Origin of the sequence: Megasphaera sp. UBA4382 (assembly GCF_002391155.1) — a bacterium.
Classification (GTDB): Bacteria; Bacillota; Negativicutes; order Veillonellales; family Megasphaeraceae; genus Megasphaera; species Megasphaera hexanoica.
Map to the genome: position 1 here is coordinate 57,672 of NZ_DGRS01000082.1, position 54,599 is coordinate 112,270.

Sequence of the window (54,599 nt, forward strand, 5' to 3'; positions counted from 1 at the left end):
GCAGAATGGGTCATGCCGGAACAGCCAATCGTTTCTACGAGAGCTTCTTCAATGATACCGTCTTTGACATTGAGGGTCAGCTTGCAGGCTCCCTGTTGGGGAGCGCACCAGCCTACACCATGAGTAAGACCGCTGATATCCTTAATTTCTTTGACCTGTACCCATTCGCCTTCTTCGGGAATCGGGGCCGGTCCATGATATGCACCTTTAGTAACGGGGCACATATTCTTGACTTCTGTTGAATATATCATGTTATTCATCCTTTCTAATCTTTCAGTGCTTCAAACATGCCGCGGAACGTATTGCCATACATACTTCCCTTACGCCATAAGAACGTAAAGGAATGTTCGGCTGTAAAATTGCGGATATGAATCTTACGAAGCGTACCTGCGGCTAATTCATCACGCACCGATTTTTCATAGGAAAACGAGAATCCCGCATTGCAGTGTACCAACGCCTTGATGGTCTGAGGACTGCCAATTTCCGCCCGGTATGGAAAATCTTCCAGTGACAGGCTGTATTCGGCCAGAGTCCGTTCCAAAAGATCCCGTGAGCCGGATCCCCGTTCACGGACGCAAAGGCGTTTTAGCAAGAGATCGGTCAGCTCTACTTCATCGGGAACATCGAATTCCGGACCGCATACGGCAATGAGCGGTTCTTTAGAAAACAGCATAGTTTCGTATTGTTTCTGTTCAAAAAATCCTTCGACGATGGCAAAGTCGATTTTACCATCATTAATTTCCTGCAATAACTGTTCTGTATCAGCGATTTCCAACCGCAAAAGGACTTCCTGATTTTCCCTCAGATACTGTGCCAGTTTATCCACAATCATAAACTCGCCTATTGTATGGGTCGCACCAAAGGAAACGATTTTCGTACTGCGTCTGAGTTCCTGCAGTTTTTCCTTCAGGATGAGATCATCATGCCGGATAGTAGCTGCTGCATCCAGAAGGATATGTCCGGCCTGTGTCAGAATGAGGTGCTTGCCCGTATAATCGAATAATTTGGCATGGTACTCATTTTCCAGGTAGCGGATGTGCTGTGAGACAGCCGGCTGTGTGATATGCAGCTCTGCTGCAGCCTTGGTATAGTTCATATGGCGGCAGACACACAAAAACGTATGAATACGAAAATCTAGCATGAGGCGGCTCCTCTCTCAATTAGAAATATAATACGTATCAATAATTTAAGCGTAATCCTCATGAACATTCTACGGTATTTCTGAAATTTAATCAAGGTGTAATACGGTGGAAACAGCTGTACTATGCACGGTTATACTATTTTTCTACTTGTTAACAATATATATCGGTCCACATTTGGTTCAGGATACACCATTCTCATTTTACGTGTACTACCATTCCAATACGGTACCCGTCTCATCGCGCCATACGGGATTCTTCCAATGATGTCCCACGGCTGCAGCAGCCCGTACCTTTGCTTCGTCTATTTCGATTCCCAGCCCTGGTTTTGTCAGAAGATTGACATATCCCTGATGATAGATAAATACGGACGGGTCTTTCAGATAATCAAGCAGGTCAGATCCCTGATTATAATGGATTCCCAGGCTTTGTTCCTGAATGACCGCATTATATGTGCAGAAATCAACCTGCAGTGCCACCGCAAGGGCAATCGGACCAAGCGGGCAGTGAGGAGCCAGTGCTACATCGTAGGCTTCTGCCATAGCCGCAATCTTCTTCGTTTCCAGGATTCCCCCGCAATGGCAGGGATCGGGCTGGATATAATCGACACCGCCCCGGGCCAGCATCTGCTTGAATCCCCAGCGGGTATAATTCCGTTCTCCTGTAGCAATGGGCGTAGAGAACTGTTGCCGCAGCATGGGGAAAATTTCTTCATTTTCACAAAGGACCGGTTCTTCGACGAAAAGGAGACGGTACGGTTCCAGTTCTTTCATGAGCGTAAAAGCCAGCGGTTTATGGACACGGCCATGGAAATCGACGGCAATATCCATATCGTACCCGAATGCTTCCCGGATAGATGCCACACGGGCTACGGCTTCATCAATCTGTCGGTTGTTCTGGATCCAGCCTACCTTGGGAACACCGTTCATCTTAACAGCCCGGTATCCCTGTTCGTATTTTTCTTTTGCCGCCTGCAGCACTTCGTCGGGCTGATCGCCGCCAATCCAACAGTATACTTTCATTTTATCGTGGCATACGCCGCCCAGGAGCTCGTATACGGGCACGCCCAGGGCTTTGCCCTTAATATCCCACAACGCTTGTTCAATACCGGAAATGGCACTCATCAGGACAGGACCGCCACGATAAAAACCAGCGCGGTACAATACATTCCACAAGTCTTCAATCCGCCCGGCCTCTTTGCCGATAAGGTACTCTTCCAACTCTCTAACAGCAGCAGCTACCGTATCAGCGCGTCCTTCAATAACCGGTTCGCCCCAGCCTGAAAGCCCCGTGTCGGTCGTAATCTTTAAAAATAGCCAGCGGGGTGGTACCTTAAATAACTCTATCGATTGAATTTTCATGTTTACGCCTCCTCACACCTTTGGCAGATGACTCATAAGATTATCTTATACATTTCCAATTATATCAATTGCCTTGTCCAACCGCAACATCCCGGTGCCAGGTGGGCCTGAAGCGGTCCCTCTGGACGATGTATCGGCGATTCATGGCAGACAAATCCTGCCCTGGAACAAAAAAGCGGGCACACGAAACAGGGTTGTTTCGTATGCCCGCCTATCCGGACTTATTCCTCTTCTTTTATGACTTCTGCTTTAAATACCATGGCCACATCCGCATCGGAACAACAAAATTCTGCCGTTCCTTCCGGCTGTCCCGGCAATGTGCCTCCGTAGCGCAGGATGTCAATATAGGGAAAGGCGCAGTGAAGTGCCATAGGGCAAATCCTGCCCCGTTCGGTATCATAATCAAACGTTTCACCGACATGATGACCACGGTGACAGCCCATTTTCCCTAACTTTCCCGTAATGGTCAGCCGTATGTCCGGCCGTTTTCCTCGTGTCATACTACTCTCCTTTTCTGAGCGGACCAATGGCGTCCGATGAGATTCAGACATCTTCTGCTATTCCGAATACTTGCAACCCATTAGCCGTAGTCTGACTGATGACGTATTCTACATCGAGGCCGCGCAGCCGGGCTATTTCCTCTGCCACATACCGCACATAGGCCGGCTCATTGCGTCTGCCCCGGTACGGCGGCGGTGTCAGGTAGGGACTATCCGTTTCGATGAGCAGGCGTTCCATCGGGATACGGGAAGCCACCTGTTTTGCCCGCTTGGAATTGGGAAATACGACCGTACCGGTAAAGCCAAAATAAAACCCCATGCGGATCAGTTCTGTCGTCATTTCCAGGCTCCCGGAATAACAATGGAAGACGCCGCGCAAGCCCTTTCCATACCGACGGAGGATTTCCATTGTATCGCCGTGGGCCTCCCGGTCATGAATGTCAATAGGAAGGTCTAAATCGCGGGCCAGACCTATCATCTCAATGAAGATTTCTTTTTGCGTGTCCCGTGCCGGCGTGTCGTAATGATAATCGAGGCCCACTTCGCCAATAGCCACGACAGCCGGCTCCTGCTCCGCCATACGGCGGATTGCTTCTATATCACCAGGCTGCACGCGGCCCGCTTCCTGCGGATGGATTCCTACCGCTGCATATATCCCGTCATAGTGCCGTGCCAGTTCTACGCAGGCTTCAGAAGACTGCCGGTCCGTCGCCGGGCAGAGCATCCTTCCAATACCGGCAGCACAGGCACGCTCCAGCACGGCCGGCCGGTCTGCATCATACGCTGCATCGTAAAGATGACAGTGTGTATCAAACAACATCAGCGGACGCGGCTTCCCGGTGCCATGCCATCGACAAAGACGACCTGCAGATGATCGTTGCCATCCGATGCTGCCAGCAGCATCCCTTTCGATTCTACACCACACAGCTTAACCGGTTTCAGATTCGTCACGACAATAACATTATGACCAATCAGGTCTTCCGGCTTATAATACAGAGAAATACCACTGACAATCTGACGGGTTTCTGTACCCAAATCAACCTGGATTTTGAGAAGTTTTTTGGCTTTCGGTACTTTTTCACAGGCTACAATTTTGCCGACGCGGAGATCATTTTTGCCGAAATCATCAATGTTGATTTCATCTTTGAACGGTTCTTTTGCTGCAGGGCAGGCAGCGGCCGCTTTCTTTTCTTCTTCCGCTTCAGCAATTTCTTCTTTCGGATCATACCGTGGGAACAAAGGCGCTCCTTTGCAAACTTTCGTACCGGCCGGATACAGGCCCCAAGTCTGTCCATCTGCCAAAATTGCCTGGGAGAAATCACCCAGCCCCAGCTGTTTCCATATTTCAGCAGCCGCCGACGGGATGACCGGGCTTACCAGCATGGCAATGATACGCTGTACTTCCAGGAGATTGTACAGAACAGTCTGGAGGCGTTCTTTTTTAGCCGGGTCTTTGGCGAGAATCCACGGTGTCGTTTCATCGATATATTTATTGCTGCGATGGATCAGAGCCCATGTATCGTTAAGGGCGTCATTAATCTTCATGTCATCCATCTGCTGTTCGTATTTTTTAGCAGTTTCTACGGCCATCTGGGACAATTCGCTGTCCACCGGTTCTGCAGCCGAAGGACCGGCTGTCACTCCATTTTCATACTGTTCGACCATAGCCAGCGTACGATGGAGAAGATTGCCCAGGTCATTGGCCAGATCGGCATTGATCCGGTCGATAAAGGTCGGCAGAGAGAAGTTGCCATCCTGGCCGAGACGGATTTCACGCATCAGATAATACCGGAGTGAATCGGCGCCATAGCGTTTAATCAGTGGAATCGGATCGACGACATTGCCCAAGGATTTACTCATCTTCGTCCCATCGACAATCAGCCAGCCGTGACCGAATACTTTTTTAGGCAGTGGCAGACCGGCACTCATCAGCATAATGGGCCATATAATCGAATGGAACCGTACAATTTCCTTACCGACCAGATGAAGATCTGCCGGCCACCATTTTTTGAAGCGTTTTTCATCAAATACATAGCCGGCCGAAGTCAGGTAGTTAGCCAGGGCATCATACCAGACATATACGACATGTTTCGGGTCCCAGGGTACGGGAATCCCCCAGTTAAAGGATGTACGGGATACGCACAAATCTTCCAGACCGCTTTTGACAAAGGCAATCATTTCGTTGCGGCGGGCTTCCGGCTGAATGAAATCAGGGTTTTCATCGATGAACTTCAACCAGCGGTCCGTATAATTGCTCATCTTGAGGAAATAAGCTTCTTCCGAAACGAGTTCCAGCGGGCGGCCGCAATCCGGGCAGATGTGTTTGCCTTCGGGCAGTTTATTTTCCGGCCAGAACGATTCACAGGGAGTGCAGTACCAGCCTTTGTATTCTCCTTTATAAATATCTCCCTTGTCATAGGATTTCTGCATCAGGGCCTGCGTCACTTTGACATGATCGGCATCAGTCGTACGGATAAAGCGGTCATGGGAAATGTTCAGTTCCTTCCAGAGTTCTTTGAAAAGAGCCACGATGCCGTCAACATATTCCTTAGGCTGCATTCCCTTGCTTTCAGCGGCACGCTGGATTTTCTGACCATGTTCATCAGATCCGGTAGTAAAAAAGACGTCATCGCCGCGGAGACGATGGAACCGGGCCAGTGTGTCGGCAATAGTCGTGCAGTACGTGTGACCGATATGCAGTTTGGCACTCGGATAATAAATCGGGGTGGTAATAAAATACTTCTTCTTGTCTGTCATGGAAATTCCTCCTCTGCCGGCAAATGAGCCGGCCTTTTGTACGGGAAACGCGGCTGATGAACCAGCGTTTCTTAAGGGGCTGAGCTGCCCTCTGAAGCAAGCACCGCCTGATATACCACACGGCGGCTGACACCACAGCGCTGGGCTACGGTCCGGATAGCCTGCTTTTTATCTGTTCCCTTATCCATCAGTTCCCGGACAAGGGATGCATAATCATCGTCGGAAGAGCCGTCTTCTTGCGGAACGGCACCGGCGACGAGGATCACAAATTCACCGCGGACACCTTCCTGTTCCAGTCCCGTCCGGAGCTGGGACAACGGTCCCCGAAGATATTCCTCATAGCGTTTGGTCAGTTCCCGGCAAAGCACTGCTTTGCGGTCTCCCAAAGCGTCTTCTATTTCTGCCAGCACAGCAAGGATGCGGTGCGGCGCTTCATAAAAAATCAATGTGCCCGTATAGTCTTTGATACTTTCCAGTACGGGGCGGCGGTGTTTCTTTGTCTTTGGAAGAAACCCTACAAACGTAAACCGCGTCGTATCCATGCCCGATGCAATGAGCCCCGTAAGACCCGCATTGGCTCCGGGAAGCGGTACGACGGGGATATGCTCGGCAATGGCCATCTGTACGAGGTCACTGCCGGGATCGCAGATAGCCGGCATGCCAGCATCGCTCACCAATGCCAGCATACAGCCTTCTTTGAGTTTTTCAATAAGCTGCGGCCCTTTTTCCGCCTTGTTATGTTCATGGTAACTCGTCGTCGGCGTCCCGATATCGTAGGCCGAAAGGAGAAGTCTCGTATGGCGTGTATCTTCTGCGGCGATCAAATCGGCTTCCCTGAGGCATCGCACGGCCCGGTAGGTGATATCTTCCATATTGCCAATGGGCGTAGCACACAGATACAATGTGCCTTTTTGAAATTGTTCAGCCATCATGACCTCCTTCAGCCCTGTTCGTATTATATACGATAATATACCAAATATTACAATTTTCCATATAATTTCAAAACGTCTTCAGTATAGGTCCCATCGGCATGATGTACGATAAGCGGCGGCAGGACATCTACACCCTTGCTGCCACCCCGTATTCCTTCTACGAGGAACAGTTTGGCCTTCTTATCTGCCCTTCCATGAACCATCTGTACCACTTTGGGTTCAATGGCATGGATGCGCATCGCCGTCAGGATATCTGTCAGGCGTTCCGTTATATGCACCATACGGAAGCGTCCATGGAACTTGAGCGCAAAGGAGGCCGCATCGAGCACATCATCCAGTGTAGCCGTTTCTTCGTGACGCGCCCGCCGGATTCCTTCGGCATCACTGTACGCGCCACGGCTTTTTTCCCGATACGGCGGATTAGCATATACTGCTGCAAACGCTCCGCTGTCCGACCACTGCCGGATAGTACGGTAATCTCCTTCCACTATGGTAATGACCGGCTCACGGCCATTGAGTATCACATTCCGCCGGGCAATATCCGCCATGACCGGATTGAGTTCGGCACCGGTCACGGAAACAGCACCGCGGGCGCTCAGAATAAGCGGGATTGCCGCCGTCCCTGTACCCAGGTCCAGGACTTTCCCCCGGGGTACCGTACCAAAATGAGCCAGCAGCACCGTATCGAGAGAAAAGCAGAACTGATCATCGCGCTGGATAATTTTCATCCCGTCCAGGACCAGGTCATCGAGCCGTTCGTGAGGTCCCAGACTAACTTTCATGATCTGGTTCGGCTACATCCGACCAGGGAACGTTGACATTGTGCCCTGATTCGAGTTGTACCTTGACCGTATGGTCTTTCATATGGACGCGCAGGACCGTACCAAGGCCTTCATCGGTAATGACCCGCTGTCCGACCTGCGGTGGTTTCTGTTGTTCACAATTTTTCTGGCAGTTCTGGCATTTGAGTTCCCCTGACGTATACAAATCATTTTCGTAGCGCAGACAGCACATGAGGCGGCCGCAGATACCAGATATCTTCGTCGGATTGAGGGACATGCCCTGTCCTTTAGCCATACGGATCGATACGGGCTTGAAATCGCCCAGGAAGGAAGCACAGCATAACGGCCGGCCGCAATACCCGATACCGCCAATCATCTTGGCTTCATCGCGGAGGCCGATCTGCCGCAGCTCGATACGCGTACGGAATACGGATGCCAGGTCGCGCACCAGTTCCCGGAAATCAATCCGCCCGTCAGCGGTAAAAAAGAATATGATTTTTCCCATATCGAAGGTGTAATCCACATCGATAAGCTTCATGGGAAGTTTATGTTTGGCGATTTTTTCCAGGCAGATGGTAAACGCTTTCTTTTCTCTTTCCTTATTGCGTTCCACCTGCCGCATATCTTTCGCCGTCGCTTTGCGGATAATAGGTTTTAGTGGCTGTACCACTTCCGAAGCGGCGACACTGCGCGGGGCAATGACCACCGTTCCGTATTCCATACCGCGGGCCGTTTCGACAATGACCCCGTCCCCTTCAGCGAGAACGATCTCTGTCGGGTCAAAATAATATATCTTGCCGGCTGGTTTAAAACGAATGCCAACAACTATCAACTATATTCCTCCTTTTGCCCGGATAAACCGGATACACACCGCATCCCACACCAGCCGCACGTTGACGTGACGGAGGATTGCTTCTCCCGCTTCATCGAGAACATGCTGGAGTGAAAAAATACAGGAATCCGGCCAGGCCGGCAGCAATTCTGAAACTTCATGGGCATACTGGCCCAGGCGGAGTCGTCCTGCCGGTACACCCGAACGCATGACTGCCATGTCGCGAAGAAGCATCTGGATCCAGCGGAAAACCTCCTGCGATTCCTGATCCGTCCACCCCGCCGAGATACTGTGCCACTTGGCATAAGGGCATGCGTGACGGGCCATGACCTGCAGGAAGGACAGTGCCTGCTGCAGCGCTTCAAGGCCTTTTCCCTCTTTCAGGGCAAGGACACGGGCGACATTGCCACCGCCCCACAACACAGCCTGACGATAGGATTCTGCCGTTCCTCCATATTGCCGCACCAGCCCGCCTAACATTTCCTCATCACCGACCGGTTCAAAGGATATGATGGCACAGCGTGACACAATCGTCGGCAGTAATAAGTCGGGCTGACTGGTCACAAGAATGAAATGCACGCCTTCTGGCGGCTCTTCCAATGTCTTGAGCATGCGGTTGGCAAATTCCTTGTTCATCGTTTCTACGTGATTAATAATGCAGACCCGGCTCCCGGAAGCGCGTAACATCAGCTTTTCCTGAAGCTGCCGAAACTGATCTACCCGGAGCATCGTACCGATAACATCCAGATAAAAAACGGTTCCTCCATCTTCAATGAATGGCGTATCGGCATCGCAGGACAGGTGGGTAAAATCAGCCAGGAGCGGACGGTCACTGATCGTTTCTGCAACGGCCCGTGCCATCAGCGCTTTGCCAAGGCCTTCCGGTCCGGCAAAAATCATGGCGTGGGGCAGCCGCTCTTCGGCAATCAGACGCCGCAGACGTGCCTTGACCGTCTCATGACCGATAACAGCATCAAAATAATCCTGACTCATGCCGCGCCCTCCTGTTGAAAAATCTATACTAATCCTTTCTATTATAAGGAAAATAAAGCATAAAGTCTATACTATGCCTTCCATGAGAAAAATACCGCTTACGGTATCAGGACTGCCGCGACTGCCTGGTATACGTCAGCGTGTATATCGTCTATGCTGCGCATACGCCCGTCTTCTGTACAGGCAATACGCTGCCAGCCATATCGGTCTGTCAGTTCATCATAGGCATCATGGCATTTATGTAAAAAAGACCCGTTTTTTTCATGAATGTCACCCGTAGTGCCGCCGGTTTTCCCTTGTCTGCCCGCCATCAGCTGTTCTGTCACATCGAGTGGCACATCGAGAAGACATACCAGGTCCGGGCGGGGAAGCCCCATCTTTCCAAATTCAAAATCTTCCAGCCAATCCAGATAGGCACGGCGATCTGCCGGATCATTGAATTTAATCATCTGATAGAGCATGTTACTCGTCGTATACCGGTCAGCCAGAACGATCCCGCCCTGTTCTAAAAATGATTTCCAGTGCATCTGATAGGACGCGAAGCGGTCTACAGCGTAAAAGGCAGACGCTGCATAGGGATTGACCGCGTCGGCATCAGCGCCGAAATCGCCCCGCAGGTACATGCGTACGAGGGCACTGGAATCGCTGTCATAATCGGGAAAACTTACGGCCCGTACCGATTGTCCTTCTCTTTGGAGATGCTCCTGCAGCAATTTCGTCTGTGTCGCCTTGCCGCTGCCGTCTCCGCCTTCTATGATAATCAACCTGCCTTGCATGATATCATCCTTTCCGTACAACCTGTATCGTGTCCAGACTGCTGTCTGCCGCACCATTAGTTACATATCCCTCATTTAATTTCTGGTCAATATATGCCAGTACCTCCCCGGTCAATACTTCCCCTGCCGCCACAACAGGGATTCCCGGCGGATAAAAGGTAATCGTTTCTGCACATATTTGTCCTGCACAAAGAGGACGGGCCATCGCTTCTTTTTCAGCATACCAGGCTTCCCGTGGCGCCATGACGACGCGGGGCTGTGGCATTGGCGGTTCAGCGGTATCTTTCCGCTCCACGGTCTCATGCGTACAGGCAATCGTACGGCAGCCCTCCAGTAAAGTCTGTATGCTTTTTTCTGTATCACCAAAGGTAACAAGTGCCAACACGTGATGGCCGGCGGTAAGTTCTACTTCGATATGGGCAGCCCGCAGCAGACGTTCCGCTTCCCGCCCGGTAAGCCCCAAGCCTGAAAAATCAATCGTCAGTTTCGTTTCATCCAAGGACTCAACGGCTTCATAACGCGTCATCTCCCCGCCAAAGCAGCTGATTCCGGACAGGGCATTGAGCTGCTTGCGGGCCTGTCGGGCCAGAAGAAGTGCCTTCTCTTCCAGTGCTCTTCCTTCCAGTGCCATTTGCTGCCGCGCCAGATCCAGCGATGCCAGAAACCAGTAATGGGGACTCGTAGACTGGACAAGCGCCATAGCTGCCGCTACCCGTTCTGTATACGGGAACCCCTTGCAGCAGTGAAGCATAGACGTCTGTGTCAGCGATCCCGTCAGTTTATGCGTGCTCTGAGCCACACAATCGGCACCACAGGCCAGGGCATCTGCCGGCAGGTCTTCATGAAAAGCCAGATGCGCCCCGTGAGCCTCATCAACCAGTACAATTAGTCCGTGCTGGTGGGCAATCTGTACCATCTCTGCCAACCGTCCGGCCAGACCGTCGTAGGTCGGATAGGTGAAAAGTACAGCTTTTGCCTCCCCATGAGCCGCAATGGCCGCCTGCAGACTGGCCGGGTCAGGGCCGAGTGAAACTTCTTCCCTGCCGGCATAGCGGCTTTCCATATACGCTGGCATGGCCCCGCTCAGAATCAGGCCGCTCAGGACGCTGCGGTGGGCTTCTCTTGGAATAAGCACGGTATCGCCGGGCCCGCAGACAGCCAGAATCATCGCTTCAATACAGGCCGTCGTCCCATTGACGGAAAAGAAAGTCCGTCCGGCACCATAGGCATCTGCCGCCAGTTCCATCGCCTTCCGGAGCGGGCCTTCCGGCTGAAATAAGTCATCCAGAGCGTACATAAGGCCCAAATCCTGCCGCAGCGCTGTTCCAAAAAGGGCCTGTTCCCTGCAAGGGGCTCCAGTCCCCAATTTATGCCCCGGCGTATGAAATGGCACCATCTGCTGCTGGCAATATTCCTCTAACGCATCGGCAAAAGGAGTTCTCTTCTGCGCTTCTTTATTCATGTCCAATCACTCCATGAAGACGCAGGAACGGCTGGAGCAGGAAATCCTGCCGCTCATAGTCTGCCTCCTGCATCCGGTCCAGCGACCGTCTCAGTGATCCGTGAAGTTCACACGTACGGAATTCTTCCGGCGTCACCCAGCGGTAATCACAGTGTTCGTGAGAAAGGCGTACGTCCTCCTTATCTGTCACAGCCGTAAAAATAACGCCGTTCAGAAACTGGCCGTCTTTTTTCTGATAACTCCATGTTCCTGCTGTCGCCAGAATCTGAATAGAAAGCCCGGTTTCTTCCATGACCTCCCGGCGTACAGCCATAGCAAAGTCCTCATCGCGCCTCAGTCCTCCGCCGGGAAATTCCCAGTGATGCAACCCTTCCGAATCATTTTTCTGCAGCACGAGCAGGCGGCCGGCATGAAAAATCATTGCCTTTACGCTCAGTCCCATATGCACCCGTTCTTCCTGTGCCATAGCGCACTCCTTTCTGCATCTTTCATATACAACTATAATAGATTATTTTAACAAATACGGGACAACAAAAAAAGCCCTGATTCGGCCATAACCGGGACCGGACACACAAAAAAACGCATCTCGTCATTTCGATGCGTTTTTTTGTGTCGTATGAGCTTCTTTGATAATCAGCTGAGCCGTTCCATCGGACCGGGCATCCAGTTCGCTGTCTGCGCCTATAGGAATGCAGGCCTTATCCGCCCCGTGACCAAAGGGTAATCCCCGGGCAGCAGGCTTTCCGGCTTTCTTTGCATAATAGTCCAGCACTTCATCGGTCGTAAAATCACCGGAATCGTGGCCACAGTCTGTAAAATCGCCATAGACAATTCCTTCCACCTGCTGTAGCAGCCCATTTTGCCAGAGCTGGTTCAGCATCCGATCGATGCGGTATGATTCTTCTCCCACATCTTCCAGAACCAGAATACAGCCTTTTCCTTTTAATTCATACGGTGTACCGGCGAGGGAGGCAACAACGGAAAGGTTGCCACCTATAAGCCTGCCGGAGGCTTTCCCCGGCAGCACGGTCTGTAAGACTCTGCCGGCCGGCATGGTCACAGCTCCCAGCGGCACCGAGGTGGTCACGGCCTTTTCAAACTGCTGAGAGGAATAGGGACTGCCCGGAAGAGTGATGAGTAGCGGGCCATTGAGCGTCACGAGACGGCTTTTCTCATAAAGCGCTGCCTCAAGGGCCGTAATATCACTAAATCCGATCAGCAACTTGGGATGGGCCGCAATCATGGCATAATCAAGCTGGTCCAGAATACGGGAACTACCATATCCGCCATTGAGGCAGAGAATGGCATCGATGCGATCGTCGCGGAAAAATTCATTGATATCAGAGGCCCGTTCCGAATCGGTACCGGCAAAATAGCCATACCGGTGCAGTGCCGACGGAGCCAGGCACGTTTTATACCCCATGGCATGGAGTGCTTCCAGATGGGGAGCCAGTGCGATATCTTCGCTATGTGTCGCCGGCGCAACGATGCCTATCGTATCACCGGGCTGAAGAGGGCGTCCTTTGACGACAGGCAAACCGTATGCACAGACTGGCACCACAATGACACTTGTCAGCAGGGATATCAGTACCACGGCCAGCAGACCATAAATACGAAAACGCCTCACGGTACATCTCCCACAGCCGGCATCACCGCCGGTCCGCGATAATACCGTTCCATGGCTTGTGCGTACTGGCCGGCATCATAGAGATACTTGCCGGTTTTTGCTTTATAGCAGAGATTAACCGCCACATAATCTGCCATCTGGCTGTGCTGTATCCGTTTGCTCATGGGAACAGCCTGCCAGGAATGCGTCCCTTCATCATAGACCCAGGCCTCTCTGCTCCGGTCTATCTTATAGGTAATCGTATACGTCCCTTCTATTTGTCCAGAATCTTCTTTAGAATTGAACATAGGGACTTTAAATACCCAGTTTCCTCCTTGTCCCGGTATCGTTTCCAGACGCGACAAATCAACATATACTTCGTATCCCATGCCGAAATTTACAGGCCGGTAACGGGAATCGGCGGCCAGCGGGCTCTTGAAATACGCTTGTACCGGCAGCACACTTCCAGCACCCAGACACAAGGCCAGGCTCATCAGGACGGCTGCCTTTTTCCATATGTTTCCGTTTCGTCTGCCATACTTGCCGTTTTTCATCCTATCTCCGCCTCTCTTATTTAATCTTCCGGCAGTTCCGGAGCATCTTTGACTTCATCCTGTTTATAGTATTTACGCAAAATAGCCATAAATTCCTTCCCTGTAATCGTTTCTTTTTCATACAGGAACTTTGCCAGCTCATCCAGAAGGGGGCGGTTATCGGAAAGAATTTTTCTGGCTTTGTTATGCTGTTCCTTGACGAGTGACACGACTTTGGCATCGATGTACTTCTGCGTTTCCGGTGCGCAGGCAAGAGACGTATCGCCGCCCAGATACTTATTAGTCACCGTTTCCATAGCGACCATATCAAACTCATCACTCATACCATATCGGGTAATCATGGCCCGGGCCAGCTTCGTCGCCTGTTCGATGTCATTGGAAGCGCCGGTCGTCACCCGGCCGAATACGACTTCTTCCGCAGCGCGGCCACCGGTAAAGGTAGCTATCTTATTTTCCAGTTCTTCTTTGGAAAGAATATATTTATCCTGCTGATCCACCTGCATGGTATAGCCCAGAGCCCCGGACGTACGGGGAATGATGGTGATTTTCTGTACCGGTGCCGAATGGCTCTGAAGAGCAGCTACCAGGGCATGTCCGATTTCATGATAGGCCACAGTCCGCTTTTCTTCATCCGACAAAATAGCATTCTTCTTCTGATAGCCGGCGATGACGACTTCGATGCTTTCTTCCAGGTCGGCCTGACAAACGGCATCCCGGTGGTCCCGGACAGCACGCAGCGCCGCTTCATTGACAATGTTAGCCAGTTCTGCCCCGGAAGCGCCGGCAGCCATACGGGCAATGGTGTGGAAATCGACGTCCGGCCCCAGACTAACCTTGCGTGCATGGGCCTTGAGGATGGCTTCGCGCCCCTGAAGATCTGGCAATTCGACAGGAACGCGGCGGTCAAACCGGCCCGGGCGCAATAGTGCCGGGTCCAGTGATTCCGGACGGTTGGTAGCCGCCAGAATGACGACACTGTCATCGGCATCAAAGCCGTCCATTTCCGTAAGGAGCTGATTCAGCGTCTGTTCCCGTTCACTATTGCCCATAGCACTGCCCGTCCGCTTCTGACCGATAGCATCTATTTCATCGATGAAAATAATGCACGGCGCTTTCTGTTTGGCCTGATTGAAAAGGTCCCTCACTTTGGAAGCACCCATGCCGACGAACATTTCTACAAATTCCGACCCCGCAATTGGGAAAAAGGGAACACCGGCTTCGCCGGCTACAGCCTTGGCCAGCATAGTCTTTCCTGTGCCCGGAGGGCCTACGAGGAGTACCCCTTTGGGCATCTTAGCCCCTACTTTGGCATATTTATCGGGATGATGAAGGAAATCGACGATTTCAGACAGATTTTCCTTGGCTTCATCTTCCCCGGCTACATCAGAGAAATGAATGCCATTAGCAGAGGGAACATAGACTTTGACCTGATTTTTCGAGCCGAACATGAGCGAATTTCCGCCACCGCGGCTCATCAGTTTGCGGTTGAAATAATAGCCGATACCAAAGAAAATCAGAATAGGCAGAATCCAGGCAATGAGGAAATCTGTAAAAGGCGAATCCTTTTCTTTGATGACCTGATTGAAAGAAACGTCGGCTTTATGCAGCCGTTCTGTCAGCTGAGGATCATTGACGACACCGGTCCGATATTGATTGCCGTCTTTGTCTTTGAAGAGAATCTGATTTTCTTCAATTTCCACACTGGCCACCGATTTGTCATCGGTCATATTCATGAAGGTGCCATAATCGACATTTTTGACGCTCTGCTGATCATAATAAGGTTTGGCAATGGCATTAAACACAAATATTATCGCCAGCGCCACGATATAATAAAACAGCATGGGCTTCTTTTTTTCTTTGACTTCTTTCATGGTGTCACTCCCTTACTGTGCAAACTGTACTATGTGGTATTATTATAACCCCAAACAGGGAAAAATGATACGGAAAAAAGCACTGCCGGCAGAAGCAGTGCTTTTCCTCAGAGAAGTGGCTATCTAACAGGCATAAGCGTATTAGTCTGTAATCCGATATAACGCTTTTGTCGTATTAGCAAAGAAATCAGGATCGTCGTGGAAATAATCGCGGACGATATTGAGGTGTTCATCAAAGGTTGAATACAGTGATACGACGGGGAAATTGGATGCGTATATGAGGCGGTCCGGAGCAAAGGTCCCGCTCAGGAAATCGAGGAGTTCTTTCACGAACGTTTTATCCTGGGTCGGAAAGCCCGAAACCTTGCAGTACACATTGGGAAGAGAGGCAAATTTAGTCATCACTTCTTTATATGCTGGAGTCACTTCCGTAGCATTCCCACAGTGATTGATGACGATTTTGGCCTGCGGAACGGTCTTTGCCGCCTGATACATATCGTCCAGTTCTTCCGTACGGTTGCAGCTTTCAAAGAGAAGTCCCGCATCAGCCAATGCTTCCAATCCTTCGATAAAGCTTTTCTGCAGGCAGCGGCCTTTAGGCGATCCCGGCACATGGAGCGGTTCGCGGACACCGGCAATGCCAAGGGGTACGCGCATGTGTGCCGAAAGGGGGGCCCGCATGACTTTGGCCAGCATCTTCGGTTCGTGAAGGCCATAAATGTATTCGTCTTCTTTAAAACGGTCGTCGCAATCGACTTCGATATAGACGCCGCCGAGGAAGTTGACATCGGAGTGGCGACCATAGGCTTTCAGAAGATCTGACACGGCGTAGCTATGAGCAATGGCCGGACAGTCTTTGAGCCAGGGAAGACGAAGTACATCGAGATTCCATATATGGAAATGGCTGTCAATAATATCTAACATAACAATTCTCCTTACTGCTGAACAGCTTTCTTGGCACTGTCATCAGCATGGCAGCCTTTGAAGCCGTACCAGGCAACATAGAGGAAGCATGGGATGAGCAGCAGATACCCGGCAGCCGTATTGACCATATCGGCGACATGACCCATGAAGTACGGCATGATAGCTCCACCGACGATGCTCATGATGATGATACTGGATGCCGTCTTGACCAGATTCTGTGGCAGATTGACAATGCTCAGGGCAAAAATGGTCGGGAAACTGATGGACATGAAGAAAAATACGGCAATGAGAAGGAATACGGCTGTGCTGCCGGAAACGACATTCAGCAGTACGACGAGGACGACGTTAATAGCTGAATACGCACCGAGGATTTTACCAGCACTGAATTTTTTCATAAGCGGTGTCGTTACGACACGGCCGATCAGAAAGGCTACGAGCGCGATACTGAAGAAATAAGCGGCACGGCTGTCGGAAAGTCCCTGCCAGTGTTCAACACTGTAATTAATGAAGAAGGCACCGGCGCCGACCTGTGCTGCAATGTAGAGGAACTGGGCGAGAGCACCGAGGCGGAAGTGTTTGTAGCTGAACAGCTGGCTATACGATCCATCTCCTTCGGCGGCATCTTCATCCCCGGAAACTTCTGCCCCTTCCGGCAGTTTGTTGACCACGAAAAGGATAAGCATAACGACGACGATAGCAGCAATACCGACATAAACCATCTGTACGTTGTGCATGTTCTGTGAAATATCTGTGCCGCTGGCGATGGACAGGAAGAGCATGCCCCCGATGATAGGCCCTAAGAACTGGCCGATACCGTTGGCGCACTGAGCGACATTCAGCCGGAATGCAGCATCCTTATCACTGCCTAACTTAGTGATATACGGATTGGCATTCGTTTCCAGGCTGGCCAGACCACAGGCGATGATGAAGAAGGCTACGAGGAAAATCTGGAAGCTGTGGGCATTGCTGGCCGGGACAATCAGGAGGGCACCGATAGCATACAGTGCCAGGCCCATCATGATGCCGCCTTTATAACCGTATTTGCGGGCTACGAGAGAAGCCGGCGTGGCGAAAACGAAATACCCGCCGAAATAAGCTGCCTGCAACAGGCCGGAAGTAGCTTTTGTAATCCCCAGCTGGTTCTGGAAATTCTTATTCATGACATCGATCAGGCCATAGCTGAGCCCCCAGAGCAAAAACAGCGTCGTAACCAGGATAAACGCAATCTTTATACTTTTATTGCTTGCACTTGGCATACGTCCTTACCTCCCTGCTGTTAGGTTAACGCACGGTCGAGATGTACATAGCCGCCATCGACGAATACCCACTGGCCCGTCGTATGGGATGATACCGGTGAGAGGAGGAATACCGTATTGTCTCCAATTTCTTCAATTGTCGTAAAGCGGTGCTGGAACGGAATCTTATCGGTAATGACTTTCTTACGGGCTTCCGGATCATCAAAGGTCTTGATCCATTTTGCATACAGCGGAGTCCAGCATTCGCTGACTACGATGGCATTGACGCGGATTTCATATTGAAGGAACGCAGCGGCCCATTCACGGGTCAGGCCCAGGATAGCCCCTTTGGCAGCTGCATAAGCACTCGTCTTTCCCTGGCCGGTAAGAGCCGTTTTAGACGTAATATTGAGGACCGATCCTTTGCTCTTAATCAGGTAGGGAAGAGCCGCCCGGACAAGTTCATAATAATGGGTCAGATTACCATGTAGACTCTTTTCAAAATCCTGCCACGACGTTTCTTCAATAGCTTTATTATCGTTGCAACCGGCATTATTTACGACGCCATAAATACCACCGCGGCGTTTTGCCACATCATCAACAATCGGTTTGATCTGGTCGGTGTTGTTGAGGTCGATGAGGTGAAATTCATAATCGGCGCCCATCGCATCCAATTCTTTTTTGAATTCCGGTTTATCCGAACGGGTCAGAATAATGGGAACAGCGCCTTCTTTTACGAGAGAGACTACGATACCGCTGCCAATACCGGCACCACCGCCGGAAACCAATACGACTTTTCCTTTTAACTGTAAATCCATGATATAATACCATCCTTTCTAACCATACCATAAAGTCATTAACTGTTTAACTTTGTTGCGCATCATGCATGATTTTAATTTTTGTTATTCCTTTTGTTCATGCTTATAGTATAGCATTAGGCAAAGTTCTTTACTTGTGTTATACTACCTATTAGTATAATAATTTTATGTCAATTTTGGTTATTTTATTTATTTTTGTTAGTTAACAATGTTAAAATATAATAATTTTATCGTTTGTTTGTGCAATATTACGCATCAGAAGGAGGTATCTGGTCCATTGGAACACGAAAGTTATCATGAAATGATGAAGCGCGGCCGCTTCGATTTTCCCATAGGCTTTTATCATGTTGAAAAATATCATCCCCGCTTTAACATGCCCTATCACTGGCACATGGAATATGAACTCATCCGTATGCTCCGCGGCGGTTTTACTATCTCGCTCAACGAGGAAACACTCCATCTCGTTCCGGGAGATATCGTCTTTATCCGCGACGGAATCGTCCACGGAGGTGTTGTCGATTCCGATGATACGGCGTATGAATGTCTCGTATTTGAGCCTCCCAAACTGCTTCATTCGGCCAATTATCAATCCAGTGATCTCAATAATCTGCTCAATCATACCTTCAATGTCCGCAACCATTTCAACCAGGATGATAAGAAAATAGCTCTCATCGTCCGTATACTCTTTGAAGAAATGCAACGGGAAAATCCCGGTTATGAACTGATTGTCACAGGCATGCTGTATACAGTGTTCGGACTTATCATTCAGGAAAAGCAATATACTCCTGTGACAAAGCAGCCTGTAGAAACGAGTCATCTTCAGATGCAAAAACTAAAAAAGGCATTTCAGCTCATTGATGACAAATACGCTGCACCCCTTACGCTCTCCGAGCTTTCCAGTGCTGCCGGATTGTCACCTAATTATTTCTGTAAATTTTTCCAGAAAATGACGCATTATACACCGATTGAATATCTGAACCAGTATCGTATCGACCAGGCCTGCCTGAAACTGGCCTACACAGACAAATCCATCACGGATATTGCCTATTCCTGCGGATTCAATAACCTCAGTTATTTCATCAAAACGTTCCGCAGACAAAAAGGGATTTCCCCTGGTAAATTCCGTCAGGTCAACCGGAAATAGCACTTTTCCACCCGGGACAGGTCTGGTATAATGTCGGTATAGCAGTTTTCTGCTGATACAACAATAATAAAACATAAAGGATAAGAGCCTGCAGCGAATTCTATGCTACAGGCTCTCTGTGTTTCAGCTGCAATGAATAAATCAACTTATGTCACGGACTTTACGACAGGCAGCGTCACCCGGCAGCTTCTCTGGTTCGCCCTGCCTATGCTTTTGTCCCAGTTATTACAAATTACATATAATATGGCAGATATGATTATTGTCGGCCAGGTACTGGGAAAGGCTGGCCTGTCGGCAGTTTCTATCGGCGGGGACCTGACGAATTGCCTGACTTTTATCGCTATGGGGTTTTCCAGCGCCGGCCAGATTCTCATATCCCAGTATATCGGGGCCCGGCGTCATGATCAGCTGGCTGCTCTGGTAAGTACCCTGCTCCTGTTGCTGCTCTTTTTTGCTCTGCTTATGACCGCAGGTTGCCTGTATGAACGGCACGCCATTATGGCTCTCATGAATACACCGCCTGAAGCATATGGCGAAACGATGGGATATGCCGTCGTAAGCATGACAGGCATTCTGTTTATCTACGGATACAATGCTGCCAGTGCTATTCTCCGTGGCATGGGGGATGCCCGGCATCCCTTTTATTTCATTGCCTGCGCTACAGTCCTCAACGTCATTCTGGATCTCGTTTTCGTCTGCTTCTGGAATCTGGGAGCCGCCGGCGCTGCCTTGGCTACCGTATTCAGTCAGGGAGTCAGTTTTCTGGCCGCATCCTGTTTTATCTGGCGCCATCGCAGCCAGTACTACCTGCCTGCTTCCCTGGGAGAATTCTTTCATCCTGATTTTCAGATTGCCGGTGATCTTCTCAAACTAGGCGTTCCCATGGCCATCAAAAACGCTTCTGTCCAATTTTCCAAATTATTCGTCAATTCATGGATTAATTCCTATGGCGTAGCCGTTTCCGCATTTTCCGGAGTGGCCAACCGTCTCTATGTAACATCCAATCTTATTTCCAATGCCATCAATACAGCCGGATCATCCATGATAGGGCAGAACATCGGAGCTGCCCGGTACGAACGGGTCAATCAGATTATCTGGTCCATCTTCCGCATCACCGTTACTCTGGCTATCCTTTTTTCTATCCTGCTGTACACCTGGCCGGTAGAAATTTTTCAGATATTTACCGATGACCCTGAAGTAGCCCGTATCGGCATAGAATATGTCCCCATTGGTATCCTCTGCTTTTTCAGCTGTGCCGGCCGGTCTGCCATGAATTCCCTCATTAATGGCAGCGGCAATACCAAAGTAAACTTTGCAACAGCCCTCTTTGACGGCCTCATCCTGCGGCTGGGTCTGTCCGTCCTGTTCGGCGTCTATCTGAATATGCGCTATATGGGCTTCTGGCTCGGGGATGCCCTGGCCAACTTCACGCCATTCTGGGTAGGTATCCTCTTTTACCTGAGCGGCGCCTGGAAAAAATCCCGGGTCCGGCAAAAATGACTGTGTCCAAATGAAAAAGACCGCATACCCGGAGGTATACGGTCTTTTTCATTAACGTCTTATAAGAGGTTCCGGTGTGCTGCCACCGGAACCTTTTTTTACGCATCTGCAAAAAGCAGATGATCATGCTTCTTCTCCCCTCCAGCCGGACATCTGGGCTGCCAGACGGATTGCATGGGCAAACGAGCTCGTTTTGGCAATACCTTTGCCGGCAATATCAAATGCCGTTCCATGTTCCGGCGTCGTAATGGCATACGGCAGGCCACCGGCTACGGTAACTCCTTCATCAAAAGCCAGGAGTTTCGTAGCAATCTGCCCCTGGTCATGATACAACGTCACGACGGCATCGTATTCGCCACGGAAGGCATGCATGAAAATGGTATCTGCCGATACGGGACCGACAATATCTTTGCCCTGGACCTGCAGGCTTTCTACGACGGGCTTGAGGATATCGATTTCTTCGGTACCGCACAGGCCCCCTTCCCCGCAATGCGGATTGAGTGCTGCCAGAGCAATACGGGGATTATCATAGCCAGCCCGTTTCATCGTCTGATAGGTCAGATCGATGGTCTTCAGGACGTTTTCTTTAGTAATATATTTAGGTACTTCTTTGAAGGGGATGTGCGTCGTCACGCGGAATGTCCACAATTTATTCATGACATTGAGGATACCGCGGGGTTTATCCATCCAGTCGAGGCACTGGGCAAAGAGTTCATGTTCGTCTTCTACATGATACCCGCCCCGTTTGAAAGCCTGTTTGTTGAGAGGGCCAAAGACGAAGCCATCAATCTGATGATCCTTCAAAAGGTCCATCGAATACACGAGGGTATCACCGGTCACTTTGCCGGATTTAGGATCGACTTCTCCGATTTTGACCGTATCAGGGTCCAGATTTTTCAAATCAATGATGGAAACAGGACCATCCCAGTCAATCTGATCTACCCTATCTACACAGGTGAATGGAAAATCAACGTGAGAAATTTCCATCCCACGGCGCAATACACGGGCATCGCCGATGAGTACAGGGCGGCAGCACGTATCCGGCATTTTTTCTGCTACCAATTTGGCAATCAGTTCCGGGCCTACACCGGCTGCTTCTCCTAAAAATATACCGATAATTGGTTTCATAGTTATATATTTCTCCTTACGTTATTATAAAGATTTGACGGCCACAGCCCGTACGGGGCAGCCTTCCACACCTACAAGGCGCAGCGGCAGAGCCATAAAGGTAATTCTGTCTTCTGTAATCTGATCCAGACCCGCCAGATATTCAATAAGGAATACACCTTTCAGGAGTAATGCGTAATGTGTCGTCGATTCACTCATAGGCAGGCATCCTTTATACGTAGCCGCCTGTTTAAGAATCTGATCCTGCGGAAAATCAAAGGCGACAGCCTTAGGCTTTTGGGCATAGAGCCAGTCAGCTGCTTCTTCACTGACAAAAGGAGCATCCGTCCAATATTCTTTAGACTGGATATCACGTTTCTTATCCCAGCAGGTCTTTAAGATAATAATGTCCCCTTCACGGATATCCTTGGCATGTTCTTTTAAATCATCTGCCGTGATTTCATGATCGGCACCGATATGAGAAAGGTCGATGACGGCTGCAGCCCCGCTATAGGTATCGACAGGCAGTTCGTCCAAAGCCGGCGCACCACCTGGTTTACAGTGCAGCAGTGTATCAACATGAGTAAAGGCATGTGCCGGAAGCGTCATGACAGAAGCGCGGAAATCATCGCCGGCTTCTAATGTATGTTTCAAACTTTGTTTATATCCCCAACGCCAATGATCACGGATAGGAAAAGATAAATCGATCAACTTCATGATATTTGCATCTCCTTTTAAGCTTCTTTACTTACCGGGGCAGCCGTAGCAGACGGTGCTTTCGTTGCATCTTTTTTCAGGAATAACAGAAGAAGCGGCGCTACGATGGAAGCAGCGACCAGGAATACCATGCCGCCCAGGGAGCTTCCCGTAACGGTTGTGAAATAACCAAAGAGCCATGGTCCGAAGAAACCGCCCAGGTTGCCGACTGCGTTGATGACACCCAGGGTAACAGCCAGTACATCTGCCGTAAGGAATGTTGTCGGAATAGCCCACCAGATACCATAGTAGCACTGGATCAGGCCGCCACAGCAAATCAGGGCGATGACGGCTGCCGTAACATTACCAGAACTTGCCAGAAGTGTAGAAGCCAGCAGGCACAGAGCCGATGTAACAGCCGGTACAATCATGTGGAAACGGCGTTCACCCGTCTTATCGGAATGGCGGGAGTTCAAAGTCAGCATAATCATGGCAAAGAACCAGGGAACGGAAGTCAGCAGGCCAACCAGCATCTGGCTGCTGCCCGTCAAATCTTTCATCATGGTCGGAAGCCAGATAGAATAACCGGCAAATCCGGTCTGTGTCAGGAACCAGATAGCAATGAGAATGATTACATTACGGGTCTTAAGGGCTTCCATGACCGACATACCTTTAGTGGCAATTTTCGATTCTTCTTTTGCAGCAGCATTGACAAGGTAATTCCGTTCTTCTTCAGAAAGCCATTTGGCATCTTGCGGATGATCCGTAATGCAGAGCATCCAGATAATGCAGAATATAATCGGGAATGCGCCTTCAATCCAGAACATTTCACGCCAGGTAGCATAGGTAAGGATGAAACCGCAGATAGGCGACATAATCATGGCTGCAAACGGAATGGAAAGCATCCAGATGCCATTGGCCCGGGCCCGTTCATCCAGCGGGAACCACCGTTTCAGGAGCAATACAATGGCTGGCAGGATACAGCCTTCGACGAAACCGATCATAAAGCGGACAATCAGAAGCTGTGTCACGTTCTGGATAAAGCCGGTAGCAGCAGCAAAGATTCCCCACGCAATGAGAGCTACGCCAATCAGTTTCTTAGCACTCCAGCGTTCTGCCCATAAGCCGCCGGGAACCTGAAGGAATAAGTAACCAATAGCAAAAATACCACCGGCAAGACCGGCATAGGTAGCACCAATCCCCAGGTCTGATTCCATGCCCGGGAAGGCAAAACCGATATTATTTCTGTCAATCATGTTGATGCAGTACATAAGAAATACTGCCGGTAAAATTCTAAACCATCTTTTCTTTGGAACCGTATTCATTTTTTTCTCCTTTACGTCCGTATTAGTTCATTATAATAGAATAAAAACAAGATTGAAACATATTACGGTCAACGTTCGAGTATTAAATCAAATGGCCATTTCGTTTATTCTCACGTTTCGCATGTCTATATGAAATATTTATGCCAATGCGTATTTACAAACTGCCACCTATGATGTAATAACATAAGATATGCTCTTTTTATTTCAACATGATTTGAAAAGATAAAATTTTCACATAATTTACACACAAAAAAGCCTTCTATTTCGATTAAGGCATCGTTCAATGGAACATATCTTTTCTGTTTTTCATATTTACCGTTTCATATTTTTCATTTTGTGAAACAGAATAATTACTTCGGAATTATTCTGTTTCACAAACCTTTTATGCAAGGAACAAACTTCAATATAAGAAAAAAACCGCATACCTCGCGGTACACGGTCTTCTTCAATCAACATTCTAAGAGGAGAACCGATGTGCAGCCACCGATTCTATCCTGTCACTTCATCTGCTTCATTTTCCGCCACAGTGTCGTACGGCTGATTCCCAATCGTTCTGCTGCATGTCCATAATGATAGTGAGTTTCTTCCAGCACTTGCCGGATACGCTGGTATTCATCCATCTCTCCGGCTGCCGGCGCTGCCACGGTTTTCTGCTCTGCAGGCATTGGCCGCTCTTCTGGCAGGGCCTGCTGGGTAGTTCCAGTCTGTACGCCTCCGCTCAGGGCAATACGCAAATCATTTTCATGCAGTTCGGCACCTTCTGTAAAAACGGCAATGCGTTCCGCTACATTATATAATTCGCGGATATTCCCATCCCAGCGTTGCTGCAGGAGACAGTCTTCTGCATCCTTGGTCATTCCCTTCCAGATAATGCCATCACGGCTGTAGATTCCTGAAAGGAAGCGCCGGAACAGAAACAGTACATCACGGCCCCGTTCACGCAATGGCGGCAGTACCAGATGCAGCGTATTAAGGCGATAATATAGGTCTAACCGAAATTTCCCTTCCCGGCTCATAGCCGCCAAATCCCGGTTGGTCGCCGCGATGACGCGGACATCGACGGGAATAATCCGGTCATCGCCGACGCGCATGATTTCATGTTCCTGCAATACCCGCAAAAGCAGTCCCTGCATACGTGGAGAAATTTCCGCTATTTCATCCAGAAAGAGCGTACCGTGGTGGGCCGCTTCAAAGAGGCCGCTCTTACCGCCCTTCCGTGCATCGGTAAAGGCGCCTTCCACATAGCCGAAGAGTTCACTTTCCAGAAGATTTTCCGAAAGGACGGCACAGTTTACAGCGACAAATGGTTCCCGGCTGCGGCTGCTGGCATTATGGATACTCTGGGCAAAGAGTTCCTTCCCTGTACCCGTCTCGCCATTGATTAGCACATTGGCATCGGCCTTGCTGTACTGTTTAGCCAGATGAATCGTTTCCAGAAGAGCCGGGCTCTCGCCCAAAATATCATCAAAGTGAGCTTTGGCTATATGCCCTTTCTGATTTTTTTTGCGCCGGATTTCATTTCCCAGGTTCTGCACCTTCAATACGGGCTGAAATGCCGCAACGGCACCAATTGTCTGATTTCCCGTCTGCATGGGAATACAGGTCAGAGTGACATCCTGGTCGTTGAAACGGGTAATGCGGTTGAGTACCGGCTGGGCCGTTTCCACCACCTGGCGCAGGGGGATATGAGGTAAAAGAGATGCCAGCCGCTTGCCCGTGCTCTGTGGCGAAAGTCCTGTAATATTTGCGGCTTCCCGGTTTATGAGCAGAATCTCATCGTTCTTATCCACGGCAATGATGCCATCGTTCGTATAGTTCAGAATAGCCCGGAACAGTTCGGCCCGGCGCCGTTCCTGCAGGGAAAGCTGATAAGCCCTTTTTGCCTCTACCAGCGCCTGATACACAGCTTCCCGGCCGGAGCTGATGCGAACAGCAGAAAAGCCCAGTTTGCGGGCAATAATCGTAGCCGTCACACCGCCGATGACCGCTCTGACTCCTTTTTCTTTCATTTCCAGAAGTCGTTCCCGTATGCCATCTTCTTCAAATGCCGCAGCAGTTACCAGCTCTACGGGTATCAATTCAGAAATATGCTGGGCGCCGTAAATCATTTCCGTCGTTCCAATGAACCCGATACGTTCTTCGCCCGATTCTTTTTTACAGGCCAGCGCCGCCCGCATGATATCGTATCCACTGATTTTCAGTTCCGTAACCGGCACATGCTTCAGCAATTGTTTCAGTTTACGATACGTAGCCCCTCTGGCCACAACTACGTCGCCGCCAATAGCCACATCATCCAGGATCTGAGTTCCCAGCCGGAGTATCGTTTCCAGCTGCCACTCTTCCCCGCTCTGCTCCTGTTGCTCAAGAAACGTATGGCAGACGACGTCTTTCATTTCCATATATGGCAAAAAGAACGTAATTTTCATAGCTTTCAGCCTGTCTCCTTATCAACAGCAGAGATTGTTGCGCACATTGACGATGAAATCCTGCACATTAGTTACGATAGAATCGACACTCAGACTGCCCCGGTCACGCAATTTGTTGACAGCAAATTCTGAAATATCGACACAATAAAAATAAGTCGGACGTACGACACCATCCACCACGCGATACGACGGGAACATATTGCCGGTCGCTATGGAATGAAGCATGGTGGCCATACAGATAATCGTCGTGGCATCGCTGATCATGGCCCTCATCGCATCCTGTGCCTGATAGACATTTCTAATGACTTCCGGAAGAGGACCGTCATCGCGGATAGAACCGGCCAGTACGAGCGGGACGTGACACTGGTCACATGCCGCGATAATCCCATTGTCTATATGTTCCTGTTCAATAAAAGAATGAATGGAACCATACTGACGTACTTTGTTAATCGTATCGAGATGGTTATAATGTCCCAGCGGTGCCAGCTTTTGGGTATAGATATCCTGCCCCAGAGCCGTCCCCAGATACGCCGCTTCCAGATCATGGGTAGCCAGCGCATTTCCCGCCATGAGTCCATTGACATAGCCATTGCGTACAAGATCCGAAAAGGCCTTTCGCGAATCGGCATCAAAAGCGCAAGCCGGTCCCAGAATCCAGACCACTTTGCCATGGGCTTTTTCATGCCGCAGGAGTTCATAGATAGAATCGTAATCTTTGGAATACGACGTTTCCCGCGAGCGGCCTGTGCGGAATACGAACGTATCTTTATGTTTCTCTTCTTCCGTCAAAAAGCCATCGACGTGTACATAAATCCCTTCTTCACCGCATTCTTTCCGCCCTATGACGACAAGGTCCCCTTTTTTCAGGTTACGGAATTCCACGATGCGGATTTTCTGACCATCATATACGGGCACGCAGTCCATCCGGCTTTCTTCGGCCAGAAGCCAATGTCCGTTTATTTTAAAGTATTCCGGGAAAATCGACATGGAATGGTACTGATCTGGAGCTCCTCCATCTGTCGGTGCCGGCACTAATGTAACGTCCGGAGCATGGACAAACGGTTCTTTCGTAAAATCCGGTGCAGTATAAACTGGCATAGACCAACTCATGATAATTCCTCCTCACTCACATAATATTCTTTATATTCTATATTACATATATATAGTACCTTATTTTATATTGTATCATGCCCGGCCTGAATGAACAAATGATTATTTCTTTCTGATATGGCACTATTTTCTCATTTCCCATGCCTTTACAATCCCTTTTTCATTTCTTATAATGAAGAAAATACACAGAAGGGACGATAGTATGGCAGATGAAAATGTAAAACGAGGAATGGTCTGTGCCACTTTCGGCGCACTCAGCTGGGGACTGTCCGGCACATGCGGCCAGTATTTATTCATGCACTACACCATAGACGCCCTGCTCCTGACGAATATCCGCATGCTCGGTGCCGGTATCGTCCTCATGATTCTGGTCATTTCCCTGCAGCGGCAAACATTGACAGCCCTTTTGCACAACCGGCGCGATATGGTACAACTGGCGGCCTTTTCTGTATTCGGACTCGTTACCTGTCAGCTTACGTATCTATCAGCTATCCAATACGCCAATTCAGGAACAGCCACGGTCCTGCAATCCCTTAATGTAGCCCTTATGTCCTGCGTAGCGGCCATCCGCTTCCGGCGCTGGCCCGACCGCTGGCAGATAATAGCCATCTTTCTGGCATTAGCCGGAGTTTTCCTCATTGCCACAGGCGGCCAGATACAAACTATGGTCATCTCTCCCCAGGGACTGTTCTGGGGCATCGGCGCCGCTATCGGCTCTATCCTGTACACGGTTATTCCCCATAAACAAATCCGCAAATGGGGAACGCTTCCCGTCAATGCCCTGGGTATGCTCATCGGAGGCATCGTGCTGACGCTCTGCCTGCGCCCCTGGCAGAGCGCCATGAACCTCGATACGGCCGGAATCCTGGCAATCGCCTTTATTGTCCTGATTGGCACGGTAGCCTCCTTCACCTTGTTTCTGCGCGGCGTCGGTGATATCGGTCCGGTCAAAGCAACTTTTATCGGCACCCTTGAGCCGGTTTCGGCTACGCTCTCCTCTCTGTTCTTCCTGGGCACACCCTTTTCGTTCACCGATTTCATTGGATTTGCCTGCATCATCGCCACTGTCTATCTTATTACCATGAAAAGCCAGACCTGATTCTCAACTATTTTCTCAATTTTATTGACATGAATGTATAGATACTATATAATGTGTACATTACCTCAAGGGAGTAATCGGTACATAGAAATATGTATAGTAGTATCGACATACTGGTGCCCGCACCCGGTACTATTTGAAATGATGAGACTTGAAGACAGTTTTTCTGTCTTTACGTCTCTTTTTTTTATGATTTTTTATACAGAAAAGGAGCCATCCCTCATGAATACCATCGAATTATTTTTACTGGCCCTGGGTCTTTCCATGGATGCCTTTGCCGTATCGGTCTGTAAAGGCCTTTCCCTTGGACATATCCGCCTGCGCCATATGCTGATTGCCGGTGCCTGGTTCGGCGGCTTTCAGGCCCTGATGCCAACGCTGGGCTATCTTCTGGGCAGTTTCTTTTCCACCTATATCGTGCAGTACAACTACTGGATTTCCTGCCTCCTGCTCGTCCTCATCGGTGGCAATATGATCCGCGAATCAGGCAGCAGTGAACAGGAAAATAACGGTGACGCCGCTCTCGATGTCCGGACCATGCTCATACTGGCCATCGCCACCAGCATCGATGCCCTGGCAGTAGGTGTTACCTTTGCTTTCATGGGCGTATCTATTCTCTACTCCGCGCTCTGTATCGGCTGTACGACTTTCATCTGTTCTGCCATCGGCGTAAAAGCCGGCAGTCTCTTTGGCCTGCGGTATCAGAAGAGTTCTGAACGCCTCGGCGGTATCGTACTCATCCTTATCGGTCTGAAAATTCTCCTGCAGGGGCTTGGTATACTATAGTTCTCAATTTTGCATGCAATGCATTAAATACTTTTCTTAATATTTTTAAGTTTCTTCTTAACTTTAATATTTTCTGGCATTTTGTTTATTTTTTTATTGACGGAGTGAATATTTTGTGCTAGGATGAGAACAAAATTGAATAAAAGGGGGATAGAAAAACGTTCTACTGTCCAAGCTGTCTGGGGAGACAAGATGACAGTCCGTCAGGAACCTATACTGGCGGAGTAAAGAGTATGCGTGCGTTATACCTGACGCATGTATATATTACGTTTTAAGAGGGGAGTATCAGGTATTATGGTCCTTTACAATTTTGCTTTAGCATTTTTTGCCTGCGGCTGCGCATACGTAATCGGTGAATATGTATCCACCATTACCAAAGCGTGGATTCCATCCGTTTTCGTTACGGCCTGCATCATGCTGGTCGGCTACTGGACAATCTTTCCGAAGGAAATGATTACTAATGCTGGTCTCATGCCGTTTGCCAACACTATCGCTATTTTTCTTCTAATCGTTCATATCGGCACTATTATCAGTATCCAGCAACTCATCCGCCAGTGGAAAACGGTCGTCATTTGTCTGTTCGGCCTCTTAGGGATGTGCGTCATCGGCTATTACGTCGGCTCACTCTTTATGGACCGCACCCTTATCATCGCTGGCCTGCCGCCTCTTACAGGTGGTATCGTCGCTGCCACGATCATGCAGATGGCCGCTTCCAAAGCCGGCCTTATGACGGCATCGGTCTTTGCTATCACTATGTACTGCATCCAGGGTTTTGCCGGCTATCCGCTTACGGCTATCTGTCTGCAGGCTGAAGGCCGTCGTCTTCTGAAACAGCTCCGCACGGGAGAAGTCGTCCTTACGCCGGAAGAAATCGAACGTAATTCCCATGTCGGCATGACAGCTATTGCCGATGACAGCAACCGGAAGACACTGATTCCGAAAATGCCGCAGAAATTCAATACACCGGTCTTCATGCTGACTAAACTCGGTCTCGTCGCCTGGTTTGCCATCCTGCTCGGTCAGGCAACACCCGTTAATGGCGCTATCTGGGCACTTGTTCTGGGCGTCGTCTTCACCTACCTCGGCTTCCTCGAACAGAACACGCTGAGCCGTGCCGGTTCTTACTGGATTGTTATGTTTGCCCTGATGATGTTCGTATTCGACGGCCTGAAGAACTGCACCCCCGATATGCTGATTTCCATCATCGGGCCTATGATCATCCTCATCGTTACCGGGACGCTGGGCATGTGCATTTTCTCCTTTGTCATTTCCAAAATCCTCAAGATTTCCTTCCCGCTGGCTTTTGCCAACGGCCTGACGGCACTCTACGGATTCCCCTGCGATGCCATCATTACGGAAATGACCTGCGATTCTCTGGCTGATGATATGGTCGAACGGGGCTATCTCATGAGCCACATGTTCCCGAGCATGATTGTTGGCGGCTTTACTTCCGTTACAATTACATCCGTACTGATTGCTGGTTACTTTGCTACCCTGCTCTGATCAGACAGCGGTCTGCACATATCGGTACAAACCATACAGGCGTTATTCTTTATGGATAACGCCTGTTTTTTTATATCGAAAAAGTCTTCTTCTCTATACTGATTATACAAATCAAATATTAATATATTACATCGCATTTATTATATTCTTATCTTGTGTATATCAGTAAAACGTTTAATTTAATATTTTAATCTATTATAGCTAATTTTTTATTGACAAACCATTTTGACAGTACTAGTATATGAGTCACCACCTCAGAACGAGGGGATTTAGTTATATGAGAGGGGTTTTGGTATTATGGTACTGTATAACTTTGCCCTGGCCTTTTTTGCCTGTGGCGTCATATTCGTCATCGGCGAATACGTTTCCAAATTATCTAAAGCCTGGATTCCATCGGTTTTCGTCACCGCCTGCCTCATGTTGCTTGGCTACTGGACGATTTTTCCAAAAGAAATGGTGACTAATTCAGGCCTCATGCCTTTTGGCAATACAATTGCTATCTTCCTTCTGATTGTGCACATCGGTACGATTATCAGCGTCCAGCAGCTCATTCATCAATGGCGTACCGTCGTCATCTGCCTGTTCGGTCTCCTCGGCATGTGCATTATCGGCTATTTTGTCGGTTCTCTCCTCATGGACCGTACGCTGGTCATCGTCGGTCTGCCACCACTGACTGGTGGTATCGTCGCTACGACCATCATGCAACAGGCCGCAACGAAGGCAGGTCTCATGAGTGCCTCCGTCTTTGCTATTGCCATGTATTGTATCCAAGGTTTTGCCGGATATCCGCTCACAGCGGTCTGCCTGCAGGCGGAAGGCAGACGCCTTTTAAAACAACTCCGTACAGGTGAAGTCGTTCTTACACCGGAAGAAATCGAACGTAATTCCCACGTCGGACTGACCGCTGTGTCCAATGACACTCAGCGTAAAACCCTGATTCCTAAAATGCCGGACAAATTCAATACGCCTGTCTTCATGATGACCAAACTTGGCCTCGTTGCCTGGTTTGCTATTCTCCTCGGTCAGGCCACACCGGTAAACGGTGCTATCTGGGCACTGGTACTGGGTGTATTTTTTACCTATATCGGCTTTCTGGATCAAAACTCTCTGACCCGTGCCGGTTCGTTCTGGATCATCATGTTCGCTCTGATGATGTTCGTCTTTGACGGCCTGAAGAACTGCACACCGGACATGCTGATGTCTCTTATCGGCCCCATGGTCATACTGATTCTCGTCGGTACCGCTGGTATGGGTGTATTTGCCTTCATCATTTCCAAAATCATGCGCATTTCCTTCCCACTGGCATTTGCCAATGGCCTGACTGCACTCTACGGATTCCCGGCAGACGCTCTGATTACCGAAATGACGTGTGATTCTCTGGCTGATAATATGGTAGAACGGGGTTATCTCATGAGTCATATCTTCCCGAGTATGATTGTCGGCGGTTTTACCTCCGTTACTATTACATCCGTACTGATTGCCGGATATTTTGCTACATTGCTTTAAATGCTATAATGACTATAACGTATTTTACTATAGCAAAATCAGCAATCTGATTTATCTTTTTTTCTTTCTGTTTATTTGACAGCAATGTTTCATAGGTTTAATATTCTAAATGAAGTTTATTTTTATTTAAAAGAAGAGGGGTCTTTTAACATGGATATCAAAGAAGTTGCAAAGAAATATGCTGACTATCAGATTAACATGAGACGGTATTTCCATGAAAATCCGGAACTCAGTGAAAAAGAATTCAATACGAGTAAAGTCGTCAAAGAAGAACTCGATAAAATCGGCGTACCCTGGGTTCCCTGCGGTCTGGAAACAGGCGTGCTCGCTACCATTAAAGGCAGCAAACCGGGCAAAACCATTCTCCTCCGCGGTGATATGGATGCCTTGACAGTAACGGAAAAAACAGGGCTTCCGTTTGCCAGCAAGAACGAAGGCGTCATGCATGCCTGCGGCCATGACTGCCATATTTCCATGATGCTGACCGCCGCTCATATCCTGAATGATATGAAGGAAGACCTCTGCGGTACAGTTAAACTGGCTTTCCAGCCGGCTGAAGAAGTAGCCACAGGGGCTCCTGCCATGATTAAAGACGGGGCATTGGAAGGCGTCGACGGCTGCTTCGCTATTCACGTCTGGTTCGACGTCGATGCCGGTCATATCTCCTGCGATGCCGGTCCGCGTATGGGTGCTGCTAACATGTTCACCATTGATGTTACCGGCAAAGGCGGCCACGGTGCTACTCCGCACAGCTGCGTCGATGCCGTTGTCGTCCAGGCTGCAATCATCAACAACCTGCAGTCTATGGTCAGCCGTGAATTCTCGCCGATGGAACCGGTCGTCGTTACGGTCGGCGAAGTCAAAGCCGGCTACCGCTGGAATGTCATTGCCGAAAGTGCACATCTCGGTGGCACATCCCGCTGCTTCAGCAAAGAAATCTTTACGGCTCTCCCGAAAGTCATCGATCGCATCGCCAGCGAAACAGCTGCCGCCTATCGGGCTACGGCTGTTACAAAAAATACAGTACTCTGCCCGCCGGTCATCAACGATGAACACATGGCTGCCGTTGTCCAGGGTGCATCCCGCAAAGTCATTGCTCCTGATGCTCCCGTAGCAGTTCCAGCCACCATGGGCGGTGAAGATTTCGCTTTCTTCATGGATAAAGTTCCTGGCTGCGTCTGCCAGCTTGGTATCCGCAATGAAGCTTGCAAAGCCGTTTATCCACAGCATTCCTGCTACTACACCGTAGATGAAAGTGCCCTCCTGGGCGGTGCTATGCTCTATGCCCAGACAGCACTGGATTTCAATGCTGAAAAATAATCTGTCCACGTCTCGTAAAAAGACCTGCCGCACATGCAGCAGGTCTTTTTATTACGTTCAAATTATCATTATACTTTTGCCATCTTAGACATGGATACATGTCCCGGGTCCCAGAAAATAATATCCCCCGTCCGGAGTGACTCAGGAACGTTGATCGTACGCTGGTTACTGGATCCTTTGAAGAGAAGGGTAACGTCTTTTTTCTCCAGGACAAATTCTCCATCGACGAGAACGTCAATATAGGACAGCAGCTCTTTCGTTTCCGGTACACTGGATACCATGCGCCCCAGAAGATCCCGGTCAAAAAGGTATCCCGTAAAGCACCATACATCCTTATGAGGATAGGTCTGCCGGACCCGCCGCAACAGAGGCAGCAGGCCTTTCTGATTGACTGGTTCCATGGGCTCACCTCCAAGAAGTGTCAGTCCCTGATAGCACTCTTCCCCCAGTAAGGTTATAATCTTGTCTTCTGTTTCCTGTGTATATGGTTTTCCATACGAAAAGTCCCAGGTCATGGGATTAAAACATCCTTTACAATGGTGGGTACAGCCGGATACGAATACACTCAGCCGCACGCCCGGACCATTGGCAATATCGTATTCCTTTATTTCTGCATAATTCATAAATTCAGCCTCCGTGATGAAACAAGGAGCTGCCTCAGGCAGGCAACTCCTTGGTAATCCGATTCCTTTTTCTTATAGATGAAGCACCCGGTCCTTGATTTCCTGTGTACGCCCCTGATTCCAGAACTGGGTACCGATGTATCCGCAGGTCCGGCGTGCAACGGACATCTTGCTCTGATCCCGGTTGCCACAGTTCGGGCATTCCCAGACCAATTTTCCGCTGTCATCTTCTACGATTTTGATTTCACCGTCATATCCACAGACTTCACAGTAATCGCTCTTCGTATTGAGTTCTGCATACATAATATTGTTATATATGTATTTCATAACTGTCAGGACGGCCGGAATATTATTCTGCATATTCGGCACTTCAACATAGCTGATGGCGCCACCGGGCGAAAGGCGCTGGAAATCGGCTTCGAATTTCAATTTATGGAACGCATCAATCGGTTCCGTCACATGGACGTGGTAACTATTGGTGATATAATTTTTATCCGTTACACCTTTAATAATGCCAAACCGTTTCTGAAGGCATTTGGCAAAGCGGTATGTCGTCGATTCCATGGGCGTGCCATATACAGAATAACTGATATTTTCTGCCTGCCGCCATTCTTTGCATTTATCATTAAGACGCTGCATGACAGACAGGGCAAAATCCCGGCCTTCCGGTGTCGTATGGGATTTACCGAGCATGCGCATGCACATTTCATAGATGCCCGCATATCCGAGGGAAATCGTCGAATAGCCATTATACAGAAGCTTATCAATCGTTTCCCCTTTCTTCAGCCGTGCCAGAGCGCCATACTGCCAGAGAATGGGAGCTACGTCCGATACGGTACCACAAAGCCGTTCATGGCGGCAGCGCAGGGCCCTGTGACAGAGTTCCAGCCGTTCATCGAGGATGTTCCAGAATTTATCCATATCGCCATTAGACGAACAGGCCACATCAACGAGATTGATGGTTACGACACCCTGATTGAAACGGCCATAAAATTTGTGGCTGCCATCGGGATTGCGCTGGGAATCTTCGACGGTAAGGAAGGACCGGCAGCCCATGCAGGTATAGACATTGCCCTGTTTCAGCTGTTTCATGATTTTTGCAGAAATATAGTCCGGCACCATCCGTTTGGCTGTACATTGCGCAGCGAGTTCCGTCAGGTACCAATAGGGCGCGTCTTCACTGATATTATCTTCATCGAGGACGTAAATCAATTTCGGGAAAGCCGGTGTAATCCAGACTCCCTTTTCATTTTTGACGCCCTGCATACGCTGGTGCAGCACTTCTTCAATAATCATGGCCAGGTCGTCCCGGGTCTGACCTTCCGGCACTTCATCGAGATACATGAACATCGTCACAAACGGTGCCTGTCCATTGCAGGTCATGAGTGTAATAAGCTGATACTGTATCGTCTGGATACCGCTCTTTACTTCCTCCCGCAGCCGGCAGGCAACGATTTTATCTATAATGGCCGGATCGAGACTTTCTCCGCATACCTTCCGTTCTTCTTCGACCTGACGACGGATTTTGCGGCGGCTGATATCGACGAACGGGGCCAGATGAGCCAGTGTGAATGACTGGCCACCATATTGATTGCTGGCTACCTGGGCGACAATCTGGGTCGTGACGTTACAAGCTGTAAAGAAACTGTGCGGTTTTTCAATCAGCGTTTCACTGATGACAGTGCCATTCTGCAACATATCTTCCAGATTGATGAGGTCGCAGTTATGTTCTTTCTGGGCATAATAATCCATATCATGGAAATGAATGATTCCCTGTTCGTGAGCCCGGACAATATCTTCCGGCAATAAAACTCGTCTCGTCAGGTCCTTGCTGACTTCTCCCGCCATATAATCCCGCTGTGTCGAATTAATGACCGGGTTTTTATTGGAATTTTCCTGCTTGACTTCTTCATTCATCTGTTCGATGAGTGACAAGATACTGTCATCTGTCGTATTCGTTTTCCGGGATATTTCACGCTTATACCGGTACCGCACATACTTCTGGGCCACTTCATAGCCGCGCATTTCCATGATGCCCTTTTCTACCATATCTTGTATATCTTCGACATTGACAGCATGGGGCTGGCTGGCAATATTCTTAGCAATGGTGTCGGCTACAGCCCGGATCTGGTAGCTGTTCATCTGGTGAATCCCGCTGACTTCCTGATTGGCCTTACTGATTGCATTGATGATTTTGGAAATATCAAAGCCCACTTCCTGACCATTGCGCTTGATGACATGGGTCCTTACATTGATGGTTTCTGTCTGCTGTACCTGTTCCATACTACATCTCCTTGTGTCTCAAACATACGAGGTATTCCTCTTTTATATACAAAATATTGTCAATTAATGTTTTAAAAATACTATATATAGTGTCGTTAATGCCGTGTATTATAATACTACAAAATAAGGGAAAAGCCAATAGAAGAATTGGTATTTCACAGGTTTTTGTGAAAACAATATAAGGAAGCCTTGTCCAGTATCAATTTATCATCTGTTATATCGGGCCATTCCCTCGCTATACGGGCGCACAGAAAAACCGGAAGGCGTATAGAAAGTGAATACCTTCCGGTTATACAATATATAGTGTTTTTTATGACAAGCCTGGGAGCCTGCACGCGCCCTGTTACATCGTATGTCCGGTATCTGCCTTTAGCGCTTTTTCCACCCTGCTGTCAGAAGCTGCCTGCTGCACTTCCGGTTTCTGTACTTCCGGAAGCAGTCTGCCTCCTCCGGGCAGATTCCGTGCAGCCCCTTTCAACCAGGCATTATCAGGAATATCACCATTGTAATAAATGTCATATCCGTTACTGTGAACATTCGCCAGCGTCGTATCTTCATCCGTAAAAGCTGTCACATAAGATGTACCCGTTACGTCCCACACAGCATCTTTATCGAGAGAGACCGATACGGCCCGCGCCGTTTTGTCTTTATTAAGTGCTCCTTTAAAATAGGTCTTGTCCCGCAGCACCAGTTTTAATGAACTGTTTCCATCGGCCGTCACATCGCCGGCAATCGTCTGATTGGATACGGCATAGCTGATATCGGTGTCGGCCGGAATCCCATTGCCCCAGGTACTGAACTGCATCAGACTGCCATCCGTCCCGGTAAGCTGCAGCCCGGAAGAAGAGCCGTTGCCTTTCCCCTCCTGGGAAAGCATGGTCTGCATATTTTCCAGACTTTGAAACTTATCCTGCCAGATACGGGCAAAGGGATCCGGCATAACCATAGAATGATCCATCCAGTCATTGAAGAACTGACGCTGCACTGTCATATCGCGGTCCATGCGCCGTTCCATTGCATCCATACGTTGTTCTAATTGATCCATCTGGCGTACCAGCTGGTCGTCCCAATTACCGGAAACTGTACCGGCGGCCTGGGAAACGAAGGCAGTATTGGCAAATCCCAGTGCCAGTACCGCAGCGGCAGCCAAGAATTTACATGTTTTATTTTTCATTATTATCTACCTCCTGTTCCCTAATTATACTACACCATTGTCACGATTACATGACAGCCCGGCTGGAACGGGATATAGACTTTGCGCCACACGATGGCAGGCCTTCCCGTTCCTGTTGCCGGATACGTTCATTCTTTATTTCTGTATGCGCTCCGGTTTTTCTTTCTGTAAAGAGCCGGGGTCTTTAGTTGAATTCTTCTTCTGTAACAACCGATTTTCCGCCGGTTTCTTGACTACTTTGCGGACTTTCTTTTTCTCACTGGATGTTCCGGCAGATGCAGTCACCGTATTTCCTGAAGGAGATGGAGCCGCGATAGAAGCCGTATCGATAACCGCGCCATCCATCTTATATGCCGTCACGACAAAGGAATCCGGGGTTACATCTAATACCAGATACATGGGCTGATCCGTAGGATTATAATAAGCCGCATCACAGTATCGTTTTACCGTATCCGTATACGATTCCGTCCCGGCACGGCCTGTTGAAATATACGTCGTGCCTCCTGTGCCGGGCCTGCCATCTATCAGCGGTTCCGTACGGGCATAGCAGTGTTCATGGGCCGTAAAAACCAGTGGCACATGGTACTTATCAAAAAGGGGCATGAAATATGTCCCGTTGATATCAGGAAGTGCCCGATATGTAGCCGTTACTGCCGGCCGGTGCATGAGCACGATCAGCCTTTTCCCCCGTTTCTGTGCATTTGCCAGATCCCGATCCAGCCAGGTCACTTCATGTTCCATCATGTCCGGATATAACTCGTGCAATTCTTCATAATCCGTATTAAGAGCTGCGTAATGAACGTCGCCATAATCAAAAGAGTAGGCCAGGCGGCTCTGTCCTTCCGGGGCCCCGTACGGTACGGGAAACAGCGCCTTATAGGTATAGGGTTCACAGAATTTCCAGTCCAGAGAATAGGCTTCATGGTTCCCCAGGACCGGTGCTATCGGCATATAGGACGTAAGGATATCAGTATTTTCGTACCACTCTTTCCACTGATACCAGGACTGGCCATTATCGCTCAAATCTCCTACGACCGTAAAAAAAGCGGCTCCGGGATGGGCTTCATAGGCAGACTGCGCCGTCTGTCCCCAGACGCTGTAATCTGATGACTGGGTATCACTGAAGACGAGTACCTCATACCGGTTGAGCTGTTCCGTCGTCGTGTGGAAGGGAAACCAGCCGCTTTCCCCGTCCCCATCGGCAATTTCATATTCATAATCCGTATCGGGCCGGAGTCCCTGCATATAGGCACCATACGTATACGGCGGGACCCAGTCCGCATCGTATACAGGCGGGCGTTTAGGGTTGGTGACAAAGGCCCTTTCTGTTTCCCTGCTGCCTTTCTGACGATACGTAACGGTATAGTCACGGCGTCCGCTGTCATCCTGCCAGGCCACAGTCTTGGCCGTCGCCGAATCGGAGGCCACTATCTGCACCAGATTATTGACAGGAATCGTATCCGCCAGAACCGGCATCAGAGAAGCGCACCAGAAGACAGATAGTATCCCTGCTATGATATGATTATATTTCATCACAATGTTCCTTTCTTATCTTATACTGCATGACCTATTCTAACACGAATAGAAGGACTGGCAAGAGTTATGACACAGTCTGCATAAAAAAATGTCGGAATGGATTGCTTTTTGTCTGAATGGAGTAGAAATTGTCACATTACGCGTGTATACTTGATAAAGATTGTCACAATCGTTTGTGAAATCTCGTATACATAAGGAGGATTATTTTGAAAAAGAAACAATACATACCACTGCTGACAGTTTCAGTTCTTCTGGCCTGCGGTTCCAGTCTGGCGGCCGAACCATCTACCATTAAATTGCAGGATTCCTACGTCCATCCTGACTATGTGGAAGTCGAGCGTCTCAAAGATACAAAAGAAGTCATTGTCATACAGAAAAAAGATATCCAGGAAAAGGGCTACACCAGCCTGTCAGACATTCTGAAAGATGTCCCATCTATCAACGTCGGCCTCACCGGACAGGGCGATATCGATATTCGTGGTCAGGGTTCGGACCAGTCTGCCCGTAACCTGCAGGTACTCCTCGACGGGGCTCCCATTACCTCTGTCGTCAATCATCCTCTCAAGACAAACTATGATGTTGTACCCGTGGAAAATATCGAAAAAATTGAAATCATTCCCGGTGGTGGATCCGTCCTTTACGGTTCCGGAGCTTCTGGCGGTGTCATCAATATTACGACGAGTCTGCGGACGATGAATCAGGTACAGAACACGCTCAATACAGAATGGAATTCTGACGGGGAGAAGCTGAATCTGAACATCGGATCCAAAGTCAATGACAAGCTGACCGTTACGGCCGGTTATTCCAAAATCAACCGCAACCTCTATTTTAAAAACACCTACCGCAATAGTGATTATGTATACGGCGGCTTCCGCTATGACATCGATAAAAACCAGCGGCTGACCGTCCGTGCCAGCCATCTGGAAGAGGACAGCCGCTATATCGGTAATATTTCTATTTCCAAAATGCTGAAAGAAGGTAAAAATTATGTTCCCGCTTATCAGACAGTCACAGTCGGCCTCGATGCAGACGGTCACAAAATAACAGAACAGCGGCGTGATTATCTGAATGGCGACCGCCATCTCGATTCATATAATATGACTTATGAATCCAATATTGGCTCCAACTGGCGGTTTATTGGCGACTTTTTCTATAACAAGGGGTATTACAGCAATACCGATACGGACGATAAGCGCATGTATCACGATACTAAAGGGGCCAAACTGAAATTCGATTATTCCTACGGTTCCGGCAAGCAGAATAACCTGCTGCTCGGCCTGGACATCTACCGGCAAAAAGCTAATCTGGATTATAATAACTATAAATTAGTGAACTATCGGACTAAAACCTATACACTGGAACCATTATCGTTTAATTACGACAAGAAAGTAGAAGCCCTCTATGCTCTGAATGTCATGAACAAAAAGAAATGGACATTCACCCAGGGACTGCGCCGGGAACGCCTGCTGTGGGACTTTGACAAACAGGCAGCCAGCGGACTTTCCGGCGCTGATGAAAGCAATCGCTGGAACACAGCAGCTGAACTGTCGGCAGCATACCATTACAACGATACAGGACGTATATACGCCCGCTGGGAACGGGGCTTTACTTCCCCCGACGGCCTGCAGATCACCGATGAAACGCGTATCGATGGATACAAGCGCTATGTCACGACCGGGGCCGATGACGAAATTTTCAACATGTATGAAGTGGGCTGGCGTGATAAAATCGGAGCTTCCACAATCAGCCTGACAGGTTTTTATTCGTATACAGATAATCAAATGAACCGTTTCTATATTTTTGACGCCCAGAATCACTTGAACATGAAAACCATGAATATTCTGAAAACACAGCGAAAGGGAATTGATTTATCAATCCAGCAGCATGTAGGAAAATGGAAATTTACTGAAGGCTATACGTATCTAAAAGGCCGCAGCAATTATAACGGTGCCGGCGAAGCCTGGATGGCAGAACACCCGAAAGACCGGATTGATTATACCAAGAGCGGGCTCATGAAAGTTCCCAAACATAAAGTCATGCTCCGCGCCGACTACGCTTTCAATAAAAAATTTAATATGGGCGCCACCTACACCTATATCGGAAAATATAATAACTTCCTATCCGATGCCGATAAATATGATAACGATGGCGGAATCATCGGATCTCACTCTCTCGTCGATATCGATGCTCATTATAAAGTGAACAAAAATCTGGAAGTATTCGGTGGCATCACCAATCTGTTCAACAAGACGTATTACGAATACGAATCTGGTATCGGACCCTATAGCACCATCACGGCAGGATCGGACCGGACATATTATGGCGGCGTCAAATATACGTTTTAACATTAAGGAGGTGCCGGAGATGCTGACTCCTTCAGAAGGATAGCACTCCCTGTATATGAATACTCTTTCCTGGAAAAAAGCATACACCGTATCCGGCCTGATTCATGTCCTTTTCTTTTTCATCCTCGCCCTGTTTTTTGTCCATACAGCAGCTACGCAGCCCCCACAAATGGTCATGGTCGAACTGGAAGGAAATGGCAATACAGGTAGCAGTGGCGGTGGCGGCAGGGGCGGTAGCAGCGGAACCCCCGGCTGGCAGAATACGGCTTTTCCCCAGCCCCTCAGTGAATCAGCCGTTTCCAGCAGCCTGCAGGCCGTTAACCGTGCAGGCAGTGTGGCGACAACAGCTGAGTCCGCCAAGATACCGTCAGATCAGAACCGTATATCCATCCCGGATGCAGCACCGGCTTCCCATACAGCAGAGGATGCCGCAACACCGGTTCCTGCAACTGCCGCCTCGGCCGGCAGCACCACCGCAGAAAGTACCAACAGCAATATAGGCGGGGATGCCAGTGGAGGAAGTGGCACCGGTAACGGTGATGGCGCTGGAGAAGGTAGTGGCAGCGGTAACGGTGCTGGTGAAGGTGATGGAAGCGGTAACGGAACTGGCGGAGGTTTAGGAGCCGGTTTCATTGATAATGGCGACGGATCGTATACCGCTCCCGACGCCTCCGGCATCGACTATCAGATTCTGCAGGATGCCCGGGCCGTCTATCCCGATGAAGCCCGATCCATCGGATATGCCAAAACCGTATCTGTCACCGCACATATATTGGTCGGCCTGGATGGCTCTGTCGAATCAGTTTCGATTCTCTCTAACCCACCCAACCTGGGCTTCCGAGAAGCGGCTGAATCGGCACTATGGCAAATGCGTTTTTCTCCTATGACCTATGAAGGTCATCCCGTCAAAGTACCATTTGAAAAAACAATTTACTTCCAGCCATGATGCCGCTCTCTCCATGACGGGATACATGAGTTCCACAGTCTGTCGGAATCATAGCACCAATAACAAAAGGACTGCCTTCACAGGGCAGTCTTTTTGTTATCTGATTCTGTAGTTATTTTCTGACTTTTCCCGGAAAAGGATGCAGAATCAGCGCTACCTGTAGTATAATAAGGTCTGAACTAATTCACTCAATTTTTTATAATAAGGGAGTACAATACCATGATAAATTTCGAATTGATGAATAAACAGCTGCGGGCGCTGGCAGAAGCCGATGCCTCCTGGCTTCCTGTTTTTGCCAACGCGTCTGCCCTGCTCTGGGACTGCTTCCCTTCCATCAATTGGGCAGGTTTTTATATCGTAAATCAGGGCAGCCTGCTGCTGGGGCCGTTTCAGGGCAAAGTCGCCTGCATCCGCATCCCTATCGGCAAGGGCGTTTGTGGTACGGCCGTATTGGAAGATGCTACCCAGCGGATTGACAATGTTCATCTTTTTCCAGGTCATATCGCCTGTGACAGCGCTTCCAATTCAGAACTCGTCATCCCTATCCACCATGACGGCAAAGTCGTAGCTCTTCTCGATATGGACAGTCCCATCTACAATCGCTTTTCAGAAAATGATCAGAAGGAACTCGAATCATTTGTCCGGGCACTGGAAGAAATTACAGAATTCTCACCCATTTCTTTCTGACAAAGTATTTATTTCTATATTTCTTATGTTTAATATGCTATAATGGAATGAACTAGTATTCTAGAAAGCCAGAGGAGGGGATTCATTTATGAAACTATTTAATTTCTACAAAGGCACCGAAATCCATCTCGGCGTCATGGACGAAAACGGCACGGCCCGCGACGCTACTGCCGGTGGATACCCGGCTATTCCAGCCACAATGCAATCTGCCATAGATGGGACGTATACCCTGGACGCCATTCGTACAGCTGCCGGAAACGGACCGGTTGTCGATACAGATACGGTACGCTTTGCCCCGGCCGTACTCAATCCCGAAAAAATTCTCTGCATCGGCCTCAATTACGCGGCTCATGCCAAAGAATCCAAGCTGCCTATTCCCGACTATCCTACGCTGTTCAGCAAGTTCAATAATGCATTGAATGCCCACAAGGAAAATATCGTCCTGCCTGACACGGCGTATAAATACGATTATGAAGTCGAACTGGTCATCGTCATCGGGAAAACAGCCCACATGGTACGTAAAGAAGATGCCCTCGATTATGTTTTCGGCTATACCATCGGAAACGATTTCTCTGCCCGTGATCTGCAGATGCGTACCTCCCAGTGGCTTATCGGCAAAACCTTTGACGGCTTTGCTCCTCTGGGACCATACATCGTACCCGCATCAGAAGCAGATCCGGCTCATTTCCAGGTCCAGAGCTTTGTCAATGGACAGCCGCGTCAGGACTCCAATACAAATGACCTGATTTTCGACTGTGCCACTATCGTCAGTTACCTCTCCCAATATATGACACTGAAACCGGGAGACGTCATTTTCACCGGTACGCCTTCAGGAGTCATCCTCGGATATCCGGAAGACAAGCAAGTCTGGCTGAAAGCCGGCGATACGGTCACCGTAAAAATCGACGGCATCGGCGAACTGACCAATACCCTGACAAAATAACCGTTTTACCCGGTTCACTCATATACGTTATTAGTAAACGAGCCTGCCATCAATACGGCAGGCTCGTTCTTCTATGCTGTTACGGATTCATTATCATCTTCTCCATCCTCCAGGATGGCCGTAATGGAAGCTTTTGTATCAATCACCTTTCCCAACCGGTTGTCATAGTATTTGACTCCGGCAACGCCAAACGCCAGGCCGATAACGGCGCCGGCAATCCCCCACATAGTCTCTGTTCCCAGACCATATCCGGCCAGCGCACCAGCGGCCGCCAGGAGAAGGGGCATGATAAAGCAAATAAACGAGCTCATGGCCAGGTGGGAATCATCTACTTCGTAACGGACGCGGTCTCCTTCCCGGGCTCCCAGCCCATTATAAGCCATAATCATGACATGTTCAGCTCCGGCACAGGCACTGCAGGCTACATACAGGAAATCCCGGCTTACTTTTACTTTTGCCAGACCGTTTTCCTTGATTTCTTCAATCGTACCTTCACCTATACGCATATGAATCCCTCCTTTATCATATATTAATTAATAATCATTATTCATTGTATACATTATAGCATGGGACCACCTAAAAGGCAATGCCCCGGAATGATCGTTTTTTATTTTCCTTCTGATCTGGCAGTAACAATCAGACAATTCTATGATACAATAAGTATATATCATTAATCAGGGGGTCTTAGCATGAGTTTAATCAAAGGAATCCACCATGCTGCATTAAAATGTGCCGATTTAGAAAAATTCCAGGAAACCGTTCATTTTTACCGGGATGTCCTCGGCCTTCCGGTCCTGCGCCGCTGGGGTAATGAAGAAAAAGCAGGCATCATGTTTGATACGGGAGACGGCCTCATCGAAATCTTTGCCAGTGGAAGCGCCAGCTGCACAACCGGGTCGGTCAATCACTTTGCTCTGGCAACAGATGATACCGATGCCTGCATCGCCGCTGTACGTCAAGCAGGTTATACCATTGCTGTGGAGCCTAAAGATATCACTATCGCTTCCCAGCCGCCCTTTCCAGCCCGCATCGCCTTTGCTATCGGTCCCTGCGGTGAAGAAATCGAATTTTTCCAGGAAAAATAATCTTTTATATATCCGGACATGCAACAGACGGGCCTGCTATATTTTGACAGGTCCGTCTTCTATTTTGCATCCTATGCTATACATGGAATAAACGGCGATTAATGATGATGGGAAATGGTCGATACGCCTTTGACGGCTTCTTCTTTGGCAGAAACGGCTACTGCAGCACCATCACCGCATTTCATCTGGCGCATACGGGAAAGAATACTGTGCCGGTATCCATATCAGGCATTTGTTATCAGGCAGCTCCATGATTTGCCGGCTCAGGCAACAGGAATGAACAGGCTGCGGCCCCTATCGTGCATGCCGTAATGATTTCCATCGCTGCTATCAGTCCATATATATCAGCAAACCATCCCAGGACGGGAACGAGCATTCCTCCAATACTGAAAGCCAGCCCCATGGTAACGCCCGATGCAAATCCGATGCTGCGTGCCAGGTAGCGCTGTCCCAGGACGACATAAGCCGAATAGGCACCGCTCACGCAGAAACTGAGTGGCAGCAGCAGAGCATAGACCATCCAGATTTGCGTAGAAATCGTGGCCAGTATCATGAGAGGTACAAACAAGATACAACACAGGCGGAGTGTCCATACACAGCCATACCGGTCAGCCAGATTGCCACCCCAGAGCGTCATGACGATACCAGAAAGAGAAAGAACCGACAGGACCAGACTTCCTACCGCTTCCGATGCTCCCAGCATGTTGATACAGAACAGGGGCAAAAAACTAAATAGCGACGAGACGGCAATGGCCCGGAATATGATGACGACCGTAAGCTTGGAAAACTGTCGCCAGTCATTTTTTCCTGTGACAGTACTATCCGGAACGGTTTCCCGGGAAGTCAGAAAAGGAGACACAAGCTGTGCAGCCTGCCGGAGCGATGGAAGAGTCCGTACGAAAAGCAATGACATAATAGCCGCAATGCCGGCAAAAACGACCATGCCATGCATGCCAAACGAAGTGATAACCCCGACGACCAGGAGCGGCCCTACGCCAAATCCCCCGTTGCCACCAACAGAAAAAATTCCCATCGCTTTGCCTTCGTTCCTTCCGGAAACGGCATGAACCAGACGGGCTGCCTCGGGATGAAACATAGAACCTCCGACCCCCATGAGTGCAACGACGGTAAAAATAGCCCAGTAATCTGAAAAAAATCCCGTCAGGGAAAAACAGGCTCCCGACAAAAAGACGCCCGCTACCAGAAACCATGATTGGGACAACTTATCGGACAGGTAACCAAAGACAGGCTGAATGACCGATGACAAAAAGGACGAGGCAAACATAAGCCCACCGACGGCGGCATAATCGAGATCGTAATACAGTACGAGGAACGGCAACAGGGCTGGCAGCGCTCCTCCGCTTAAGTCAGTACAAAAATGGCCAAGCGAAAGCAGATACAAATATCGTTTCATCGTAAGTCTCCTCAATCATAAAATACACTGCGCAGAACATGTCCCCAATGCCGCACTTTATCAGGCTTGTCCGGCCAGTATTCTAAAAGAAGTGGCATGATTTCATAATCGACGATTTCCATGAGCCATTCTTCAGTATATTCCGTCTGACCACAGAAATACCCATGACCGATGCAAAAGCCCCGTCCCAGCCGGGGATCCTCGGAAATCTCTGCATTGAGTTTTTTTATGCGGGTAATCAAGGCCGTAAATGTATCACTATCGAGCTTCTTCATATACTCTTGAAATCCATCAGAATCAAATTCGGGAATCAGTTCAAAAAATCCAAAGCGGCGGCGCAGGATATAATCGCGGATGGAAACCGTATCCGCCATATTCATCATACCGATGATATATATATTTTTCGGTACAGAAAAAGGCATTCCGTTGCAGGAAAGGGTTACAGATGTACCGCGGTATGGTTTTTCAATGAGCATCAGTAATTCGCCAAAAATTTTGCTGATATTCCCCCGGTTGATATCGTCGATAATGAAGAAAAAAGGCTTGTTTGGCATGTTGGCGGCCCGCTGGCAGAACCGGTAAAAAATGCCGTACCGGAACACATAACCTGTATCCTGAGGTTTATACCCTGCCACAAAGTCGTCGTACCCAAAGCTTTCGTGAAAATGGACAAATTCAATGCGGCTGTCATCCCGTTCTCTCATCATCGCATAAGCAATACGCCGTGCCGTGTAGGTCTTACCCACGCCGGGGGCCCCTTGGAGGATGATATTTTGTTTATGCTTCAAAAGAGAAATCAGAGTAGCAAAATGGCCACGGCTCATATAGACTTCCCGGATAAAATCATCATGGGTATAAGGCTTAACCACCCGTTGGTGATCCACCGGGTTTTCATCACGGATAAGATCCATGATAGACGTATACTCACTTCGGGTCAATTTAAATAAATTTCCCTGGGGATTTTCAAAATATTCCATCCGCCGGAGCTCTGGCACAGCCTGCACTGCCGTATATCCAATAGGATGTACCAGACCTTCCACTTTTTCCAGATAGATATTTTCACCGTCGCTTTCTTTGACAATTTTTCCAATAGCTACAATCTGGCGCACCGGCGATGATTCATAACAAATAAGGAAGTCCCCGCTTCGTGCAGCCAGGAAATTTTCAAAAACGCGCCGCTTATTGCCGTTTTCATTATACAGGGAAAAGCTGCGCGGTTCCCCTATGCCCATAGAAGAAAAGCTCCACAACACGGGGTTGACACTAAACCACCAGGCCGCATGCCTTCCTTCAGGAAGCGATACATGCGCATATAAATTTACCCGCGACAAATCGACCTGTTGCAGGGCCTCTGCCAGTTCATCCCGCAATTTCCAGATATATCCGCCATCGGCATTGTGTTCATCTATCTTTCCCACGTATAAAATAGGCCACCATTTGGCGCTTTCGTCTTCTGTAGTCAGGACGTTGCAATCCGTTTTTTCCGCTACCCGTTTTGCCAGGGAAACAGAACAGAAATTATAAAAATTTTTAGGCTCACCATATTTATTGGCCAACTGCCGGCATGTTGCCATTCCTCCAAAATCGAGGAACCGCCGCATCACTTCCAGGCTGCTTTCCGTAAATACGGCATCATCCTGCAATAAAGCGACCCAGTCCTGAACAGACAATTCCGGGCTGTACCCAATGGGCAGCCAGTCCGGATCGCCACTGCCGATGCCTTTTTTCGAATAAATACGACTGATATACATGCAAAGGTCGACGGTCAGCGTATGGCACGAGGTGTCAGCCCAGCAGTTGTCATGGCGCTGCGCCCTGTACACCGTCTGCAGTTCGCTGTCTTGTTGAATGGCATCACAGATTTCATCAAAAAGGCCATAGGCACCGATGAGATTTCCTGCATGAGCACCGCGGTGAGGCATAAATGAACTATGGAGTTCTTTCGCTACGACACGGCAATCGGAATAATTGTACAGGTAATACCGGTCGGGATAACGGAGCCACAAATACGTACTGATGGCGTTCAATTTCTGATAATGCTGCTTCCAGATGCCTTCCCCATATTCCCGCCGGATATGTTCGGCATCTTCCCGGAACCGTTCTACGCGGACCGCCAGGTCCTTTTTTTCGTCAAAAAGATTAGAAAACATAGCCTTGGTCGCATCCCGGTTGACGGCCGCAAAGCCACGCATAACCCCGCGGGGATAATAATTAACCGACGTAAGCAAATCCTTTGTCCGGGCCGTAGCAGCCGTAAACATTTCTTCAAAATCCCGGGCCGTAAAGTCCCATGCCGTCTGAAAACAGCGCACAGCTTCCCACTTATACTTTTCCAACGGCCAGCGCTGGGGAAAATCCCTTTTATATTCAGTCAGAATGTCCTTCAACTTATCTCTATCGATCATGGCGGTCCCCTTCTTTCTCGTCTGTCAGGGCGGACTTGGATACATACTAGTTGTATTGTACCATGTTTGCCGCAGAAAATAAAAGAAACCGCCCGTGAGGCGGTTTTGTAGTGCCCCCCAAAAGTTAGACCTAAAAATCTAACGAATGGGGGGCAGTTCATTTCACTTCCTATGATTTCTCTTTTCTTTTTACGCCTCTTTCCTCTGCTATATAAGGCGGGCGGCCCTTGCTTTCATTATAAATACGGCCGATATATTCCCCCATAATTCCCATGAACATGAGTTGTACGCCGCCGATAAACAAGATGACCGAAATAAGGGACGGATACCCGGCTACATCACCGCCGTATACGAGTGTACGTACGACGATGAAACACATATATAAAGACGCCAGAAAGGCCAGCAGACAGCCTGCAAAAGAAGCCGCCCGCAATGGGGCCGTCGTAAAACTAGTAATGCCATCTACAGCGAGGTTAAAAAGCTGCCAGTAGTTCCATTTCGTTTTGCCCGCGGCCCGGGGCGGACGATCAAAGAGAATTTCTTTCTTTTCAAAACCGATCCAGCTGAAAAGCCCTTTGGTATAGCGCTGACATTCCCGCAGACTGCACAAAGCCTGGACGCAGCGGCGGTCCAGAAGGCGGAAGTCGCCCACATCCTGCTGAACGGGAACGGACGTCAGTTTTTTCAACAATTTATAATATACGTGGCTCGACCATTTTTTGAAAAATGTTTCTCCTTCCCGGCAGCGGCGGCGGGCTGAGACATCACGGTATCCTTTTTCCCACCAGGCAATCATTTCCGGCAGAAGTTCCGGCGGATCCTGTAAATCAGCATCCATGATGACCAGGGCATCGCCATCAGCATAATCCATACCAGCCAGCATAGCCGCTTCCTTTCCAAAGTTACGGGATAGAGAAATATAAGAAACGCGGGCGTCTTTTTCATAAAGCTCCCGGATAATCGATATTGTACGATCGCGGCTGCCGTCGTTGACAAAGATAAAAGTGAACTGGTAATTTTCTATCTGTTCCAGAACCGAGCTGGTCCGTTCATAAAACTGGTGGAGTACTGCTTCTTCATTGTAGCAGGGTACGAGAATGTCTATACGCTTCATGGCAATACGCCCTCTTTCAACGGCCGGTTAATCAATACGGTATAATCCTCTTCTTCCATACGCTGGTATATATTCCCGTCAAGGACACTCAGTGCCTCTTCAAGGTATTTCGGCTGTACTACGACAATGACCGGCTGGCTGCTATGCCAGACATCATACAGTTCCTTACTGCCATAATACATCCCCGTACGATCCGTATGGTGAATGCCGAACTCCAGTTCACCCATAAAATTGGCAGCCGCCACGGGCCGGTCCAGATAATATACCAGCCCCGGAATGAAAGAACCGTACATAATAATCGGCGTATCTTCCGACGGATGCAGAGTCTTAATATCCTGGCTGACCTGATAGGCTGACTGGTGATCATGGATCTGCCCCTGCACCTGATGGGCGCCAAGTCCAAAGCCATAGGCCATACAGCTTAGAATCAGGAAAACAGCAAAGAAACTGCGGCGCTTTTTATAAGACCAGCAGGCTGCCAGCGTACCTGCAAGAAGGGACGCGATGAGCAGGCCGCCATTTTTCAGGAAATCTGGCACAGTCAGGAAATCCGTATGCATGAGATAGGCAATCCCGCCAGCCGTAAATAACAAACAGAGCACGGAGTTTACAAAAAAGCTGTGGCATAGCCAGTCTTTTTCTCTCCGGCACCGTTCCAGTGATGCTGCCAGAAGGACCGATAACGGCAGCCAGCAGGGAAGAATATAGGTCGGCAGTTTGGAATCAGAAATGCTGTAAAAAACGTAAATAAGGCCTGCCCAAAGTCCGAGGAACAAAATATCCTGCCGATGCCGCAGGGTACCCGGCCGGCGCAGGATGCCTTTTTTGCTGAAAAAAGGCAATAAAAACCCGGTCCAGGGCATCGTGCCAGCCAGCAGGACCGGCACAAAATAATACCAGGGATGAAACCGTTCATGCATCTTGGTAGCAAAGCGGAGAAAGTGTTCACGGATAAAGAAAAAGTAAAAAAAGTCAGGATTCCGCTGGCATACCATATAATACCACGGCACAGCGATGACAAGGAACAGCAGGATTCCCGGCAGATAAAACAATTTCAGGAACAGGCGGGGCCGTTTCGTACAAAGGGCATACCAAAAAATAATCCCGCAGGGAAATACGATGGAAATCAGCCCTTTGGTAAGCATGCCGAATCCCATAAATGCATAAAATAGCAGCAGATATTTCTTATTTTCCGTTCTCTCAAATACATAAAAGGTGACCAGGCAGGCATCAATAAAAAAAGTCAGCGCCATGTCGAGGACACCGATGGAAGCGACGATGAGCTGCAATGCTGACGTTGCCAGAATGACGGCCGCCATAACGCCCGTACGACGGTTGTACATTACCCGGGCAAGCCAGAAGGCCAGCAGGACATTCCCCAATCCCGAAAGGGCCGGCAGGACACGTCCCGTAAATTCGCGGAAACCAAAGAGTTCCATGGAAAGAGCCGTTATCCAATACTGAAAGATTGGTTTTTCAAAATACGGCATATAGTCAAAATGAGGCGTAATGTAATCGCCGGAAAGAACCATTTCCATGGCTACCCGGTGATATCTTCCCTCATCTAATTCAATCAGATGATAGGAACCAATATGAGCCAGGTACAGGAAAACCGCAGCAAACAATAAAACAAAAAAAATCAGACGCTGATGACGCCGTATGGCACAATTCATATTCATTTCCTCCCACTGTATCCTATATAGTGACAGTATACAGCTTCTATCTAAACAAAACCTAAACAGGCCTGTAACATTTTTTATATCCCTGATTCCCAAAAAAAGCAGCTGGAACAAAACCGCCCCGCAGGTTGGTTCCGCTTAACAGCCGGCAGAGAAAAACCCTCTATCCAGTATACATGGAATAGAGGGTTTTTACTAGAGCAAAGTACGATAATCAGGAAGCAGAACCGACTTTTTTGTTCATATTGATGCCAATCGGGAAAATGCAGAGTCCGATGGCAAAGGCCATAAAGAGGATAATAGCCCAGTAATACGATCCCGTCAGTGTGACAATCATACCGACGAGAATCGGTACGATGGCGCCGCCGATATTGCCCATAAAGTTCATGGCACCGGCAACAATGCCGACATCATCTTTTTGCGAAATAGCAGCCGGCATCATCCAGAACGTCGCACCAACCCATTTTTCACAGAACATGGCAACAGACATATACACGATAGCCAGCGTCATGGATGTAGCCGTACTGAGAAGATACATGGCGATTGCCATCACGATTCCCAGACCTGCCAGGGCATACTTAACGACTTTGCTGGGGTCATATTTCATGCACATCGTATCAATCATATAGCCGCCAAAGAGGGAACCAATAACACCACAGCCAAAGATAATGAAAATAGAACCGCCAACAGCCATGAAATTGACTTTAAATACCTGGGATAAATACATAGGCCCCCATGTCATTAGACCATACCAGAAGCAGTCATAGCAGACAAATCCCAGGACCATGCCCCAGAAAGTGACACTGCGCAGATACCGTGGCAATCCCAGTGACGTTTTGCCGCCACTGGCCATCTGTTCGCTTTCGTATTCAGCTTTCAGGGCATTATCGATATATTCCCGTTCAGCCTTGTTGATCATTTTATTCGTATCCGGTGTCGTATGAACGAATTTATAACAAATGAGGACTACTACCATCGTAAAGACACCGGCCCCCATCAAGGCACCACGCCAGCCGCCAAACCAGGCAAGGAAGGCAATAATGAGTGGCCCGCCAATAGCCGTGCCGAGAGCCGATCCGGCATCGACAATAGCTGCACCACGGGTACGTTCATTCTTCGTCAGCCACACAGACTGGAGCTTGCTGCTGGCCGGATAAATCGGGGCTTCCGATGCACCGAGTAGTGCCCGTACAGCCATAAAAGCAGAACTGCTGCTCAAAAAGCCGGTGATGACCTGAAATACACCCCACAAAATCCCGGACCCCAGGATTGTCTTGCCCGGCCCCAGACGGTCCGCAATCCAGCCTGAAGGAATCTGCATCAGCGTATAGCCCCAGAAAAAGGCACTGAGAATGACCCCTACCAGAGCAGGACCAAAGTGGAGATCTGCTTCAATGGAAGGCATACAAATAGAAATAACGGCACGGTCGATATAGTTTACCGTACATAATGCCAGTAAGGAGCCGAAGACCATCCAGCGGACTTTCGTCGGCTTTTCTGATTGTAACGTAGTCATGTTACTTCACCTCTCTCATTCATTCCTATTCACTTGTTCCGATCGGAGATATACCAATATATTGGTATGCTAGTGATTTAATTATACGTCGATTATCCATAATTGTCAATCCGGTTATGCACAATTTGTATTATTGCATCCAAAATACAGATAAACAGAAAGTCCCATGACAGCCGGAGCTATCATGGGACTCTCTGTTTATACCCCTATGCGGGGCATGTTGCTATGGCTCAGAGGTTATTCTTCAATATGGGCAATCTTCTTGGCCAGTTCTTTCTTCATTTCCAGGTTACCCTGACGGGAAATCATGATGCGCTGTGCCTGCGGGCTGCCGGCACCGTGCATGGATTCTGTCCGGTAGCCGACGGCGGCCGTGCCCAGGCAGAGATTTTCGATGAGACGCAGGACTTTCAGGCGGTTTTCCGTCGATACGGACGATACGCCTTTGAGGTATTTATCGACATACGGCCCGATTTTCGGATCCCGCAGGTCGATTTCCGACGGCGCCGTGACGACCAGGCCGCCAGCAATATCTTCGGCCAGGCGGACGATTTCATAGGGGAAACGGGTGACGTTCTGCTTGCACACGTTGGCCAGCAGCAGGTCGATGAGGTAGTTGCCCGATTTCGTCGGTTTGCCCAGGGCCGAGCAGGCGATGCCGCAGCCGAAAAGCGTTTCGTTCAGGTGCTGCATTTCGATAATCTTGTCTTTGATGTGCGATGCCTTGGCACAACCGTTATAATCGGCTGCCAGGGCCGCGGCCCCGATGAGGACGTCGCCTACGC

The 54,599-nt window shown here is 49.1% G+C and carries 47 protein-coding genes (1 of these 47 only partly in view); 12 read left to right on the forward strand and 35 right to left on the reverse strand.

Annotated elements, in window-relative coordinates; all coding sequences use genetic code 11:
• The 19 genes from B4H10_RS10175 to B4H10_RS10265 all read right to left on the reverse strand — a co-directional run.
• Positions 1 to 251, reverse strand: partial view of an iron-sulfur cluster assembly scaffold protein gene (locus B4H10_RS10175; RefSeq protein WP_292018779.1) — the start only. It extends 442 nt beyond the left edge of the window; 251 of the gene's 693 nt are visible here — the first part of the coding sequence; it begins with the start codon at positions 249 to 251; its stop codon lies off the left edge, out of view.
• A 14-nt stretch (positions 252 to 265) separates the two neighbouring features.
• Positions 266 to 1,141 carry a LysR family transcriptional regulator gene (locus B4H10_RS10180; RefSeq protein ID WP_059077104.1) on the reverse strand — a complete coding sequence of 292 codons (876 nt, stop codon included), beginning with the start codon at positions 1,139 to 1,141 and terminating at the stop codon, positions 266 to 268.
• Between the two features lie 210 nt (positions 1,142 to 1,351).
• Complete coding sequence (gene dgoD / locus B4H10_RS10185; RefSeq protein WP_292018780.1) at positions 1,352 to 2,500, reverse strand: galactonate dehydratase; 1,149 nt, start codon at positions 2,498 to 2,500, stop codon at positions 1,352 to 1,354.
• Between the two features lie 221 nt (positions 2,501 to 2,721).
• Entirely contained in the window at positions 2,722 to 3,000 is a 279-nt protein-coding gene (locus B4H10_RS10190) for a TIGR04076 family protein (RefSeq protein WP_113855292.1), read from the reverse strand.
• Positions 3,001 to 3,043: 43 nt separating this feature from the next.
• The gene (locus B4H10_RS10195; RefSeq protein ID WP_292016864.1) at positions 3,044 to 3,820 is read right to left on the reverse strand and encodes a TatD family hydrolase; all 777 of its coding nucleotides are present in this window, start codon (positions 3,818 to 3,820) and stop codon (positions 3,044 to 3,046) included.
• Positions 3,820 to 5,757 (reverse strand): methionine--tRNA ligase, encoded by a 1,938-nt coding sequence (metG, locus tag B4H10_RS10200; RefSeq protein WP_292018781.1) that lies wholly within the window; start codon positions 5,755 to 5,757, stop codon positions 3,820 to 3,822. The genes B4H10_RS10195 and metG overlap by 1 nt, the downstream gene beginning before the upstream one ends.
• A gap of 71 nt (positions 5,758 to 5,828) precedes the next feature.
• Entirely contained in the window at positions 5,829 to 6,686 is an 858-nt protein-coding gene (rsmI, locus tag B4H10_RS10205; protein ID WP_292018794.1) for a 16S rRNA (cytidine(1402)-2'-O)-methyltransferase, read from the reverse strand.
• A 50-nt stretch (positions 6,687 to 6,736) separates the two neighbouring features.
• Positions 6,737 to 7,471, reverse strand: a complete 735-nt coding sequence (locus tag B4H10_RS10210; protein WP_059077110.1) for a tRNA1(Val) (adenine(37)-N6)-methyltransferase — start codon at positions 7,469 to 7,471, stop codon at positions 6,737 to 6,739.
• Complete coding sequence (locus B4H10_RS10215) at positions 7,461 to 8,303, reverse strand: PSP1 domain-containing protein (RefSeq protein WP_059077111.1); 843 nt, start codon at positions 8,301 to 8,303, stop codon at positions 7,461 to 7,463. The genes B4H10_RS10210 and B4H10_RS10215 overlap by 11 nt, the downstream gene beginning before the upstream one ends.
• Positions 8,304 to 9,296: an ATP-binding protein gene (locus B4H10_RS10220; RefSeq protein ID WP_292016863.1), complete on the reverse strand. Its 993-nt coding sequence runs from the start codon at positions 9,294 to 9,296 to the stop codon at positions 8,304 to 8,306. It abuts the gene before it with no gap.
• 98 nt (positions 9,297 to 9,394) lie between these two features.
• Complete coding sequence (locus B4H10_RS10225; protein ID WP_113855286.1) at positions 9,395 to 10,072, reverse strand: dTMP kinase; 678 nt, start codon at positions 10,070 to 10,072, stop codon at positions 9,395 to 9,397.
• Positions 10,073 to 10,076: 4 nt separating this feature from the next.
• Positions 10,077 to 11,534 carry an aminotransferase class I/II-fold pyridoxal phosphate-dependent enzyme gene (locus B4H10_RS10230; RefSeq protein WP_170087024.1) on the reverse strand — a complete coding sequence of 486 codons (1,458 nt, stop codon included), beginning with the start codon at positions 11,532 to 11,534 and terminating at the stop codon, positions 10,077 to 10,079.
• Complete coding sequence (locus B4H10_RS10235; protein WP_075581807.1) at positions 11,527 to 12,000, reverse strand: NUDIX domain-containing protein; 474 nt, start codon at positions 11,998 to 12,000, stop codon at positions 11,527 to 11,529. The genes B4H10_RS10230 and B4H10_RS10235 overlap by 8 nt, the downstream gene beginning before the upstream one ends.
• A 123-nt stretch (positions 12,001 to 12,123) precedes the next feature.
• The gene (locus B4H10_RS10240) at positions 12,124 to 13,161 is read right to left on the reverse strand and encodes a S66 peptidase family protein (RefSeq protein ID WP_292018782.1); all 1,038 of its coding nucleotides are present in this window, start codon (positions 13,159 to 13,161) and stop codon (positions 12,124 to 12,126) included.
• Positions 13,158 to 13,694 (reverse strand): hypothetical protein, encoded by a 537-nt coding sequence (locus B4H10_RS10245; RefSeq protein WP_292018783.1) that lies wholly within the window; start codon positions 13,692 to 13,694, stop codon positions 13,158 to 13,160. Before B4H10_RS10245 ends, B4H10_RS10240 begins: the two co-directional genes overlap by 4 nt.
• Before the next feature lie 20 nt (positions 13,695 to 13,714).
• Entirely contained in the window at positions 13,715 to 15,565 is a 1,851-nt protein-coding gene (gene ftsH, locus B4H10_RS10250) for an ATP-dependent zinc metalloprotease FtsH (RefSeq protein WP_170087025.1), read from the reverse strand.
• 141 nt (positions 15,566 to 15,706) lie between these two features.
• On the reverse strand, positions 15,707 to 16,489 hold the full coding sequence (locus tag B4H10_RS10255; protein WP_059077117.1) for an amidohydrolase family protein: 783 nt from the start codon (positions 16,487 to 16,489) through the stop codon (positions 15,707 to 15,709).
• A gap of 11 nt (positions 16,490 to 16,500) precedes the next feature.
• Positions 16,501 to 17,745 carry an L-fucose:H+ symporter permease gene (gene fucP, locus B4H10_RS10260; protein WP_059077118.1) on the reverse strand — a complete coding sequence of 415 codons (1,245 nt, stop codon included), beginning with the start codon at positions 17,743 to 17,745 and terminating at the stop codon, positions 16,501 to 16,503.
• A gap of 20 nt (positions 17,746 to 17,765) precedes the next feature.
• The gene (locus B4H10_RS10265; protein ID WP_059077119.1) at positions 17,766 to 18,542 is read right to left on the reverse strand and encodes an SDR family oxidoreductase; all 777 of its coding nucleotides are present in this window, start codon (positions 18,540 to 18,542) and stop codon (positions 17,766 to 17,768) included.
• Between the two features lie 277 nt (positions 18,543 to 18,819).
• On the opposite strand from B4H10_RS10265, the gene B4H10_RS10270 reads away from it, so the two are divergent.
• Both B4H10_RS10270 and B4H10_RS10275 read left to right on the forward strand, forming a co-directional pair.
• Entirely contained in the window at positions 18,820 to 19,686 is an 867-nt protein-coding gene (locus B4H10_RS10270; protein ID WP_292016858.1) for an AraC family transcriptional regulator, read from the forward strand.
• A 132-nt stretch (positions 19,687 to 19,818) separates the two neighbouring features.
• Complete coding sequence (locus B4H10_RS10275) at positions 19,819 to 21,186, forward strand: MATE family efflux transporter (protein WP_292018784.1); 1,368 nt, start codon at positions 19,819 to 19,821, stop codon at positions 21,184 to 21,186.
• Between the two features lie 123 nt (positions 21,187 to 21,309).
• On the opposite strand, the gene B4H10_RS10280 is transcribed toward B4H10_RS10275, so the two are convergent.
• The 5 genes from B4H10_RS10280 to B4H10_RS10300 form a co-directional block, all read right to left on the reverse strand.
• Positions 21,310 to 22,314 carry a PdxA family dehydrogenase gene (locus B4H10_RS10280; protein WP_292018785.1) on the reverse strand — a complete coding sequence of 335 codons (1,005 nt, stop codon included), beginning with the start codon at positions 22,312 to 22,314 and terminating at the stop codon, positions 21,310 to 21,312.
• Between the two features lie 24 nt (positions 22,315 to 22,338).
• Positions 22,339 to 23,010 carry a cyclase family protein gene (locus B4H10_RS10285; protein ID WP_059076130.1) on the reverse strand — a complete coding sequence of 224 codons (672 nt, stop codon included), beginning with the start codon at positions 23,008 to 23,010 and terminating at the stop codon, positions 22,339 to 22,341.
• Positions 23,011 to 23,027: 17 nt separating this feature from the next.
• A complete protein-coding gene (locus B4H10_RS10290; protein ID WP_292018786.1) occupies positions 23,028 to 24,260 on the reverse strand; it encodes an MFS transporter in 1,233 nt (410 codons plus the stop codon).
• 551 nt (positions 24,261 to 24,811) lie between these two features.
• A complete protein-coding gene (locus B4H10_RS10295; protein ID WP_292018787.1) occupies positions 24,812 to 26,740 on the reverse strand; it encodes a sigma 54-interacting transcriptional regulator in 1,929 nt (642 codons plus the stop codon).
• 21 nt (positions 26,741 to 26,761) lie between these two features.
• A complete protein-coding gene (locus tag B4H10_RS10300) occupies positions 26,762 to 27,850 on the reverse strand; it encodes a hypothetical protein (RefSeq protein WP_292018788.1) in 1,089 nt (362 codons plus the stop codon).
• Between the two features lie 202 nt (positions 27,851 to 28,052).
• Here B4H10_RS10300 and B4H10_RS10305 point away from each other — a divergent pair, with 202 nt between their 5' ends.
• From B4H10_RS10305 to B4H10_RS10325, 5 genes are all read left to right on the forward strand, one after another.
• Complete coding sequence (locus tag B4H10_RS10305) at positions 28,053 to 28,949, forward strand: DMT family transporter (RefSeq protein WP_162816204.1); 897 nt, start codon at positions 28,053 to 28,055, stop codon at positions 28,947 to 28,949.
• A gap of 222 nt (positions 28,950 to 29,171) precedes the next feature.
• Positions 29,172 to 29,735 (forward strand): manganese efflux pump MntP family protein, encoded by a 564-nt coding sequence (locus B4H10_RS10310; protein WP_075581797.1) that lies wholly within the window; start codon positions 29,172 to 29,174, stop codon positions 29,733 to 29,735.
• A 294-nt stretch (positions 29,736 to 30,029) separates the two neighbouring features.
• Positions 30,030 to 31,238 (forward strand): hypothetical protein, encoded by a 1,209-nt coding sequence (locus B4H10_RS10315; protein ID WP_059076136.1) that lies wholly within the window; start codon positions 30,030 to 30,032, stop codon positions 31,236 to 31,238.
• A gap of 297 nt (positions 31,239 to 31,535) precedes the next feature.
• The gene (locus B4H10_RS10320) at positions 31,536 to 32,744 is read left to right on the forward strand and encodes a hypothetical protein (RefSeq protein WP_292018789.1); all 1,209 of its coding nucleotides are present in this window, start codon (positions 31,536 to 31,538) and stop codon (positions 32,742 to 32,744) included.
• A gap of 150 nt (positions 32,745 to 32,894) precedes the next feature.
• Positions 32,895 to 34,064 (forward strand): amidohydrolase, encoded by a 1,170-nt coding sequence (locus tag B4H10_RS10325; protein WP_059076138.1) that lies wholly within the window; start codon positions 32,895 to 32,897, stop codon positions 34,062 to 34,064.
• 68 nt (positions 34,065 to 34,132) lie between these two features.
• Here B4H10_RS10325 and nrdG read toward each other — a convergent pair whose 3' ends face one another.
• The 4 genes from nrdG to B4H10_RS10345 all read right to left on the reverse strand — a co-directional run bounded on the left by nrdG (position 34,133) and on the right by B4H10_RS10345 (position 39,677).
• Complete coding sequence (gene nrdG, locus B4H10_RS10330; protein WP_113855276.1) at positions 34,133 to 34,687, reverse strand: anaerobic ribonucleoside-triphosphate reductase activating protein; 555 nt, start codon at positions 34,685 to 34,687, stop codon at positions 34,133 to 34,135.
• Positions 34,688 to 34,759: 72 nt separating this feature from the next.
• Positions 34,760 to 36,970: an anaerobic ribonucleoside-triphosphate reductase gene (nrdD, locus tag B4H10_RS10335; RefSeq protein ID WP_059076140.1), complete on the reverse strand. Its 2,211-nt coding sequence runs from the start codon at positions 36,968 to 36,970 to the stop codon at positions 34,760 to 34,762.
• Positions 36,971 to 37,313: 343 nt separating this feature from the next.
• The gene (locus tag B4H10_RS10340) at positions 37,314 to 38,144 is read right to left on the reverse strand and encodes a hypothetical protein (RefSeq protein ID WP_292018790.1); all 831 of its coding nucleotides are present in this window, start codon (positions 38,142 to 38,144) and stop codon (positions 37,314 to 37,316) included.
• Between the two features lie 135 nt (positions 38,145 to 38,279).
• On the reverse strand, positions 38,280 to 39,677 hold the full coding sequence (locus B4H10_RS10345) for a purple acid phosphatase family protein (RefSeq protein WP_292018795.1): 1,398 nt from the start codon (positions 39,675 to 39,677) through the stop codon (positions 38,280 to 38,282).
• 209 nt (positions 39,678 to 39,886) lie between these two features.
• On the opposite strand from B4H10_RS10345, the gene B4H10_RS10350 reads away from it, so the two are divergent.
• The 4 genes from B4H10_RS10350 (at position 39,887) to B4H10_RS10365 (ending at position 44,601) form a co-directional block, all read left to right on the forward strand.
• The gene (locus B4H10_RS10350; protein WP_292018791.1) at positions 39,887 to 42,025 is read left to right on the forward strand and encodes a TonB-dependent receptor; all 2,139 of its coding nucleotides are present in this window, start codon (positions 39,887 to 39,889) and stop codon (positions 42,023 to 42,025) included.
• Positions 42,026 to 42,080: 55 nt separating this feature from the next.
• A complete protein-coding gene (locus B4H10_RS10355; protein ID WP_292018792.1) occupies positions 42,081 to 42,971 on the forward strand; it encodes an energy transducer TonB in 891 nt (296 codons plus the stop codon).
• A 219-nt stretch (positions 42,972 to 43,190) separates the two neighbouring features.
• A complete protein-coding gene (locus B4H10_RS10360; RefSeq protein WP_113855273.1) occupies positions 43,191 to 43,658 on the forward strand; it encodes a GAF domain-containing protein in 468 nt (155 codons plus the stop codon).
• An 88-nt stretch (positions 43,659 to 43,746) separates the two neighbouring features.
• Entirely contained in the window at positions 43,747 to 44,601 is an 855-nt protein-coding gene (locus B4H10_RS10365; RefSeq protein ID WP_170087034.1) for a fumarylacetoacetate hydrolase family protein, read from the forward strand.
• A 71-nt stretch (positions 44,602 to 44,672) separates the two neighbouring features.
• Here the strand turns inward: B4H10_RS10365 and B4H10_RS10370 are convergent, their stop codons facing one another.
• Positions 44,673 to 45,107, reverse strand: a complete 435-nt coding sequence (locus B4H10_RS10370; protein ID WP_059076145.1) for a SoxR reducing system RseC family protein — start codon at positions 45,105 to 45,107, stop codon at positions 44,673 to 44,675.
• 183 nt (positions 45,108 to 45,290) lie between these two features.
• Between B4H10_RS10370 and B4H10_RS10375 the strand changes: the two genes are divergently transcribed.
• Positions 45,291 to 45,686 (forward strand): VOC family protein, encoded by a 396-nt coding sequence (locus B4H10_RS10375; protein ID WP_170087035.1) that lies wholly within the window; start codon positions 45,291 to 45,293, stop codon positions 45,684 to 45,686.
• A gap of 238 nt (positions 45,687 to 45,924) precedes the next feature.
• Here the strand turns inward: B4H10_RS10375 and B4H10_RS10380 are convergent, their stop codons facing one another.
• From B4H10_RS10380 to B4H10_RS10405, 6 genes are all read right to left on the reverse strand, one after another.
• Positions 45,925 to 47,100: an MFS transporter gene (locus B4H10_RS10380; protein WP_059076147.1), complete on the reverse strand. Its 1,176-nt coding sequence runs from the start codon at positions 47,098 to 47,100 to the stop codon at positions 45,925 to 45,927.
• Between the two features lie 11 nt (positions 47,101 to 47,111).
• Complete coding sequence (locus B4H10_RS10385; protein WP_059076148.1) at positions 47,112 to 49,505, reverse strand: AAA family ATPase; 2,394 nt, start codon at positions 49,503 to 49,505, stop codon at positions 47,112 to 47,114.
• Positions 49,506 to 49,674: 169 nt separating this feature from the next.
• Positions 49,675 to 50,619 carry a glycosyltransferase family 2 protein gene (locus tag B4H10_RS10390; RefSeq protein ID WP_059076149.1) on the reverse strand — a complete coding sequence of 315 codons (945 nt, stop codon included), beginning with the start codon at positions 50,617 to 50,619 and terminating at the stop codon, positions 49,675 to 49,677.
• Positions 50,616 to 52,292: a glycosyltransferase family 39 protein gene (locus tag B4H10_RS10395; protein WP_292018793.1), complete on the reverse strand. Its 1,677-nt coding sequence runs from the start codon at positions 52,290 to 52,292 to the stop codon at positions 50,616 to 50,618. The genes B4H10_RS10390 and B4H10_RS10395 overlap by 4 nt, the downstream gene beginning before the upstream one ends.
• 220 nt (positions 52,293 to 52,512) lie before the next feature.
• Positions 52,513 to 53,814, reverse strand: a complete 1,302-nt coding sequence (locus tag B4H10_RS10400) for an MFS transporter (RefSeq protein ID WP_059076151.1) — start codon at positions 53,812 to 53,814, stop codon at positions 52,513 to 52,515.
• A 237-nt stretch (positions 53,815 to 54,051) separates the two neighbouring features.
• On the reverse strand, positions 54,052 to 54,599 hold a 548-nt coding region (locus tag B4H10_RS10405), incomplete at its 5' end, for a 4-hydroxyphenylacetate 3-hydroxylase C-terminal domain-containing protein (protein WP_292018372.1).

Excerpts from the sequence above, each read along its gene's own strand:
- B4H10_RS10180 (WP_059077104.1), bottom strand. The coding sequence starts at position 1,141 with ATGCTAGATTTTCGTATTCATACGTTTTTGTGTGTCTGCCGCCATATG.
- dgoD (WP_292018780.1), bottom strand. The coding sequence starts at position 2,500 with ATGAAAATTCAATCGATAGAGTTATTTAAGGTACCACCCCGCTGGCTA.
- B4H10_RS10190 (WP_113855292.1), bottom strand. The coding sequence starts at position 3,000 with ATGACACGAGGAAAACGGCCGGACATACGGCTGACCATTACGGGAAAG.
- B4H10_RS10195 (WP_292016864.1), bottom strand. The coding sequence starts at position 3,820 with ATGTTGTTTGATACACACTGTCATCTTTACGATGCAGCGTATGATGCA.
- metG (WP_292018781.1), bottom strand. The coding sequence starts at position 5,757 with ATGACAGACAAGAAGAAGTATTTTATTACCACCCCGATTTATTATCCG.
- rsmI (WP_292018794.1), bottom strand. The coding sequence starts at position 6,686 with ATGGCTGAACAATTTCAAAAAGGCACATTGTATCTGTGTGCTACGCCC.
- B4H10_RS10210 (WP_059077110.1), bottom strand. The coding sequence starts at position 7,471 with ATGAAAGTTAGTCTGGGACCTCACGAACGGCTCGATGACCTGGTCCTG.
- B4H10_RS10220 (WP_292016863.1), bottom strand. The coding sequence starts at position 9,296 with ATGAGTCAGGATTATTTTGATGCTGTTATCGGTCATGAGACGGTCAAG.
- B4H10_RS10225 (WP_113855286.1), bottom strand. The coding sequence starts at position 10,072 with ATGCAAGGCAGGTTGATTATCATAGAAGGCGGAGACGGCAGCGGCAAG.
- B4H10_RS10230 (WP_170087024.1), bottom strand. The coding sequence starts at position 11,534 with ATGAATAAAGAAGCGCAGAAGAGAACTCCTTTTGCCGATGCGTTAGAG.
- B4H10_RS10235 (WP_075581807.1), bottom strand. The coding sequence starts at position 12,000 with ATGGCACAGGAAGAACGGGTGCATATGGGACTGAGCGTAAAGGCAATG.
- B4H10_RS10245 (WP_292018783.1), bottom strand. The coding sequence starts at position 13,694 with ATGAAAAACGGCAAGTATGGCAGACGAAACGGAAACATATGGAAAAAG.
- ftsH (WP_170087025.1), bottom strand. The coding sequence starts at position 15,565 with ATGAAAGAAGTCAAAGAAAAAAAGAAGCCCATGCTGTTTTATTATATC.
- B4H10_RS10255 (WP_059077117.1), bottom strand. The coding sequence starts at position 16,489 with ATGTTAGATATTATTGACAGCCATTTCCATATATGGAATCTCGATGTA.
- fucP (WP_059077118.1), bottom strand. The coding sequence starts at position 17,745 with ATGCCAAGTGCAAGCAATAAAAGTATAAAGATTGCGTTTATCCTGGTT.
- B4H10_RS10265 (WP_059077119.1), bottom strand. The coding sequence starts at position 18,542 with ATGGATTTACAGTTAAAAGGAAAAGTCGTATTGGTTTCCGGCGGTGGT.
- B4H10_RS10275 (WP_292018784.1), top strand. The coding sequence starts at position 19,819 with ATGAATAAATCAACTTATGTCACGGACTTTACGACAGGCAGCGTCACC.
- B4H10_RS10280 (WP_292018785.1), bottom strand. The coding sequence starts at position 22,314 with ATGAAACCAATTATCGGTATATTTTTAGGAGAAGCAGCCGGTGTAGGC.
- B4H10_RS10285 (WP_059076130.1), bottom strand. The coding sequence starts at position 23,010 with ATGAAGTTGATCGATTTATCTTTTCCTATCCGTGATCATTGGCGTTGG.
- B4H10_RS10290 (WP_292018786.1), bottom strand. The coding sequence starts at position 24,260 with ATGTACTGCATCAACATGATTGACAGAAATAATATCGGTTTTGCCTTC.
- B4H10_RS10295 (WP_292018787.1), bottom strand. The coding sequence starts at position 26,740 with ATGAAAATTACGTTCTTTTTGCCATATATGGAAATGAAAGACGTCGTC.
- B4H10_RS10300 (WP_292018788.1), bottom strand. The coding sequence starts at position 27,850 with ATGAGTTGGTCTATGCCAGTTTATACTGCACCGGATTTTACGAAAGAA.
- B4H10_RS10305 (WP_162816204.1), top strand. The coding sequence starts at position 28,053 with ATGGCAGATGAAAATGTAAAACGAGGAATGGTCTGTGCCACTTTCGGC.
- B4H10_RS10310 (WP_075581797.1), top strand. The coding sequence starts at position 29,172 with ATGAATACCATCGAATTATTTTTACTGGCCCTGGGTCTTTCCATGGAT.
- B4H10_RS10315 (WP_059076136.1), top strand. The coding sequence starts at position 30,030 with ATGGTCCTTTACAATTTTGCTTTAGCATTTTTTGCCTGCGGCTGCGCA.
- B4H10_RS10320 (WP_292018789.1), top strand. The coding sequence starts at position 31,536 with ATGGTACTGTATAACTTTGCCCTGGCCTTTTTTGCCTGTGGCGTCATA.
- B4H10_RS10325 (WP_059076138.1), top strand. The coding sequence starts at position 32,895 with ATGGATATCAAAGAAGTTGCAAAGAAATATGCTGACTATCAGATTAAC.
- nrdG (WP_113855276.1), bottom strand. The coding sequence starts at position 34,687 with ATGAATTATGCAGAAATAAAGGAATACGATATTGCCAATGGTCCGGGC.
- nrdD (WP_059076140.1), bottom strand. The coding sequence starts at position 36,970 with ATGGAACAGGTACAGCAGACAGAAACCATCAATGTAAGGACCCATGTC.
- B4H10_RS10340 (WP_292018790.1), bottom strand. The coding sequence starts at position 38,144 with ATGAAAAATAAAACATGTAAATTCTTGGCTGCCGCTGCGGTACTGGCA.
- B4H10_RS10345 (WP_292018795.1), bottom strand. The coding sequence starts at position 39,677 with ATGAAATATAATCATATCATAGCAGGGATACTATCTGTCTTCTGGTGC.
- B4H10_RS10355 (WP_292018792.1), top strand. The coding sequence starts at position 42,081 with ATGAATACTCTTTCCTGGAAAAAAGCATACACCGTATCCGGCCTGATT.
- B4H10_RS10360 (WP_113855273.1), top strand. The coding sequence starts at position 43,191 with ATGATAAATTTCGAATTGATGAATAAACAGCTGCGGGCGCTGGCAGAA.
- B4H10_RS10365 (WP_170087034.1), top strand. The coding sequence starts at position 43,747 with ATGAAACTATTTAATTTCTACAAAGGCACCGAAATCCATCTCGGCGTC.
- B4H10_RS10370 (WP_059076145.1), bottom strand. The coding sequence starts at position 45,107 with ATGCGTATAGGTGAAGGTACGATTGAAGAAATCAAGGAAAACGGTCTG.
- B4H10_RS10375 (WP_170087035.1), top strand. The coding sequence starts at position 45,291 with ATGAGTTTAATCAAAGGAATCCACCATGCTGCATTAAAATGTGCCGAT.
- B4H10_RS10380 (WP_059076147.1), bottom strand. The coding sequence starts at position 47,100 with ATGAAACGATATTTGTATCTGCTTTCGCTTGGCCATTTTTGTACTGAC.
- B4H10_RS10385 (WP_059076148.1), bottom strand. The coding sequence starts at position 49,505 with ATGATCGATAGAGATAAGTTGAAGGACATTCTGACTGAATATAAAAGG.
- B4H10_RS10390 (WP_059076149.1), bottom strand. The coding sequence starts at position 50,619 with ATGAAGCGTATAGACATTCTCGTACCCTGCTACAATGAAGAAGCAGTA.
- B4H10_RS10395 (WP_292018793.1), bottom strand. The coding sequence starts at position 52,292 with ATGAATTGTGCCATACGGCGTCATCAGCGTCTGATTTTTTTTGTTTTA.
- B4H10_RS10400 (WP_059076151.1), bottom strand. The coding sequence starts at position 53,814 with ATGACTACGTTACAATCAGAAAAGCCGACGAAAGTCCGCTGGATGGTC.